69 protein-coding genes (2 of these 69 only partly in view) are annotated in these 55635 nt (G+C 38.8%); 16 read left to right on the top strand and 53 right to left on the bottom strand.

The window, feature by feature from the left end; all coding sequences use genetic code 11:
* Positions 1-121 carry the end of a DNA topology modulation protein gene (locus QM923_RS01465; RefSeq protein WP_414290595.1) on the top strand. 416 nt of this gene lie to the left of the window's left edge, so the window shows 121 of its 537 coding nt (coding positions 417-537); the start codon falls outside the window, past its left edge; its stop codon occupies positions 119-121.
* Positions 122-271: 150 nt separating this feature from the next.
* Here QM923_RS01465 and deoD read toward each other — a convergent pair whose 3' ends face one another.
* The 9 genes from deoD to QM923_RS01420 all read right to left on the bottom strand — a co-directional run bounded on the left by deoD (position 272) and on the right by QM923_RS01420 (position 8718).
* On the bottom strand, positions 272-982 hold the full coding sequence (deoD, locus tag QM923_RS01460; protein ID WP_414290767.1) for a purine-nucleoside phosphorylase: 711 nt from the start codon (positions 980-982) through the stop codon (positions 272-274).
* Positions 983-1253: 271 nt separating this feature from the next.
* Positions 1254-2534, bottom strand: coding sequence for a chloride channel protein (locus tag QM923_RS01455; protein WP_414290594.1), 1281 nt, complete (start codon positions 2532-2534; stop codon positions 1254-1256).
* Positions 2535-2536: 2 nt separating this feature from the next.
* Complete coding sequence (locus QM923_RS01450) at positions 2537-3346, bottom strand: purine-nucleoside phosphorylase (RefSeq protein WP_414290593.1); 810 nt, start codon at positions 3344-3346, stop codon at positions 2537-2539.
* The gene (locus tag QM923_RS01445; RefSeq protein ID WP_414290592.1) at positions 3346-3903 is read right to left on the bottom strand and encodes a DUF1697 domain-containing protein; all 558 of its coding nucleotides are present in this window, start codon (positions 3901-3903) and stop codon (positions 3346-3348) included. Before QM923_RS01445 ends, QM923_RS01450 begins: the two co-directional genes overlap by 1 nt.
* Position 3904: 1 nt before the next feature.
* The gene (locus tag QM923_RS01440) at positions 3905-5116 is read right to left on the bottom strand and encodes a phosphopentomutase (RefSeq protein WP_414290591.1); all 1212 of its coding nucleotides are present in this window, start codon (positions 5114-5116) and stop codon (positions 3905-3907) included.
* A 23-nt stretch (positions 5117-5139) separates the two neighbouring features.
* Entirely contained in the window at positions 5140-5823 is a 684-nt protein-coding gene (gene rpiA / locus QM923_RS01435) for a ribose-5-phosphate isomerase RpiA (RefSeq protein ID WP_414290590.1), read from the bottom strand.
* Positions 5824-5927: 104 nt separating this feature from the next.
* Positions 5928-6857 carry a peptidase U32 family protein gene (locus tag QM923_RS01430; protein ID WP_004253128.1) on the bottom strand — a complete coding sequence of 310 codons (930 nt, stop codon included), beginning with the start codon at positions 6855-6857 and terminating at the stop codon, positions 5928-5930.
* Positions 6858-6968: 111 nt separating this feature from the next.
* The gene (locus QM923_RS01425) at positions 6969-7649 is read right to left on the bottom strand and encodes an ABC transporter ATP-binding protein (RefSeq protein ID WP_075567781.1); all 681 of its coding nucleotides are present in this window, start codon (positions 7647-7649) and stop codon (positions 6969-6971) included.
* Between the two features lie 13 nt (positions 7650-7662).
* On the bottom strand, positions 7663-8718 hold the full coding sequence (locus QM923_RS01420) for an ABC transporter permease (protein ID WP_414290589.1): 1056 nt from the start codon (positions 8716-8718) through the stop codon (positions 7663-7665).
* Between the two features lie 369 nt (positions 8719-9087).
* On the opposite strand from QM923_RS01420, the gene QM923_RS01415 reads away from it, so the two are divergent.
* Entirely contained in the window at positions 9088-9363 is a 276-nt protein-coding gene (locus QM923_RS01415; protein WP_414290588.1) for a DUF3270 family protein, read from the top strand.
* A gap of 26 nt (positions 9364-9389) precedes the next feature.
* On the opposite strand, the gene QM923_RS01410 is transcribed toward QM923_RS01415, so the two are convergent.
* The 18 genes from QM923_RS01410 to QM923_RS01325 form a co-directional block, all read right to left on the bottom strand.
* The gene (locus tag QM923_RS01410; protein ID WP_414290587.1) at positions 9390-10724 is read right to left on the bottom strand and encodes a sensor histidine kinase; all 1335 of its coding nucleotides are present in this window, start codon (positions 10722-10724) and stop codon (positions 9390-9392) included.
* Complete coding sequence (locus QM923_RS01405) at positions 10717-11388, bottom strand: response regulator transcription factor (protein ID WP_004253103.1); 672 nt, start codon at positions 11386-11388, stop codon at positions 10717-10719. Before QM923_RS01405 ends, QM923_RS01410 begins: the two co-directional genes overlap by 8 nt.
* A 115-nt stretch (positions 11389-11503) precedes the next feature.
* Positions 11504-14050 carry a M1 family metallopeptidase gene (locus QM923_RS01400; RefSeq protein WP_414290766.1) on the bottom strand — a complete coding sequence of 849 codons (2547 nt, stop codon included), beginning with the start codon at positions 14048-14050 and terminating at the stop codon, positions 11504-11506.
* A 121-nt stretch (positions 14051-14171) separates the two neighbouring features.
* Entirely contained in the window at positions 14172-14612 is a 441-nt protein-coding gene (locus QM923_RS01395; RefSeq protein ID WP_414290586.1) for an ASCH domain-containing protein, read from the bottom strand.
* The gene (locus QM923_RS01390; protein ID WP_414290585.1) at positions 14609-15457 is read right to left on the bottom strand and encodes a putative PEP-binding protein; all 849 of its coding nucleotides are present in this window, start codon (positions 15455-15457) and stop codon (positions 14609-14611) included. The genes QM923_RS01395 and QM923_RS01390 overlap by 4 nt, the downstream gene beginning before the upstream one ends.
* Positions 15435-15935 carry an NUDIX hydrolase gene (locus QM923_RS01385; RefSeq protein ID WP_414290584.1) on the bottom strand — a complete coding sequence of 167 codons (501 nt, stop codon included), beginning with the start codon at positions 15933-15935 and terminating at the stop codon, positions 15435-15437. The genes QM923_RS01390 and QM923_RS01385 overlap by 23 nt, the downstream gene beginning before the upstream one ends.
* Positions 15936-15975: 40 nt before the next feature.
* Positions 15976-16581, bottom strand: a complete 606-nt coding sequence (locus QM923_RS01380) for a DUF6707 family protein (protein ID WP_414290583.1) — start codon at positions 16579-16581, stop codon at positions 15976-15978.
* 50 nt (positions 16582-16631) lie between these two features.
* A complete protein-coding gene (locus QM923_RS01375) occupies positions 16632-17003 on the bottom strand; it encodes an Imm51 family immunity protein (protein ID WP_414290582.1) in 372 nt (123 codons plus the stop codon).
* A gap of 61 nt (positions 17004-17064) precedes the next feature.
* Positions 17065-17403: a DUF7716 domain-containing protein gene (locus QM923_RS01370; protein WP_414290581.1), complete on the bottom strand. Its 339-nt coding sequence runs from the start codon at positions 17401-17403 to the stop codon at positions 17065-17067.
* An 18-nt stretch (positions 17404-17421) separates the two neighbouring features.
* Entirely contained in the window at positions 17422-17841 is a 420-nt protein-coding gene (locus tag QM923_RS01365) for an SMI1/KNR4 family protein (RefSeq protein WP_414290580.1), read from the bottom strand.
* Positions 17842-17860: 19 nt separating this feature from the next.
* A complete protein-coding gene (locus tag QM923_RS01360) occupies positions 17861-18196 on the bottom strand; it encodes a hypothetical protein (RefSeq protein ID WP_414290579.1) in 336 nt (111 codons plus the stop codon).
* A 36-nt stretch (positions 18197-18232) separates the two neighbouring features.
* On the bottom strand, positions 18233-18931 hold the full coding sequence (locus QM923_RS01355; protein WP_414290578.1) for a 3-oxoacyl-ACP reductase: 699 nt from the start codon (positions 18929-18931) through the stop codon (positions 18233-18235).
* Positions 18924-19160, bottom strand: coding sequence for a DUF2829 domain-containing protein (locus tag QM923_RS01350; RefSeq protein ID WP_000141913.1), 237 nt, complete (start codon positions 19158-19160; stop codon positions 18924-18926). The genes QM923_RS01355 and QM923_RS01350 overlap by 8 nt, the downstream gene beginning before the upstream one ends.
* Before the next feature lie 97 nt (positions 19161-19257).
* Positions 19258-20184 (bottom strand): aldo/keto reductase, encoded by a 927-nt coding sequence (locus tag QM923_RS01345; RefSeq protein WP_414290577.1) that lies wholly within the window; start codon positions 20182-20184, stop codon positions 19258-19260.
* 103 nt (positions 20185-20287) lie between these two features.
* Entirely contained in the window at positions 20288-22285 is a 1998-nt protein-coding gene (gene metG / locus QM923_RS01340; RefSeq protein WP_414290576.1) for a methionine--tRNA ligase, read from the bottom strand.
* 136 nt (positions 22286-22421) lie between these two features.
* Entirely contained in the window at positions 22422-23681 is a 1260-nt protein-coding gene (locus QM923_RS01335; protein WP_049548826.1) for an ABC transporter permease, read from the bottom strand.
* Position 23682: 1 nt separating this feature from the next.
* Entirely contained in the window at positions 23683-24384 is a 702-nt protein-coding gene (locus QM923_RS01330; protein ID WP_414290575.1) for an ABC transporter ATP-binding protein, read from the bottom strand.
* Positions 24368-25555, bottom strand: a complete 1188-nt coding sequence (locus tag QM923_RS01325; protein WP_414290574.1) for an efflux RND transporter periplasmic adaptor subunit — start codon at positions 25553-25555, stop codon at positions 24368-24370. The genes QM923_RS01330 and QM923_RS01325 overlap by 17 nt, the downstream gene beginning before the upstream one ends.
* Before the next feature lie 239 nt (positions 25556-25794).
* Between QM923_RS01325 and gor the strand changes: the two genes are divergently transcribed.
* On the top strand, positions 25795-27141 hold the full coding sequence (gene gor / locus QM923_RS01320) for a glutathione-disulfide reductase (protein WP_414290573.1): 1347 nt from the start codon (positions 25795-25797) through the stop codon (positions 27139-27141).
* Positions 27142-27281: 140 nt separating this feature from the next.
* A complete protein-coding gene (locus tag QM923_RS01315; protein ID WP_414290572.1) occupies positions 27282-27821 on the top strand; it encodes a biotin transporter BioY in 540 nt (179 codons plus the stop codon).
* A 51-nt stretch (positions 27822-27872) separates the two neighbouring features.
* Here the strand turns inward: QM923_RS01315 and QM923_RS01310 are convergent, their stop codons facing one another.
* Positions 27873-28088, bottom strand: a complete 216-nt coding sequence (locus tag QM923_RS01310) for a YdbC family protein (protein WP_004253080.1) — start codon at positions 28086-28088, stop codon at positions 27873-27875.
* A gap of 92 nt (positions 28089-28180) precedes the next feature.
* Here QM923_RS01310 and QM923_RS01305 point away from each other — a divergent pair, with 92 nt between their 5' ends.
* Positions 28181-28501, top strand: coding sequence for a hypothetical protein (locus QM923_RS01305; RefSeq protein ID WP_414290571.1), 321 nt, complete (start codon positions 28181-28183; stop codon positions 28499-28501).
* 29 nt (positions 28502-28530) lie between these two features.
* Here QM923_RS01305 and QM923_RS01300 read toward each other — a convergent pair whose 3' ends face one another.
* The 6 genes from QM923_RS01300 to rpsP form a co-directional block, all read right to left on the bottom strand.
* On the bottom strand, positions 28531-28869 hold the full coding sequence (locus QM923_RS01300; protein ID WP_004253071.1) for an ATP cone domain-containing protein: 339 nt from the start codon (positions 28867-28869) through the stop codon (positions 28531-28533).
* 12 nt (positions 28870-28881) lie between these two features.
* Positions 28882-29601 (bottom strand): tRNA (guanosine(37)-N1)-methyltransferase TrmD, encoded by a 720-nt coding sequence (gene trmD / locus QM923_RS01295; RefSeq protein ID WP_414290570.1) that lies wholly within the window; start codon positions 29599-29601, stop codon positions 28882-28884.
* Complete coding sequence (gene rimM, locus QM923_RS01290; protein ID WP_016465641.1) at positions 29591-30109, bottom strand: ribosome maturation factor RimM; 519 nt, start codon at positions 30107-30109, stop codon at positions 29591-29593. The genes trmD and rimM overlap by 11 nt, the downstream gene beginning before the upstream one ends.
* A gap of 75 nt (positions 30110-30184) precedes the next feature.
* Positions 30185-30517: a MazG nucleotide pyrophosphohydrolase domain-containing protein gene (locus tag QM923_RS01285; protein WP_414290569.1), complete on the bottom strand. Its 333-nt coding sequence runs from the start codon at positions 30515-30517 to the stop codon at positions 30185-30187.
* A 43-nt stretch (positions 30518-30560) separates the two neighbouring features.
* Positions 30561-30800: an RNA-binding protein KphA gene (kphA, locus tag QM923_RS01280; protein WP_000379617.1), complete on the bottom strand. Its 240-nt coding sequence runs from the start codon at positions 30798-30800 to the stop codon at positions 30561-30563.
* A gap of 19 nt (positions 30801-30819) precedes the next feature.
* The gene (gene rpsP / locus QM923_RS01275; RefSeq protein ID WP_004253064.1) at positions 30820-31092 is read right to left on the bottom strand and encodes a 30S ribosomal protein S16; all 273 of its coding nucleotides are present in this window, start codon (positions 31090-31092) and stop codon (positions 30820-30822) included.
* Between the two features lie 178 nt (positions 31093-31270).
* On the opposite strand from rpsP, the gene QM923_RS01270 reads away from it, so the two are divergent.
* Positions 31271-31459, top strand: coding sequence for a hypothetical protein (locus tag QM923_RS01270; RefSeq protein ID WP_414290568.1), 189 nt, complete (start codon positions 31271-31273; stop codon positions 31457-31459).
* Positions 31460-31956: 497 nt separating this feature from the next.
* On the opposite strand, the gene QM923_RS01265 is transcribed toward QM923_RS01270, so the two are convergent.
* The 8 genes from QM923_RS01265 to QM923_RS01230 all read right to left on the bottom strand — a co-directional run bounded on the left by QM923_RS01265 (position 31957) and on the right by QM923_RS01230 (position 37332).
* The gene (locus QM923_RS01265) at positions 31957-32742 is read right to left on the bottom strand and encodes an ABC transporter permease (RefSeq protein ID WP_003013947.1); all 786 of its coding nucleotides are present in this window, start codon (positions 32740-32742) and stop codon (positions 31957-31959) included.
* Between the two features lies 1 nt (position 32743).
* The gene (locus QM923_RS01260) at positions 32744-33538 is read right to left on the bottom strand and encodes an ABC transporter permease (protein ID WP_003013825.1); all 795 of its coding nucleotides are present in this window, start codon (positions 33536-33538) and stop codon (positions 32744-32746) included.
* Entirely contained in the window at positions 33535-34521 is a 987-nt protein-coding gene (locus tag QM923_RS01255) for an ABC transporter ATP-binding protein (protein WP_003010129.1), read from the bottom strand. Before QM923_RS01255 ends, QM923_RS01260 begins: the two co-directional genes overlap by 4 nt.
* Positions 34514-34717 carry a hypothetical protein gene (locus tag QM923_RS01250; RefSeq protein WP_003010127.1) on the bottom strand — a complete coding sequence of 68 codons (204 nt, stop codon included), beginning with the start codon at positions 34715-34717 and terminating at the stop codon, positions 34514-34516. The genes QM923_RS01255 and QM923_RS01250 overlap by 8 nt, the downstream gene beginning before the upstream one ends.
* Positions 34718-35386: 669 nt before the next feature.
* Positions 35387-35968: a TMEM175 family protein gene (locus QM923_RS01245; RefSeq protein WP_014633791.1), complete on the bottom strand. Its 582-nt coding sequence runs from the start codon at positions 35966-35968 to the stop codon at positions 35387-35389.
* A 219-nt stretch (positions 35969-36187) separates the two neighbouring features.
* Positions 36188-36322 carry a hypothetical protein gene (locus QM923_RS01240; RefSeq protein WP_000667627.1) on the bottom strand — a complete coding sequence of 45 codons (135 nt, stop codon included), beginning with the start codon at positions 36320-36322 and terminating at the stop codon, positions 36188-36190.
* 45 nt (positions 36323-36367) lie between these two features.
* A complete protein-coding gene (cadX, locus tag QM923_RS01235) occupies positions 36368-36706 on the bottom strand; it encodes a Cd(II)/Zn(II)-sensing metalloregulatory transcriptional regulator CadX (RefSeq protein WP_002889640.1) in 339 nt (112 codons plus the stop codon).
* Positions 36707-36717: 11 nt separating this feature from the next.
* Entirely contained in the window at positions 36718-37332 is a 615-nt protein-coding gene (locus QM923_RS01230) for a CadD family cadmium resistance transporter (protein WP_414290567.1), read from the bottom strand.
* A 28-nt stretch (positions 37333-37360) separates the two neighbouring features.
* On the opposite strand from QM923_RS01230, the gene QM923_RS01225 reads away from it, so the two are divergent.
* From QM923_RS01225 to QM923_RS01185, 9 genes are all read left to right on the top strand, one after another.
* Positions 37361-37546, top strand: a complete 186-nt coding sequence (locus QM923_RS01225; protein WP_414290566.1) for a FanG protein — start codon at positions 37361-37363, stop codon at positions 37544-37546.
* Between the two features lie 409 nt (positions 37547-37955).
* Entirely contained in the window at positions 37956-38552 is a 597-nt protein-coding gene (locus QM923_RS01220; protein ID WP_414290565.1) for a DUF3796 domain-containing protein, read from the top strand.
* Positions 38553-38554: 2 nt separating this feature from the next.
* Positions 38555-38779, top strand: a complete 225-nt coding sequence (locus QM923_RS01215; protein WP_414290564.1) for a helix-turn-helix transcriptional regulator — start codon at positions 38555-38557, stop codon at positions 38777-38779.
* A gap of 199 nt (positions 38780-38978) precedes the next feature.
* Positions 38979-39188 carry a hypothetical protein gene (locus QM923_RS01210; protein WP_004253056.1) on the top strand — a complete coding sequence of 70 codons (210 nt, stop codon included), beginning with the start codon at positions 38979-38981 and terminating at the stop codon, positions 39186-39188.
* Between the two features lie 112 nt (positions 39189-39300).
* Positions 39301-40044, top strand: a complete 744-nt coding sequence (locus QM923_RS01205) for a DeoR/GlpR family DNA-binding transcription regulator (protein ID WP_004253055.1) — start codon at positions 39301-39303, stop codon at positions 40042-40044.
* A 13-nt stretch (positions 40045-40057) separates the two neighbouring features.
* Positions 40058-40876, top strand: coding sequence for a Cof-type HAD-IIB family hydrolase (locus QM923_RS01200; RefSeq protein ID WP_004253054.1), 819 nt, complete (start codon positions 40058-40060; stop codon positions 40874-40876).
* Positions 40877-40941: 65 nt separating this feature from the next.
* Positions 40942-41748 (top strand): peptidylprolyl isomerase, encoded by an 807-nt coding sequence (locus tag QM923_RS01195; protein WP_414290563.1) that lies wholly within the window; start codon positions 40942-40944, stop codon positions 41746-41748.
* 27 nt (positions 41749-41775) lie between these two features.
* Positions 41776-42015 carry a zinc-ribbon domain-containing protein gene (locus QM923_RS01190; protein WP_414290562.1) on the top strand — a complete coding sequence of 80 codons (240 nt, stop codon included), beginning with the start codon at positions 41776-41778 and terminating at the stop codon, positions 42013-42015.
* Between the two features lie 110 nt (positions 42016-42125).
* Positions 42126-43397 carry a hypothetical protein gene (locus tag QM923_RS01185; RefSeq protein ID WP_414290561.1) on the top strand — a complete coding sequence of 424 codons (1272 nt, stop codon included), beginning with the start codon at positions 42126-42128 and terminating at the stop codon, positions 43395-43397.
* A gap of 66 nt (positions 43398-43463) precedes the next feature.
* Here QM923_RS01185 and QM923_RS01180 read toward each other — a convergent pair whose 3' ends face one another.
* The 10 genes from QM923_RS01180 to QM923_RS01135 all read right to left on the bottom strand — a co-directional run bounded on the left by QM923_RS01180 (position 43464) and on the right by QM923_RS01135 (position 53615).
* The gene (locus tag QM923_RS01180) at positions 43464-45005 is read right to left on the bottom strand and encodes an ABC-F family ATP-binding cassette domain-containing protein (protein ID WP_074324219.1); all 1542 of its coding nucleotides are present in this window, start codon (positions 45003-45005) and stop codon (positions 43464-43466) included.
* A gap of 1 nt (position 45006) precedes the next feature.
* Positions 45007-45480, bottom strand: a complete 474-nt coding sequence (locus QM923_RS01175; protein WP_414290560.1) for a VanZ family protein — start codon at positions 45478-45480, stop codon at positions 45007-45009.
* A gap of 1 nt (position 45481) precedes the next feature.
* Entirely contained in the window at positions 45482-46567 is a 1086-nt protein-coding gene (gene rlmN, locus QM923_RS01170; protein ID WP_414290559.1) for a dual-specificity RNA methyltransferase RlmN, read from the bottom strand.
* Between the two features lie 16 nt (positions 46568-46583).
* Positions 46584-47117 carry a YutD family protein gene (locus QM923_RS01165; RefSeq protein ID WP_414290558.1) on the bottom strand — a complete coding sequence of 178 codons (534 nt, stop codon included), beginning with the start codon at positions 47115-47117 and terminating at the stop codon, positions 46584-46586.
* 168 nt (positions 47118-47285) lie between these two features.
* Positions 47286-48191 carry an aquaglyceroporin Gla gene (gene gla, locus QM923_RS01160; protein ID WP_414290557.1) on the bottom strand — a complete coding sequence of 302 codons (906 nt, stop codon included), beginning with the start codon at positions 48189-48191 and terminating at the stop codon, positions 47286-47288.
* 158 nt (positions 48192-48349) lie between these two features.
* Positions 48350-49516: an ATP-grasp domain-containing protein gene (locus tag QM923_RS01155; protein WP_414290556.1), complete on the bottom strand. Its 1167-nt coding sequence runs from the start codon at positions 49514-49516 to the stop codon at positions 48350-48352.
* Between the two features lie 12 nt (positions 49517-49528).
* Positions 49529-50269, bottom strand: coding sequence for an esterase family protein (locus tag QM923_RS01150; protein WP_247921376.1), 741 nt, complete (start codon positions 50267-50269; stop codon positions 49529-49531).
* A gap of 21 nt (positions 50270-50290) precedes the next feature.
* Positions 50291-51115: an alpha/beta hydrolase gene (locus QM923_RS01145; protein ID WP_414290555.1), complete on the bottom strand. Its 825-nt coding sequence runs from the start codon at positions 51113-51115 to the stop codon at positions 50291-50293.
* 134 nt (positions 51116-51249) lie between these two features.
* A complete protein-coding gene (gene thiI, locus QM923_RS01140) occupies positions 51250-52464 on the bottom strand; it encodes a tRNA uracil 4-sulfurtransferase ThiI (protein ID WP_414290554.1) in 1215 nt (404 codons plus the stop codon).
* Positions 52465-52472: 8 nt separating this feature from the next.
* A complete protein-coding gene (locus QM923_RS01135) occupies positions 52473-53615 on the bottom strand; it encodes a cysteine desulfurase family protein (protein ID WP_414290553.1) in 1143 nt (380 codons plus the stop codon).
* Between the two features lie 136 nt (positions 53616-53751).
* Between QM923_RS01135 and QM923_RS01130 the strand changes: the two genes are divergently transcribed.
* The gene (locus QM923_RS01130) at positions 53752-54153 is read left to right on the top strand and encodes a DUF6556 family protein (RefSeq protein WP_414290552.1); all 402 of its coding nucleotides are present in this window, start codon (positions 53752-53754) and stop codon (positions 54151-54153) included.
* Between the two features lie 140 nt (positions 54154-54293).
* Here the strand turns inward: QM923_RS01130 and QM923_RS01125 are convergent, their stop codons facing one another.
* Positions 54294-55635: the 3' portion of an SIALI-17 repeat-containing surface protein gene (locus QM923_RS01125; RefSeq protein ID WP_414290551.1), read on the bottom strand. The gene runs 7424 nt beyond the window's last position; 1342 of the gene's 8766 nt are visible here — the last part of the coding sequence; its start codon lies beyond the right edge, outside the window; its stop codon occupies positions 54294-54296.

Raw genomic sequence — 55635 nt, 5'->3', positions numbered from 1 at the left:
CCATTATCAACAGATCTGTTCAGACTATGCTGACAAGGTAACCATAATCACTAATCAAAAAGAACTAGATGGCTTTCTTTATAAAAAAGAGAGAGTGGGACAGAAATCGGTAATTCGTTAGAATTCGATTTCGTCGTCCCACCTCCGCACAGTTGAGTAGGGCTGTAAAAGCTGATGAAATCAGCGTAGTAGAGCCCACTCAACCACTGCGTCTTGCTCGACAATCCAAAGAAAATTGAGAGGCTAGGACTTTTGTCCCAGCCTCTTTTTCTTATTCTGCAATTAAAGTCTCTAGACCAACCTTCATCATATCGGTGAAGGTGTTTTGACGTTCTTCTGCTGTAGTGTCCTCATCGGGATTGACTAAACTGTCTGAAATCGTCATGATAGCAAGGGCATCGACGTGATGTTGAGCAGCAAGATAGTAGAGGGCTGCTGCTTCCATTTCTACAGCTTTCACGCCCCATTTACCAAGTTCAATGTTCTTCTCAAAGTAGTTTGAATAGAAAACGTCTGATGACAAGACATTTCCGACATGAGTAGTCATACCAAGGTCTTTGGCAATATGGTAAGCCTTATCTAAAAGATCAAAGCTAGCGATTTGTGGAAAATCGTATTGAGGCCAATCGTTGCGGATGATGTTTGAGTTGGTTGCAGCTGCCTGCGCCAAGACCAATTCACGGACGTGAACATCCTCATTCAAAGATCCAGCCGTTCCCACACGAATCAATTTTTTCACTCCGTAGTCAACAATCAACTCGCGCGCATAAATAGAGATGGATGGCATCCCCATTCCAGTTCCCATGACAGATATACGGTGACCTTTGTAAGTACCTGTGTAACCAAACATGTTACGCACTTCGTTAAAGCAAACAGCATCTTCAAGAAAATTCTCAGCAATAAATTTCGCACGAAGAGGATCCCCAGGAAGGAGAATTTTATCAGCAATTTCACCTTGCTTAGCAGCAATATGGATAGACATAATTAAGATATAAAGGGCGACAGAGAACAAAGTAAAAATAGGAAACTGACGACGCATCGCAGATGCTAGACAGTTTATCTTTTTTACACAGTTCTCAGCCCGTATTCAGTTCAGCGAATACGGTTAACCCATCCTTTCTTTTTTTATTGAGTAATTAGAAAAGCTTTCCGCTCATGTTCAAATCTGAACACACGCCCTACCTTTCTTTATTAAATGATATTGATTATAAATTTAAAATATATTTTGGATTAGAAAAACTAGAGTATTTTTATTAAGTTTCTTTTATCCTTGTCTTTGGTCGTAAGTATTTCTCCCAAGGGATTCGGTCCAGCATTTTAGCAAAACCAAATGCCAAGTAAGCAGTCACCAAAAGAAAAGGTATAGCCTCTAATGATTGACCAGTGAACCCCATCACCAATCCAGTTGCAGACAAGGGAGCCTTCAAGGTCACTGCTAAAAAGCAAACCGAACCTAATAGCAAGACTGCTGGCTGGTTGCCACTACCTAAAATCATGGTTAATAGTGCAGCTCCTGCCATCCCCAAGGCAAAAGATGGGGTCAAGGTACCGCCATAGGCACCTGCCCAAAGGGTAACTAAAACGACCAAAGCTTTCAAGACAAACAAGAGGATTACCATCTTGGCATTACTGCCGTTTAAAATCTCCTGAGCCATCATACGCCCATTACCAAGTAGATGAGGCAAATGGCTAGCCAATCCAACAAGGAAAAGGAATGTTACAGGCAGAGTATAGAGTATCCGCTTGTCCTTTATTCTCTTTGAAGAAACTTGTTTGTTGAAGCGACTAAAAAGCCAAGCGAGTGGAGTCAGGAAAAGAACTAATAGGGGAACAAGCCACATATCACCTAGTGGCCAAGTCATGGCTGGAATCTGGTAGAGAGCATGATCTGAAACAACAAAGCCTGCTGTAAAGGCTGATACATATGTAGTCAGACCGACCAAGAAAAAACGTTTGACAGATAAAGCAATTCCCAAGGTTTCAAAAACGAAAAACACACTCGTTAATGGAACCTGATAGACAGCCGCTAAACCCGCACCAGCTCCACAGGCAATGAGAAAGATTTGGTCCTTCACGGAGAGAGAAAAAATATTGGCAATAGGTCTTGCAAATAAAGCTCCAATCTCCCGCGGCGCAGCTTCCTTACCGATAGGCGCTCCTCCTCCAACCGCAACAATCTGCCAAATTGAATGAACTAGCTGTTTTAAAAAATGAAGTTTGTATTGTGATGTTTCATCTTTCATCTGCGCTTTGATGGAAAAAATCTTTGCTTTTCTTTGCAAGAAATACCAGACCAAGGCAGAACTGACACCCACGATGATTAAACTAAAGCCTATTCGTGATGAGGCAACCCCATCTGTCAAGAATCCAGTGTTATGTTCTGTCTGACCAAAAGCAATCTCTTCAACCAGCTCTAAAAGATAATGGAGCAAAATTCCGAATATACCTGAAACTAGCCCTAGCATGATAACCGCTAGGATTAATTTGAGGTTATATGGGATTTTCTGAAGACTACTCCTCAACTCTTGTAACATGATTATAATTCAGCAAGAATCGCTTTCAGCAATCCTTTAAAGTCGCCTTTGACGCGTTCTGTCACTTCCACAACTTCTTCGTGGTTGAGTTCTTCTTGGAAACCAGCAGCATGGTTAGTGATACATGAAATTCCTAGAACTTTCAAGCCTGAGTGGGCTGCCACAATAACTTCAGGAACAGTTGACATACCGACAGCATCTGCACCAAGAGTCTTATATGCACGGATTTCAGCTGGAGTTTCATAAGTTGGACCTGTCACACCGATATAAACCCCATCATCCAGTTTGATGCCCAATTTGTCTGCTACTTGATGAGCAGTCACACGATATTCTGGAGTGTAAGCTTTCGACATATCAGGGAAACGTGGACCAAAGTCATCCAAGTTTTCACCAATCAATGGGTTTTGACCAGTCATATTGATGTGGTCAGTAATAGCCATCAAGGTACCAGGACCGAAGCCGATACCTCCAGCAGCGTTGGTTACAATCACTCCTTCACATCCCAAAACTTTCATGACACGAACTGGGAAAGTCACCACTTCCAATGGGTTGCCTTCGTAGAAGTGGAAACGACCTTGAAGAGCCAAGACTTTACGTCCAGCAAGATCACCATAAACCAATTTACCAGCATGTCCGACTACTGTGGATTGACCCCAGTTTGGAATGTCAGAGTAGTCTACTACGACTGCATTTTCGATTTCTTCAGCCAATTCTCCAAGACCTGAACCAAGGATCAAACCGAACTCAGGAGCTTCGATTCCTTTGCCCTTCAAAAATGCTGCTGTTTCATTGATTTTATTTAATAATGTCATTAGGTATCTCCTTCTTTATGTTTTAAAAATTGACCAATTTTGTCAAAGGTATTAGCGTTACGAATGGTAATATTGTGATAGAAAGGCATCTTAAGCAAGTGCTTGTGATAAGCTGTTTTAGAGTAGCTAGCTTCTGACAATTTACCCCAGAAGATCCCTAATTTCCCAAAATGAAGCACTTCATCGACCAGTTCCAAACTGTTCACTTTCTCGATGACTTGATCCACATCCAAGCTCTCAGTGTAAAAGAGCACATCTTTTCGAGCCATCTCATGATTCCACCAATCAGGAAGATTGCTAAGCTCCTCTTCATAGTCTTCAAGACTCAGCAAGGAAAAACTCTGGATAAATGGATAACGTCTTTCAAAGAAAGCCTGTAAATTCTCTATTAATTTAGTTCTAGGCACAATGCTATTAAAGAAAATATTGCCACTGTTGATGTAGGTTTCAACTTTTTCTAGTCCCAACTCTGTCAACTCTTGACGAAGTTGCGCCATGACAACCTTATTCTTCCCACCTACATTAATGCCCCGAACAAGTAAAGCATATCGCGTCATCTTATACCAATTTATCTAAGAAACTTTCACCAATCATGGCAGTTTCAACACCAAAGTTATCCGCAACTGTTGCTGAGATATCTGCAAAATGTCCAACTGGAATTAATCCATTGCCTTTAAAGGATGGACTGTATGCCAAAAGTGGAATATATTCACGAGTATGGTCAGTACCAGCATAGGTTGGGTCATTTCCGTGGTCAGCAGTAATCAAAAGAAGATCGTCTTTTCTCATTGCTGCCATAATTTCTGGCAAGCGCTCATCAAACTCATGCAAACAATCACGGTAGCCGTGCGCATTGCGACGGTGTCCGTAAAGAGCATCAAAGTCTACCAAGTTGGTAAATGAGAAGCCTTCTTGGAATTCAGGAAGTCCCATGGTCTTAATCAAGGTATCTATACCGTGGCTATTTGATTTGTTATGGCCCATATCGTGGTTGATACCTGCACCATTGAAGATATCGTTAATCTTACCAACTGCATATGTATCAATACCGGCTTCATTCAATTTGTCCAATACAGTTGGAGCAAATGGAGATACAGCCAAGTCACGACGGTTAGCCGTACGAGTGAAGTTTCCAGGCTCACCAACATAAGGACGGGCAATGATACGACCAAGAAGAGCTGGACGTTCTAAAGTAATCGAACGAGCGTATTCACAGATACGGTAGAGTTCATCCAAAGGAATGATCTCTTCGTGAGCTGCGATTTGAAGAACTGGATCAGCAGATGTATAGATAATCAACTCCCCAGTTTCCATCTGACGTGGTCCAAAATCGTCGATAACAGCTGTTCCTGAGTAAGGTTTGTTGGCTTCACGGATGACCTTGCGACCTGAGAATTCTTCGATTTTAGTAAGGATTTCCTCTGGGAATCCATTCCAGAAAGTATCGAAAGGTTCAGTGATATTAAGTCCCATGATTTCCCAGTGACCAGTCATGGTATCTTTACCTAGAGATACCTCTTCAAGCTTAGTCGCATAACCTGTTGGATTGCTCTCAGCTGGAACTGTCTTCAATGGTGTTTCTCGAGGAATGTTCCCAAGACCAAGCTTTGCCATATTTGGAACATTCAACCCTACTGATTTTGAAATGTGTCCAAGAGTATCTGATGCACCATCAGGAACACCAGCGTTGACAAAGTTATGAGCATCTGGTGCTGCACCGATTCCTACAGAATCTAGTACCACCAAGTGAATACGATTAAATTTTGGCATAATGTGTCTCCTTTTTATTTTGATTATTTTGCTTTTGTTGAAGTTAAAATCTGAACGCCCTCTTGTCCAGCAACGATGACCTTATCGACCATTTGGTTAAACAATCCATGCTCGACGACACCAACGACATGATCCAATTCTTGTCCCAGAGCAATTGGGTCTTCAATCACTTCCAAGGCAAGGTCGATGATAAAGTTCTGCATATCCGTCACAAAACGTTGACCATCTTTTTCACGAAAGCTCGGTTTATAGGCAGCTCGCTCAAATCGACGAAAGACTTGCTCTGCACCATACTGAACTACCTCTACAGGTAATTTAAAGGCACCGAGTTTCTCTACTAGCTTACTCTCATCAACAACCCAGATATATTCTTTAGATGGAGTTGCGACAACCTTTTCCATGAGAAGGGCCCCACCACCGCCTTTGATGCCGTTAAACTGACTGTCTACTTCATCTGCACCATCAACTGTCAGGTCTACAAAATCTACTTGATCAATTGACTTAAGAGGAATATTGAGACCTTCTGCTTGCTTGCTAGTTACACTAGAAGTCGTTACAGCTGTAATCTGTAAGCCCTCTTCCTTGATACGACGACCTATTTCTTCTACGAAATAGTAAGCAGTTGAGCCTGTTCCAAGCCCGACAACCATACCATCTTTGACGAACTCGGCAGCTTTAATCCCTGCCATTTTTTTCAGATTTTCCACTTATACACCTCCAAATAGAGCTACTTCTATTATAGCATGAATACGCTTCAAATTCATCCTTGCACTAGAAAAACCCGAACATTTTATTTCGGGTTTTGTGATGTTTACTTAACCATATCAGGATCATAATCGTAGAAACCTGTATCCAAGAAACGATTTTTAGGATGGAGCTTGCGAACTTCTTCATCGAGCAAGAAGGCCTGGTCATGTGTAAAGTTACCTTCTTGAATCAAATTGCGCGCTTGGATAAAGAGTTTTGCAATTTCTACAAAGTTTTGGCCTGGAGTGTAGAGACCTTCAAGCTTCCAATGAGTGAAACCGTGTTCTACCAATTCAGTTAATTTGGTCATTAAATCAAGGTCATTGTTCGCAAAGATATGAGTTCCATGATTGTCTTCAAAAATAGAATAATGGCTCTCTGGGTCACTTGGCTCAGCCAAGAACAAGTCACGTTGACGAGATTTTTCATCATCAATCTGTGTGAAATTGTAGTAGTTTTGCAAGAGTGGACGCTTCGAATGGTGGATGACACTAGCACCGTATACCAAGACCTCAGCAGGAATTTCTAAAATTTCAGGCATCTTGAAGAGTTCTGCAGATGGGATTTCACGCGCCAAAACTGCTTCTGACGCTCCTGCTTTTTGTCCCCAGAAGTTAATCTGACGACTGCTTGTGACCATGGTTGAGGCATCGTAAATCGTTTTGAAAGAATAGTTATCACGGTTAACCACATAAAAGACACCTGCGTCCCCAACTGTGATATAGTCCGTTTTGATTTCTTCTAAAAAGTCCAAGAAGGGCTTGATACGGTCCATCATGTCTTGGTGCATAAGAGCATTGACCGCAACGATTAATTCCTTACCGGCATCATGAACAATTTTTGCGATTTCACGCAATTCTTCATGACTAAAGGTAGTAGGCAAACGAAGACCAAAATCTTTCTCACCGACATAAATGCGGTCGACACCAGCTTCAAGTAGCTGTTTTACTTGTTCAATACTTTCAGCAGTTGCTGTAATGATAATCTTTTCCATAGAGAAAATTATACCACATTTCCAAAAAATCAGCTATATAGAAAAGTGGGTCTTGTTAGTCTAAATTTTAAAAAAAAGTGAACCGTATCACTAACAGTTCACTTTTTAGATTTATGCTTGTGTCTTTTCAACAAGTCGTCCGTCATTCATCACATAAATACGGTCAACCTTATCTAGCAAGCGAGTATCATGCGTAATCATGACAACACCCCTACCTTGCTCATGAGCAATTGAAGCCAACATATCCGTCACTTGATAAGCACGTTGTGTATCCAAGCTAGCTGTCGGCTCATCTGCAAGCACGATACTAGGATTATTATAAAGGGCTCTAGCAATTGCAGCTCGTTGGCGTTCACCACCAGAGAGAGCTTTGGGATAGTGATTTTGAACCTTTTCCAAATCCAACAAACTAAATAACTCTTGTCGGTCACTTTTTATAGATTTCTTTTTATCTAAACGATCAATTAAATCTAATTGCTCCTTAACCGTTAAAAAGGGAATCAAATTTGAAGCCTGGAGGATAAAACCAAATTCTCTGAAGCGCAAATCCGTTTTTTCTTTTTCAGATAAATGCCCAGTCTCTTTTCCCTTTACTAGAATCTTTCCACTTGAAGCTTCCTGAAGTTGGCCTAGAGTCGTTAAAAAGGTTGTTTTACCTGATCCAGAAGGCCCCACAATCGCTACAAACTCCCCAGCGTTTAGTTGAAAATTGGTCTCATGAAGAGCTGTAACTTTCATATTGCCTTCGCCATAAGTTTTTGTCACTTGAATCATCTCAATTAATATCGTCATATCATTCTCCTTATCATTCTGCAATCGCTGTGATTGGATCTACTTTAAGTAGACGCGGAAGCGAAATGACACCACCTAGAAGTGCCATCAAGCAAATGACCAGGCTTAAGACAAAGTATGCCAACCAACTAGGGTAGAAAAAGAAGGTTGCAGGTAAGACTAAAATGACAGCCCAAATGGCTAATAAAGCCAATCCTATACCCAAACCAGATAAGAGAAAGATTTGACAGAAAAGGGACCATACGATGGATTTTATCTGAATCCCTTGCGCTCGCATAATTCCATAGAGGCCTAATTTTTGAATAGTAATGATGTAGATAAAAATTCCTACAATCAGACCTGTAATGACAATCATAGCTAGAATCATTCCTGAGAATACATTGACCTGAGGGGTATAGCCAGGAATTTTTGAAATCATTTTCTGAATAGAAATCTGCTTCAAACCATCGCCAGTCACTTCTACATCATTTTGCAATACCAATGCAGAGATCGAACGATTGCCTTTTGTTGTTCCTTGTAAATTCCAATACGTTGTTAGGCTCGTAAAGACAACAGGTTCTGTTAAAAATTTATTTTCTTTTGTCAAGCCGACAATCTTAAAACTTGTCTCACTTCCGTTAAGTTGAATAGCGTCCCCGAGTTTGATGCCGTAATTTTCAAAAGACTGATCCACTACCACTTCTTGGTCATTTTCTGGGTAACGCCCTTCAATCAAGGTAGGCGAGATAAAACTGTCCCACTCTTGACCAAAAATAGAGACATTCATCTTGTCACTACTATTAACAAGGTTTGTCACCGCAAACATATAGCTTAGAGGAACAGCATCCTCAGAAACTTTATCCTTGTAGTCTTTTTCAGGTATAAAGGATGCAGTCAAATTGTCATTTGCATAATCGGATAGAACAACTCCTGTTGCTTGCCAATTGTCAATAGCAGCCCTGTTATTTCGAACAAGCCCAAGAGCCAAGCTGGTCATAAAAAAGACCATAAAAGCAATGAGAAAAATGGTAGTTAGAATTAAACTGTATCGCAGTTTATTCTGTAACATTTCTTTGAAAGCAAGATACATGCCAATCTCCTTTAAGTATTCTGTTGTCGAGGGAACAAATCTCCTCTTCACCATAGCACTAAAGATAGAAAACTATCTCGTCATGAACAACTAGAATCAATTTAAAAGAATCCTGTCCTTACTTCAAAATTGAATTTATTTGCATCTGTGTATGATTTTTATTCGTTTCAACCATCAAATTTCCCCTCGTTAAAATAAGAGAAAAAAAATAAAGTTTAAACGTTTTACCCATCCTATCATTTTCCCATCAGCATGTCAAGAAAACTGAAATTGCCTCTGATAACAGATTTTATGCAATTTGTAACCATTCTGTAATAATTCTCTCTTTAAAAAATGATAAAATAGTAATGTACTGTTAAGGAGAGAAATATGCCCGCAAGAAAACTACACCCGTATGAGTTAGAACAAGAAAGTATAAAAACTGCTCAGTTTCAAGATTATGTCCCAGAAAGTACTTCTGTTGCTAGTGTAAAGGAAGTCCTATTTTTTGTAAACATTGCTTGCTTCTGTGTCTTTTTAGCTATTTTTAGTTTTTTGTTCTTATCACTTAAATTGAACACTTTTTTATCATTTGCTTTGGCTATCGGCCTTAGTTTCGTGGCATTGCAAGTTCAGCGCACGATTATCAAGAAAAAATTCAAATAAAAACCTTCGATGAATCGAAGGTTTTTTTATTTATTCTTTCGTCTTGATGGTGTTGTGATCGCTATCTTGACTTCAAAAATTGTTCCGTTAGGTTTGTTATCTTTCACACTGATAGAGCCTTTTAAGGCATCGACGATCTGCTTAGCTAAAGACAAGCCTAAACCGAAACCACCCTTTTGCCGTGTACGTGCCTTATCCACGCGATAAAAACGATCAAAAATTTTCTTTTTATCGGCTTCAGAAATACCGATTCCATTATCAGCTACCGTTAGATAGAGGCTTCGTTCTGTCGTTGAAATCTCAAAATATATATTTTCTCCTTCTTCTGTATACTTGACCGCATTGTCAAACAGAATCGTCATCAATTGCTTGAGGAGGAGTTTATCTGTGATAATGGTGCGATGAACACGATTTTGGAAACGAAAGACACGATTATTCTCGGACGCAATCATCTCATAGTTAGTAAAGGTTGTATTAAAGAAGTCTGGCTCTACCTCTCCAAGCTCAGGCTTGATTCCATCATCTCTACGTGCCAGATTGAGAAGGTTAGTCGTTAGAAACTTCATATTTCGAACTTCTTCCAAACTAGAAGCGATACTCTCACTTGACTCCATAATAGTCGCCTCTGGTTTTCTAAAAAGAGTTTCCAGACGGTTCTGAAGAACTGCCAACGGAGTCCGTAATTCATGACTGGCATTTTCCACAAAGCTTTTCTGCTTTTGCATACTTTCAAGTAAGGGTTTAACACTGACACGTGCAAGATAGAGACTGGCTAAGATAGATAGAATCCAAAAACTTACCATCACCACCACAATTAACTGCTCGTGGTTTTGACTAATTTGCTCTAGTTGGCTTGTGTTAATCAGGATAGCAGCATACTTAATATTAGTCGAAACAGAATCAATATTCATTTCCGTTAAGACCACCCGATAAATCTCATCCTGGCCGTAGCTATTCACAACATGAAGTTGTCGGATATGGTTTAAATCCTTTTTATTGAAGGTGATTCTGTCCAATCCCAAAAAGCGATTTCCAGTCACTAATTGATTGAGATTCGAATCCAGCAAAATCACTTCAGTATTGGAACTTACATTTGGTTTTTTATCAGATGCTGGAGCGACATTGCCACTACCCAAATCCTTTACGTCTTCAGTTGCACGATTGACCGCCAATTGAATGATGTCCTGAGGATTCTTGCTGAGAGATAGCAGTTTTTCATCCACTGATGTGTAGAGACTGGAGTGCATAACCTGCAAGATAATCAAGGTCATGGCAGAGAAAATTAGGGTGAACACACCAAAATTACGGATAAAGTAGCTAAAATCTTCTGCGTACCAATTCTTTTTTAATTTCTTAAACATGTTTTAAAATATACCCAACACTACGCAAAGTTTGGAGATTTTCAGCAAAGGCTGAACCTTTCAATTTCTTACGAACTTTTGATACATAAACTTCTACAACGGAAATGGTTGTGTCACTGTCAAATCCCCATAAACGGTCAAAGATTTGGGTTTTTGGTAAGATGACATTTTGGTTTTGGAGGAAATAGACCAAGAGTTCAAATTCTTTACCCAAGAGTTCAACAGAGGCATCTTGAACCTTAACTTCATTAGTAGATAGATTGACTGTCAAATCACCGTACGTTAAGGTATTTTCGTTAAATTTCCCTGAGCGTTTGAGAAGGGCCTGGATACGCATCTTGAGTTCTTCTAGGTAGAATGGTTTGGTTAGATAATCATCTGCTCCCAGCTCAAACCCATGTCCTTTGTCATCAAGACTTTCCTTGGCTGTCATGATGAGAACAGGAGTCGAAACACCTTTTTCACGTAGTTCTTTTAAGACTTGGAAACCATTTTTTTCTGGTAACATCAAGTCCAATAGAATCAAGTCATAGACGCCACTTTCAGCCTCGTAAAGACCTTCTTCGCCATCAAACACCTGCATAACATCTGCAAAATCATCCAAAAAATCAAAGACTGAATTTGACAGACCTAGGTCGTCTTCCACTAATAGAATTTTAATCATCAAAAATTCCTCCTTATTATGTCCATTATAGCAAAAATATCTTAAAAAAAACTCAACTTTCCTTGTTTTTCTAAGAGAAAGTTGAGTTTTTATATACTATTTAGTCAAGAAGTTTTTAAGCCTTGCCATATTGTGCAACAACTGCTTCAACCGCTGCTTTCTCACGTTTAATCAATTCAACGCGAGCCGCGATATCCTTGATACCCATACGGATGTTACGGCTAAGAGCGAGGTCAGAAAGTTGTGGTTCAAAGAAGGCCTTATACTCTGCCAAACGTTGTTCTGTTTTAAAGATGTGTGATGGGAATATGACAAAGCTATCAAAGCTCATATCTCCACCAAGGGCTGCCTTGATCCAATCCCAGTTTTCACGAGCCCAAACCCAAACAGTTTCTTGGGTAGCTTGGTGTCCAAGGAATTGGAGGTACCATGCTGAAAGGTCTTGTGGTTTCACGACAAATTTGTCCTTCCAAGTTGCAAGAAGAGTTTGGATGTTTTCTGCATCTGTACTGTATGCAAGCGCAGCTGCTAATTGACGTTTGAAAACTGCATCTGTTGCATGAGTGTATAGGTCTAGGTAAGTTGCAACCAAGTCCTTAGTTTCGTGATGTTTGATCTCATTGATGAGGACTTGAGAACGAATGGCTGCTGGAAGTCCTGCAAGATTTTCTTTATGGGCTGCAAAGATTTGACTTGCTACCTGACTAGCTTCTTCATCATTTGAACGAATCATCATAGAAATGGTCAATTGACGAACCAACTCATCCTCATCTGATTCTCCGTCTTTCGCTTCAAAGCCAAGTCGATTATAATTGTGACGGGCCAATTTAGCAACCAGAGTGTTAAAGGCTTTCTCAGCTTCTGTTCCTTCATCGATAAAACGGTCAAGGGCAGAAATAACTTGAGAAACTGCAGCAACAACCAGGTAAGACTCTTCCTTAGCAAGTTTATCAAGTACTGGCAACAAGTCTGCATATGATACATGTCCTGCTTCAGCAAGCAAACGACGTTCTTGGACAATTTGAAGCTTACTTGTGTTATCAAGTTCAACTAATTCTGAAAGGATAGCATCCAGTAATTCACCTTGATAGTCAGTAATGTAGTGGGCAGTGTTTTCAGTGTTGAGACGAAGAGCAGTTTTGTTTTCAGCAAGAAGCGCTGCATAACCTGGAATTTCGATGCTTTCAGTTTCGAGTGTATCTGGCAAACCTTTCCAGTTACTGTTAAGAGGTACTACCCAAAGACGGTTCTTGTCTTCATGCTCACCGATGAAGAATTGTTTTTGTGAGATCTTCAAAACATCATTTTCAACTGTAGCAGTCAAAACTGGATAACCAGGTTGCTCCAACCAAGAATCCATAAAGGCTGCTACATCACGGCCTGATGCTTGACCAAGGGCATTCCAAAGGTCACGACCAATAGTGTTTCCGTATTGGTGTTTTTCAAAGTAAGCATGCAAACCTTTAGCAAAATCAGCATCTCCTAGCCAACGACGAAGCATATGCATGAGACGGCTTCCTTTAGCATAAACGATAGCAGAGTCAAAGAGTGTATTGATTTCATCTGGGTGTTTGACTTCAACGTGGACAGACTGAACACCATCAGTCGCATCACGTTTAAGAGCGGATGGCACTCCACTTGTTTGGAAATCTTCAAAGATATTCCAGCTTGGCTCAATCGCATCCACACAGACGTATTCCATCATGTTAGCGAAACTTTCATTGAGCCAGAGGTCATCCCACCACTTCATAGTCACAAGGTTACCGAACCATTGGTGAGCAAGCTCGTGGGCAATGACGAGGGCTACTTGTTGACGGCTGGCAAAGGTAGAGTTCTCATCCACAACCAAGTAGACTTCACGGTAGGTTACGAGACCCCAGTTTTCCATAGCACCAGCTGAGAAGTCAGGAAGGGCGATGTGAAGAGATTGAGGGATTGGGTACTTGACTCCGTAGTAATCTTCGTAAAATTCGATAGAACGAACAGCGATGTCTAGTGAGAAATCAAGGTTTGAAAGTGGATGGGCCTTGGTTGAGTAAACACCTACCAAGGTACCGTTTTTAGTTGTAGCAGTTACCCCTTGCAAATCACCAGCTACGAAAGCTAGCAAGTAAGAAGACATACGTGGAGTTGTCTCAAATTTCCAGATACCAGTTTCCTTGCGGTTTTCAACGTCAATTTCTGGCATGTTAGACAAGGCCAACTCACCTTCTGCTTGGTCAAATCGAAGAGCTAGGTCAAAGGTTGCTTTGGCTTCTGGCTCATCCACACATGGGAAGGCTTCGCGGGCAAAGTGACTCTCAAACTGAGTTGACAAAACTTCTTTCTTAACACCATCAACTGTATAGTATGATGGGTAGATTCCTGTCATGTTATCTGTGATTTTACCTGAAAAAGCAAGAACCAATTCGACTGAACCAGCTTCTTCAAGTTCGATATGAAGGGCTTCGTTTTCATTATCAACTGTAAATGGACGAGCTTGTCCTGCTACTTCAACTGAAGCAATTTTCAAGTCTTTTTGGTGAAGGGAAATACGGTCACTTTTAGCTTGACCAGTAATGGTTACTTTTCCTGAAAACGTCTTGGTCTCACGACTCAAGTCTAAAAATAAATCATAATGTTCAGGAACAAATTTTTCGATATAATGTTCAACTGCTTGCATCATTTTCTCCTATTCTAAATTTCTGAGCAAATGCTCTAGTTCAAACATACCTATTTTATCATATTTTATGTCAGAAAAACGATTTGGACAGTGTTTTCCAAAACTTTCTTCCTTCTGCAGTCTACAGTGGGTATACCTTGCGAAATTCTTCCAAAACGACCTTGCTGTTAGGTGTAAAAGTCAGTCCTGCCTCTCTCAGCCACTCAGTGAAAAACTCCTCATGAACCTGACGCCAATAGGCCAGAGATTTGTCTCCTTCACCTTCCTTGAAGGCATGGTCAGCAGACACTTGATGGAAGGACTGAACGGAAACCTTTGTAATTTCGACAATGCAGACAGCCTGGTTTTGACTGTCTAAAATGACATCGAAAGTCCCTTCTTGCGGAAGGGGTTCGTCCTCTACTGCGTAGAGGTCATAGGCTGAGGCTGTTGCTGTCTTTTCGCCTCTTAGTACCAAATCTGCCAAGAGATCAGCTTCCACTCCAAAAGCCCAGGCGTCTATCTCATCTCCGATAGAGGGGTTGATTTGCTTGTAGGCATTCCACATTTCTTGAGGTGTCATGGGTTGCTCCTTTGTAATTTTTTACTTACTTCTTTTATACGTTTGAGATGGTCTGGATGATCAATCTCTAAATTAAAAATCTCTGGAATAGAACTGTAGTGGATAATGCATTTGATACCCATCTGATTCATTTTTTGTATGAAAAAAGCATTCAGATAGCCTGCTACAGCAAAGTCAATCTTTTTCATCCTTGCTTTATCCTGCATATCTTTCAGCATATCTAGCATTATTGGACTTTCCATATCATGCCATTGACTGTTCCTCACAGTCGCAAAAATAAATGAAGTCAAATCATTCATTCCAACTACAATCTTTGAAATGCCCGTTTCCAGTATCCTGTCTAAGTCAAAATACGCTGACGGTAATTCAATCATCGTGCCGACTTTCCCGGTAAAACCATACTGACGGAATACCCTAATAGCTTGTTTTAACTGTTCAGCATCATTGACAAATGGAAAAATAACAGACAGATTGGGATTGGTTTGATAAACTTCTGTAACGACATGTGCCTCAGCCTGAAATTCATCTGGACACGCCAACAAACGCCTGGTACCTCTGTATCCAAATAAGGGGTGGCGTTCATCAAAATACTCTTTAGTCCCGTCTAGACTATTTGCTTCTGCATTTGTTAACTCTGAAAAGCGATACCAGACTTCTTCATCTGAATATAAACGGCAAATAGTGTCTAGATAATCTTTTACAAATTGCTGACAACTTGGTAACAGGATGTTTTGATTGAGCTCTCTCAACAAGTATTCCCCACGAATCATACCAACATGATGAAATAGTTGTGGGTAAACTTTTTCAACAATTTTTTCGCCACTAAGAGCTAGTTGATTTTGCATGTTTTACCTTCCAATTCATGTAAGAGATCTTGTCCAATTCGGGAAATCCTCGTAACTCTGCCTTCACCTTCAATACTAAAGGCGAGGCATTTTCTTGGGTCATCTGCTCAATAGGGACCCAAACTGCATTGGCTGCATCATTGCTTCCATCAAGAACCTCATGTGGAAGTGATTGTTGAAGGCATTCGAATTCGAGTACGATATCATAAAAGGCCATGATATGGTGTACAGCGAAGTCTTGCCCCTCTTCTTGAACCAGCACATCATAAATCCTAGGATTGCAATAACAGCTAAGCGTATAGCCTGTCTCTTCCAGAACTTCTCTCTTGAGGGTTTCTGTCAACCCCTCACCGAGTTCCTGGCTACCACCAGGTAAATCAAAACGATGCTGATAAGGCCCTCTCGTTTTCTCAATGCAAAGCAATTTCCCGTCTTGAAGACAGATTCCGTATACACCAAAGTGATTTTTGATTTCCATTTTCCACTCTTTTCTAAAAGTCCAAGATCGATAACTTACCTTATCCCTTAAAAGGAAAGAGGGTATAGATTTCATGCTCCTTGATATACTTCTTTAGTATCTCCATATTCTCTTCGATTTTTGTCTGGATATCTGTCTCTTCACAAGTTGACTCAGCAATAAAGAGGTGAATCTTCAATAAATCTGTCAAGTATAGCAAACGGCGTTCCATTTCCGATTCAGGACTTGAGGCTTGCTCGATTTTTGCAAGCTTTTGCTCCAAGCTATCACCATTCAAAAATCTCTGATGAACTCTCCTTCTAATTTTTTGAGTGGATTCCTCCCCTTGTTCTAATGGAGATAAAAGGAGTTTTTTATAGACGAATACCTGATTTTCTTTTTCTCTTTCCAGATAGGCCAATAAACCCAGAGAGCTATCAACAAAGGTCCAAGTGTTATAATTCCCTTCAAATGGAACTTGTATGATACGATCTAATAATTCCTTAGCCATTTCCTCTTGACCATCCAGATAAAGTAAATAGGCCAGATGATTCAGTGATTCGAGATAACTAACTTGGGTCTTCTTATTCTTTTTTAAAATTTTATCTAAGTAGAGATGTAGGCCTGGATGTTTTTCCAGTTGTTCAACTACTTCTGGTAGCTTCATTTGAAATCCTTTCTATTCTTTTTAAAAAAATTTAAAGAGATTTTAGTCAACTAATCCAACTCTGCTCGACTGAACAAGTCTTTCATAGCTTCGATATCATCGCAAAATTCTTTAAATTCTAAAGCGAATTTAGCCAAGGCGTCCACCTTGGAAGAATAGGCACAAAACATACTTCCTTCAGGATCAAAGTCGATAGCATCGCTTAATTCAGGCATTTTTTCCTCCAAAAATACCCAAGCTAGGGATGCCCAATCGTAGCCATTTCCTTCAAATCCCTCCTCTTCTCGAGTGTCAAACACTTCCTGTCTGTATTCTCCATCAGGGTAATAAATGAGCGACCCTCTAACATTTTGAGGATCCTCATCATATACAAGCAGGCTAAAAGGGGCAATTTTTTCATTTATGTTTTCGTAATCTATCATTTCTTAACTCCTTGTTGTATTTGTTAATTATCAATGAAACTGCATAAATCTAGTATGCTTACTAGCTTTCAAAGTTCATAAAGATATCGTACCGATTATAATAATTTAAAGCCCCAACCAAGTCTTGGAGACTAGCCTCTGGCTTTTCTTCAAGTGCTACGGAAAGAACATCAATCAACTGCTCTCCATAGTAGACTAGCTGGAGATCTTGCTCCGCTACGTCCATCGGATAGACATCACGGTCTTCCACGACATCCGGATAATCTGATACCCAATAGGACCTAGCTAGTGCTAGTTCTCCATCCTCCTTGCCATAGAGGCAAAAATCATCTGAAGTTAGTTGGTCCGCTCGCATCTGCTCGATGATCTGCTCTATTGAAAGTTCTTGGTGCTTTCGCATCTCTTCTCCTTTGTAGTCTCACTCTTCAACAAAAGAATTCAAAAAATCCTCAAAAGATGGCCATTGACCATACAACTCAGCTGTTTCTTCTAGAACATAGAAGTACACCTTGCCATAATCCTCTTCCCTTAGCGAAAGAGCATAGTTGCCCGATCCAGGATCATAGGCAAAATGGAGAAGATCGGTGGCCTTAAATCCTGCAGGCACCGTCTCATCGTCAAACCATGTAAGAGACTTCTTCATCTCCTCAAATGAATTAAAGGAATTGAAAGGAAATAAATGATGGTCATCGTGAACACCCCTTACTTGGGGCTGGCCACCGTTGTACTTGAGATAAAAATCCTTCATAGCTTCCGGTAATTTCTTCCCAAGAATCTCCTCAAATTGTAAAAAATCTTCTTTTGAAATCGGTGAATCTGCATCTAGCACTCTAAACATGATTACTCCCTTCAGTTTTCTACAATTCTTCTTTTAGTACCTTGTCAATAAAGTCATAGACGTTTGCAGCTACTTTTTGCATTTCTAAGGATCCTAAAGCACCTAAGTCATTTTCATAAATGCAATCATCTGCATTTTTCTTGATAAAGTAGGCCAAATCTCCTTCCTGTCCAATCATAAAATAATCTGGCTCGACCTCCTCAATCTGATAAGTCTCATTACGCTCCTCTAGATCCTCCTTGGCATACAAACAGATACCTGTATCTCCAATTTCATAGGGGTCAATCTCTTTCCAGTCCGTTAAAAACTGATAGTAGAGATTGGGCAAGACAAATCCAAACTCATCTCTTTTCATAGTTCACCTCCACATATTCACTGAGTATCAACTATATTACTTCAAAGACCAACCACCATCAATAGTGAGAATTTGCCCCTGCATGGCGCTTGCCTTCCCGCTTGCTAGAAAGAGGCTAACTTCAGCTATTTCACTTGGCTCAATCCAGCGTTTGATAGGTGTCTCACTGGCTACCCAGTCTGCCAGACCACCTGGCTCAAAGTCAGCAGCGGTCATACCTGTCTTAACTGCACCAGGAGCAATGCCAAAGACCTGAATACCAGCTTCTGCATAGTCTAGCGCCAACTGCTTGGTAAATCCTGCCAAGGCATGTTTAGACGAGGTATAGGCGTGACCACCTCCGCCTGCTAGATTTGAAGCAATGGAACACATATTGATGATGATTCCTTTTTTATTCTCCAGCATTTGCGTTAAATAATGGCGGGTTAACTCCACAGGCGTTACATAGTTGATTTCAAAAATCTCTTGGATTTCCTGAGCAGATTGTTCTAGTAAAGGTTTGTAATCATCCAAAACTCCAGCTGTATTGCAGAGAACATCCACCTGAGGGCACCAGTCAAAAATTGGTTCTAAGTCAAGTGTTAAATCACGTTGTAGAAAGCGAAAGTCACCTTGTAAGGCAGGCTTTTCACCCTGATCTACTCCAAAAACCTGATAACCTTTTTCTAAAAAGAGTCGAGCTTGAGCCAGACCAATCCCTGAGCTAACACCTGTAATCAATACACGTTTAGTCATGGACTTCCACCCAATCCGTCGCTAAGACATCACAAGGAGTTGGACTCCACATAGAAAAACCTTCTCCTTCACCAGATACGTTGATGAGGAAATAGGGTGTCACTTCAAGGGCGACGCCATTTTGTTCAATGGTATCAAAGAGCTGGACATAATTTTCAGCTCCACCCCATCCAGTACGTACATATTTCTTTTTTGCCTTTAGTCCAGGCAGGATTTCTTCAAATGTCATGTTTTTCTCCTTTTATTCCTTTAACCTTAATTTCATTATAACAAAAAACCGCTTTCCAACGGCTTTTTGACTGTGATTTCTTAAAATGCATTTTTTTCTAAGGCAAATCATTCCCTGCTGCTAGGTAAATCTCATACCACTCTTTTCGAGTTAGGTTGAAATTACTAGCTTGACTGGCTTCTAGTAGATGTTTAGGGTTAGTTGTTCCTACTACTGCCTGCATCTTAGCTGGATAGCGTAAGACCCAAGCGATAGCAATAGCTGATGGGCTCACACCGTATTTTAAGGCTAGTCGATTTAGGACTTGGTTTAGTTGTTTGAACTTCTCATTGCCGACAAAATTCCCTTTGAAATATCCGAACTGCAAGACTGACCAGGCCTGAATAACCATGTCGTTTAATTTGCAGTATTCAAAGACGCTACCATCACGTAAAGCTGCCTTGTCCCCTTCCATATTGACATGAAATCCTGCTCCAAAGCCAGGCGTGAATGCTGCACTTAGTTGTAATTGATTGATAGATAAAGGTTGTTTGACCTCTTTCTTCAGTAATTCCATCATCATAGGATTTTGATTGGACACACCGAAGTCTCGAACTTTACCTGATTTGTGTAGAATTTCAAAGGCTTGAGCCACTTGATCAGCTTCCATCAAAGCATCTGGACGATGGAGAAGCAAGCTATCTAGATAATCAACCTGCAATCTTTTTAGAATCCCGTCTACTGATTCTAAAATATAATCTTTTGAAAAATCAAAATAGGTAAATTCTTCTATGCGAATGCCACACTTGGACTGGATCCACATCTTTTCTCGCAGGTCAGGACGATTGTTTAACACTTGACCCAGTAATTCTTCGCAACGACCTCCACCATAGATATCTGCCAAGTCAAAGGCATTGATTCCTACAGATAGGGCTGTTTCAACCAACTCCTCAACTTCTTTAACTGACTTGTCACTGATTCGCATCATGCCTAGAACGATTTCGGACAATTCTCTTTTCTCTTGACCAAATGGAATGTATTTCATGGCAATTTCCTCCGTTTTCATTCATTATAAAGTAGAATGACACTTTTATCAACTACTACATTACAAAAGAAAAGAACCAGTTCAAACTGGTTCTTTTTTAATCTTATCCGATCACACTTCCGTTTGGTACAGCTGGATCAACTGTTAGAAGGGTTAATTTGCCATCATGTTCAGCTGAGAGAATCATCCCTTGGCTGACATATTTTTTCATCATTTTACGTGGTTTGAGGTTGGCAACGATTTGGACTTTCTTGCCGACCAATTCTTGTTCGTTTGGATAATATTTTGCAATACCAGAAAGGATTTGACGATCTTCACCATCTCCAGCATCCAAGCGGAATTGAAGCAACTTATCAGAACCTTCCACTTTAGACACTTCTTTGACTTCTGCGACACGGATTTCAACCTTGTCAAAGTCTTCAAACTTGATCTCGTCTTTTTCAGACTTGAGTTCCACTTCTTCTGGAATCCATTCTTTCTCGACAGCAGGCTTGTTCCCTTCCATTTGTTCCTTGATATAGGTGATTTCTTCTTCCATATCTAGACGTGGGAAGATTGGTGTTCCTTTGGCAACTACGGTCACACCTGCAGGGAAATCAGCCAAGCTCAAGTTCTCAAGGCTAGAAACTTCTGCTAGACCAAGTTGAGTCAAGATTGCACGACTGGTTTCCATCATAAATGGCTCAATCAAGTGAGCCACGACACGAAGGCTTGCTGCCAAGTGGCTCATCACACTTGCCAATTTGTCACGGAGAGCTTCATCCTTAGACAAGACCCATGGTGCAGTCTCATCGATGTATTTGTTGGTACGTGAGATCAGAGTCCAAATTTCTTCAATGGCTTTTGGATAATTTACACCATTCATATAAGCATGGTACATTCTGATGGCCTCTTTAGCACACTCTTCTAAATCACTATCAAACTCAGTAACACCGTCTACATAAGCAGGGATTTGCCCACCAAAGTACTTGTTAATCATAGAAACCGTACGGTTGAGGAGGTTCCCAAGATCATTGGCTAGTTCATAGTTGATACGAGCTACATAGTCTTCTGGAGTAAAGGTACCGTCTGAACCAACAGGAAGGCTACGCATGAGGTAGTATCGCAGTGGATCAAGTCCATAACGTTCTACCAACATTTCAGGGTAAACGACATTCCCTTTTGACTTAGACATCTTGCCGTCTTTCATGACAAACCAACCGTGGGCAATCAAACGATTTGGCAATTTGATATCGAGCATCATGAGAAGGATTGGCCAGTAGATGGAGTGGAAGCGAAGGATGTCTTTTCCGACCATGTGGAAGACTGTTCCATTCCAGAACTTATCAAAGTTACCATGTTCATCCTGACCATAACCAAGAGCAGTCGCATAGTTAAGAAGGGCATCAATCCAAACATAGACAACGTGTTTTGGATTTGATGGGACTGGCACACCCCAGGTAAAGGTTGTACGAGAAACTGCTAAATCTTCCAAACCTGGCTCGATGAAGTTTTTCAACATTTCATTGAGACGGCCAGAAGGAGTGATAAATTCAGGATGAGTCTTGAAAAACTCAACCAAGCGGTCTTGGTATTTGCTGAGACGAAGGAAATAAGATTCTTCAGAAACCCATTCTACTTCGTGGCCTGATGGGGCTACCCCACCGATGACCTTGCCATTCTCATCACGGTAAACCTCAGCCAATTGGCTTTCTGTAAAGAACTCTTCATCAGAGACTGAGTACCAGCCAGAGTACTCACCCAGATAGATGTCGTCTTGCGCAAGCAAGCGTTCGAAGACTTGGGCCACCACTTTTTCATGGTAATCGTCTGTCGTACGGATGAATTTATCATATGAGATATCGAGCAATTGCCAGAGTTCTTTCACTCCAACCGCCATCCCATCTACATAAGCTTGCGGCGTAATGCCAGCTTCTTCGGCTTTTTGCTGGATCTTTTGACCGTGCTCATCGAGACCAGTCAGGTAGAACACATCGTAGTTCATCATACGTTTGTAACGAGCTAAGACATCACATGCTATAGTTGTGTAGGCAGAACCGATATGAAGTTTACCAGATGGATAGTAAATCGGTGTTGTAATATAAAAATTCTTTTCAGACATAATATTTCCTTTCCAGGCTAATGAAACCTGTTTTTCTAACACTTCATTATACCACATTTTTAGTGATTTTCGATAGAGAAATCCATACAAAAAACAAGATAGACAAGCGTCCATCTCGTTTTTCCTGTTGATTGTCTTATTCATAGCGAAGTGCTTCGATAGGATCAAGCTTAGAGGCTTTATTGGCTGGTAGAACACCGAATATCATACCGATACCTGCTGAAACCGCTAAACTAAAGAGAGCGATTGGGATGGATACACCAACTTCTATTCCTGCAATCATGTTTTGAAGAAGAACACCTGCAAGCATAGTCACCCCTGCAGCAAGCAGTAGACCAATGAATCCACCTAATAAGGTTAAAATCATGGATTCAATCAAAAATTGAACCAGAATATTAGCCCGTGTTGCTCCTAGCGCTTTGCGTAGGCCAATCTCACGGGTACGCTCTGTCACCGAAACAAGCATAATGTTCATAACACCAGTACCACCGACAAAAAGGGAAATCCCCGCAATAGCACTAATAATCGTTGTTATGAAGCCAAAGAGTTGTTGTACTTCTTGGAAGGCAGCAGACGCATCTGCAACTTGATATTCCCCTTGTTGAAGACCTGCAATCTCTGTCATTCTTCTTGCTAACTCTGGTCCTAAAGTCTGGGTTAAGCTAGTATCATTGACACGGAAGACAATATTTGAAATCTCATCTGTGTTAAAATTAGCTGCTAAGGAAATATTGGTCGTAATTGGTAGTCCTCCGACTCCAAATGTTTTCGCAGCCTTAGCTTCTTTACTTGCATAAACACCAATAACACGGTAACTGATTTCATTTACTTCAACAATTTGGTTGAGGGCTTCTTTTGCTGAACCAAAAAGGCTATTGGCAAGCTCTTCATCTAAAATGATCACACTTGCAAAATCTTTATAATCTTGTGCTTTAAGTCCACGACCTGCAATGATTTCATTTTCGACCGCATCCATATAGGTGACATTCCCACCCGTCATGTTAGCGTGTTCGACCTTTTTATCCTTATAAGTCAAGGTCACATTGGCTGAGTTGGTTACGTAATAACTATCCACTCCCTTGAGCTTTGCAGCTTCCTTAACCCAAGCTTCTTGAGGTTTTGGTGGTTCAACAAAAACTTCTTCTTGACCACCAGACAAGGTCAGGGCAGATTGTCTTTGTGTAAAGGAACCGTCCTTACTCTTGGTAGGTGAGAAGAAGACATGAATGTCTTTCTGAGACTTGGTCATGTTTTTATTGACCTGGCGAGACATAGAGTCACCCAAGGCCATGATCACGACAACTGAGGAAACACCGATGATAATACCAATCATGGTCAGGAAGGAACGCATCTTGTGGGCCATAATGGATGAAAAGGCAAATTTCAGATTCTGCATCTTAGTTTTCCTCCTTTTCTAATTGGACACTATCAGACGAAATGACTCCATCGCGGATGACGATTTGACGCTTCGCATAAGCGGCAATTTCAGGCTCATGCGTTACCATAATGATGGTTTTTCCTTCTTTGTTTAATTCAACCAAGAGTTGCATGATCTGATTACCCGTTTTGGTATCCAGAGCTCCTGTTGGTTCATCGGCTAAGATGATAGAAGGATTGTTGACAAGAGCTCGTGCAATGGCAACCCTTTGTTTCTGCCCCCCAGACAACTCCGATGGCAAGTGATGGCTTCTATCAGTTAATTCTACTTTTTCTAGATATTCCTCAGCTAGTTTACGCCGTTTTGAAGCAGGAACCCCCGCATAAATCAAGGGAAGTTCGACATTCTGGAGAGCATTCATTTTGGACAAGAGAAAGAATTGCTGAAAGACAAAGCCAATCTCTTGATTTCGCACCTTGGCTAATTGTTTTTCACCCAAACCAGCCACTTCTTTTCCGTCTAGAAAATACTGACCACTTGTAGGGGTATCCAACATACCAATAGTATTCATGAGGGTGGACTTACCAGAACCAGATGGTCCCATGATAGCCACGAATTCTCCCTCGTGAACTTCAAGGTTAATGTTTTTGAGAACTTGAAGCTCTTGATCACCATTTCGATAACTACGGCAGATATTTTTGAGGCTAATTAGTTGCTTCATCAGTCTTCACCTCTTTTCCTTCTTGCAAGGAAGCTGTCGGATTACTGATGACTTTTGCTCCATCTGTCAGACCAGATGTGATTTCTTGGTTTTCTGCATCTGCATTGCCCAATCCAACTTCAACCTTTTTGGCCTTTTGATTTTCATCAAGAATCCAAACATAGTTTTTATCTTCTTCCATGACGATACTTGTAATAGGAACAAGCAATGCTTTACTCATACTTTTCACTTCGACACTGACAGAAAAACCTTGTTTCAAATCGCCAATTTCACTAGTTACATCGACCGTATATGGGTATTTAGATCCTGAGTTTGAACCAGCTAAGCTACTGCTTGCTTCACTACTGTTCTTTGGATAATTTGAAATATAGCTAATCTTACCATTCCAAGTTTTATCTGGGTAAACCTTTGAAGTAAAGGTAACTTCTTGGCCTACAGATAGATTTGCAAGATTGTATTCAGAAAGTTCTCCCTTGACCTGCAAGTTGTCGTTACTAACGATATGTACCAATACTTGGCTATTTCCTGTTGGAGATTTTGAAACATTGCGATTGACTTCAACAACGGTACCTTCTACTGTACTCAAAACTGTAGCGGCATCCAACTGTGCCTGGGCTTTTTCAAGTTGCGCTGCTGCGTCTGCACGAACATCACGCGCATCACTGATTTGTGAATCGATAGAAGCTGTAGCTGATGTAGAAGATTGTGCTTGGGTTTGGTCCGTAGCGCCTTCAATCCCTGCTTGAGGGAGCACAGGTGTTGCTGTAGCAGTATTTCGAGCCTCATTCAATTCATTGATATGACGGTCAGCTTTCGCAACTGCACGACTGGCTGCATCATAAGCAGCCTGAGCTTCAGTACTACTATACTTAACAAGAGCTTGGCCTTCACTTACCTTATCTCCGACAGAGACCGAAACCTCATCCAAGTCACCTTTACTAGCATCATAATAAACATATTGCTCGTTTTGAGCTGTTACGGTACCAGATAAGAGAACCGATGAAGCCACTGACCCCTCTTTGGCAAGAACGATTTTTGCAGTTTCGTCTTGTGTTGCAGCTTGATTTGGTTGTCTCAATAGAAGGACAGCAGCTGCTCCTACTACAAGAACTGACGTAACTCCTATAGCTGTAAATAGGGGCCATTTTTTAGCTTTTGACTTCTTTTTCATATCCATACCTCTTTTATAAACATATATTAAGATTATAGCACAAGTCATAAAAATGGACAATTGCTTTCTGACCATCCAAAAATAATTGCCAAATCTTTTATTGTTGTGTTAGTTATATAATACAACTTCTTTTTTATTTTTGCAAGCATTTTCTTAAGAAATTTAAGCGTAGCAGATTTTTGCATTGACTTTCAAAAAAAGATAGAATATGACTAGAAAACAAGTAAAGGAGCTTTCTTATGAGAGAATATGACATTATTGCCATTGGTGGAGGTAGCGGGGGAATTGCTACCATGAATCGTGCTGGCGAACATGGTGCTAAAGCTGCAGTTATTGAGGAAAAGAAATTAGGTGGCACTTGTGTCAACCTCGGATGTGTCCCTAAAAAAATCATGTGGTATGGAGCCCAAATTGCAGAGAGTATCCACAAATATGGACCTGACTATGGATTCACAAATACTGGTAACGAATTTGATTATGCAACTCTTCGTAAGAATCGTGAAGCCTATATTGACCGTGCTCGCTCGTCTTATGATGGAAGCTTCAAGCGTAATGGAGTTGATTTGATTGAAGGACGTGCCGAGTTTGTCGATGCTCATACTGTCAGCGTTAATGGCGAATTGCTCCACGCTAAGCATATCGTGATTGCGACTGGAGCTCATCCTCATATCCCTGCTATTCCTGGTGCTGAACTAGGTGGTAGCTCAGATGATGTCTTCGCCTGGGAAGAGTTGCCTGAATCGGTAGCTATTCTAGGTGCTGGTTACATTGCTGTAGAATTGGCTGGTGTACTCCATACACTTGGTGTTCAGACCGATTTATTTGTACGCCGTGAACGTCCGCTACGTGGATTTGATAGCTATATCGTTGAGAGTCTAGTTCAAGAAATGGAAAATACAGGACTAAACCTCCACACCCATAAGGTTCCAGCAAAACTTGAAAAAACTGAAGAAGGCATTAGGATTCATTTTGAAGATGGTAGCAGCCACACTGCCAGTCAAGTTATCTGGGCAACTGGTCGCCGTCCAAATGTTGAAGGACTTCAACTCGAAAAAGCTGGTGTTACCCTCAATGAACGCGGCTTTATCCAGGTTGATGAATACCAAAATACGGTCGTTGATGGAATCTACGCTCTTGGAGATGTAACTGGTGAAAAAGAGCTGACTCCTGTCGCTATCAAGGCTGGTCGTACACTCTCAGAAAGACTTTTCAACGGTAAGACCAATGCTAAAATGGACTACACGACTATTCCAACTGTAGTTTTCTCACACCCAGCAATCGGAACAGTCGGTCTGACTGAAGAAGAAGCTATCAAAGAGTACGGCCAAGAAAACGTTAAAGTCTATACTTCAAAATTTGCATCTATGTATTCTGCCGTTACTAGTCACCGTCAAGAAGCTCGCTTCAAGCTCGTAACAGCTGGTGCAGACGAAAAGGTAGTTGGCCTTCATGGTATCGGCTATGGCGTCGATGAAATGATTCAAGGTTTCGCAGTTGCTATCAAGATGGGAGCTACAAAAGCAGACTTTGATGCTACTGTCGCTATCCATCCTACAGGTTCAGAAGAATTTGTGACCATGCGTTAAAAGAAAAGAGAGACCCCTTGGTCTCTTTTTTACTCTAAATCGGCCGTTACAGATTTGTAACCTTTTATTTTAAAATAGGTTGACATTTATATCTCATTCAGTATAATAGTTACTATAATTTATAGAAGAGGTTAACTATTTTGAAAAAAGCACACATTTACGCTATCCCAGCTATCGGCGCTGCACTGATTGCAGTATTGGCCCAAATTAGTATGCCGATTGGTCCAGTTCCTTTCACTCTGCAAAACTTTGCTATTGGACTCATCGCTACTGTTTTTAGACCAAGGGAAGCTGTTCTCTCTGTCGGACTCTATCTCTTACTTGGGGCTATTGGACTTCCGGTCTTTGCTAACGGTGGAGCTGGATTTCAAGTATTAGTTGGACCAAGCGCTGGTTATCTTTGGTTCGATCTTGTCTATGCAGGGCTTGCTTCCTATCTCATTCACACCAATAGTGGTGTTCTACGTATTTTCTTTGCAAATCTCTTGGGAGATTCACTTGTCTTTGTAGGTGGTATTCTCAGTCTCCACTTCTTAGCTGGGATGCCTTTTGATAAAGCACTGGCTGTCGGCGTTATTCCTTTTATCATACCTGATCTTGCCAAAATTGTGGCCATTAGCTTCATCAGCCGACCACTACTCCAACGTCTTCGTACACAAGCTTATTTTTCAAGCAAATAAAAGAGGCCGGGAATTTCCCTAGCCTCTTTTTAATGAATCTTAGATGAAAGTTTATTGATTCTTAAAAGCATCCACCATGATTTGAAATTCTTCATTTGAGAGGGTAATTCCTTTCCCCATCTTGGTGTGGTCGGGACTCCAGCTTCGAATGTCAAACTTTGCTGGTGCACCATTAAAGCTGACACGATTGATTTCTTTGGTCCATCCTTTTTCGTTTTCAGATAGAGTGAGTAAGTGTTCTTCGATTTCAAATGTAAATTCTGCCATGTTCTTCTCCTTTTTGTTCTCAATTGATTATTCGAAAAATCTTGTAGATTTCATAAAATTTTTATATAATGATGTAAAGAAGGGAGGCCGGAATGAAAGATTTATTAAAACAGGCTGTACAAAAAGTCCATGATTTTGTCAATGGACATGAAGATTTCATTCCTGAAAAAAGCGATCCCCTAATTGCTAGACTTGAAGAAGCCTTAGCTAAAAAAACAGCTGTACACATCATTTTTGCTGAGTCAAGTTTTACAGGCGATATTATCAAGTATGATACTGACCGCCAACAAATTATCGTTAAAAATTTCGCTAAAAACGTCAGCCGTATTATTCGAGTGTCGGATATTCGAAGAGTAACTTTCGTTCCTTCTACTATCCAAACGGCCCAAAAAAGAAGATTTAAGAAAGAGTGAGATGCTTCTATCATCTCACTCTTTTTATCTTAGCGAATTTGTTCAAAATGAAGGTGAACAGCGATGTGATCGCCGTAACCACTTCTCTCCAAATCACGTTGCAAACGGTAAGAGATATAGTGTTCTGCGATTGTAATGTAGCCAGCACCAAGTAAGCGGTGCTCAACCATTGATTGAATCATACTGATCGTTGCACGTTCTACTTTTGCTTCTTCTAAATCCAAAACAACCTTTTTAGTAACTTGAGCTAGATTTTGGCGCAAATCATCAGTCAAAACATAGACTGTCTGAGCCGCCTTAAGGATAGCTTGGTAGATTTTATCTGGATCAAAATCAGCGACTTGTCCATCACGTTTAATTACTTGCATAGTTTTCTCCTTTTAATTGTTATTTTCTTTAATTTCTGCTAACATTTTCTCTTCTTCTGCTGTCAGTTCATACTCTTCCAGCAAATCAGGTCTACGTTGGTAGGTTTTCTTGAGACTCTCATAGAGTCGCCATTGACGTATGTTTTCATGGTGTCCACTCATAAGAACATCTGGAACTAGCATTCCACGATAATCGTAAGGTCTTGTGTACTGAGGATATTCCAAGAGTCCTGATGAAAAGCTATCATCTTGGTGACTTGCTTCCTTCCCAATAACTTCTGGAATCAAGCGAACAGTCACATCAATCATGGTCATCGCTGCTAGTTCTCCACCAGTCAAGACATAATCTCCAAGAGATATCTCATCGGTTACCAAGGTCTTAATGCGCTCATCATAACCTTCGTAGTGACCACAGATGAAGATAAGCTCTTCTTCTTGCGCCAAATCCTCAGCATAAGATTGGTCAAACTGCTTCCCAGCAGGGTCTAAGAGGATCACGCGCGGCTTCTTTTTTTCAATCGCATCAAAGGCGTCAAAGATAGGTTGCGCTCGAAGGAGCATCCCCTGACCACCTCCATAAGGTTCATCATCCACATGACGGGCCTTTTCAGCGTAGTCACGAAAATTATGATAGTGGATTTCTAAGAGCCCTTTTTCACGAGCCTTGCCAACGATGGAATGTTCTAAGGGTGTGAACATTTCTGGAAAGAGAGTTAAAATATCAATCTTCATCGTCTAACCCTTCTAAGAGTTCAACATCCACACGGTTATTAGGAATATCTATATTAAGAACTACAGGCGGGATATAAGGTAAGAGTAGGTCTCGTTTGCCTTTTCGTTTGACTACCCAGACATCATTGGCGCCTGGCTGAAGGATTTCCTTGATAGTTCCAATCAAGTTATCTCCCTCATAGACTTCTAAACCGATAATCTCGTGGTAGTAAAACTCACCTTCATCGAGGTCATTGAGATTCTCCTCTGCAACCTTCAGACTGTAACCCTTGTATTTTTCGATATCATTGATATGGTACATATCTTTAAACTTGATGATATCGAAGTTTTTTTGTTTACGGTGGCTTGCAATGACCACTGTGCGCACAAATTGATCTTTTTCATCAAATAAGGCTAACTCTGCCCCTTTTTTAAAGCGTTCTTCAGCAAAATCTGTCACTGACAAGACTCGCATTTCACCCTGCAAACCTTGCGTATTGACGATTTTCCCAACGTTAAAGTAGTTCATCTTGTCTCCTGAATCTGTTTCTCCCTTTATTTTATCATGTTACAGGGATTTTCACAAGTTGGAGAAAGGGAGGAACTATGGAAGGTTTTTTTCTAAAAATCCTTCCAAATCTTGTTCATGCTGATACTTGATGGCTGCCTTTTTATCTTTTTCAAAAATAGTCTTCGTTAGGTCAATATCGTTGATTGCTGCAATTGCCACTGTGTAGTGAATGATATCTGCCAATTCCTTTGCTAATTCTTCGTTTGAATCTTGGACACCTTCTTTTCTACCTGAACGTCCATTTAAAACCTCAGCGACTTCTCCAACTTCTTCAACTAGTTTTATAAAAAGTCCTTCTTCTGTTCTAGATTCTTGATAATGGTCAAGTAAGTATTCCTCTAGTTGTCTAACTGTTAAATCCTTCATATCCTGCTCCTTGCAAAAAAAGCGAGACCATGTCCCGCTTTTCTTATTTTTCGTCAATAACGATTCTTACTTTTTTGTCTTCAGTTGGGACAGAGTAGACAATCGTTCTTATCGCAGAAATAGTGCGACCCTTACGACCGATTACACGACCCACATCGCTCTGGTCAAGATCCAAATGATATTCCAAAAATTCTGGTGTATCTTCAATCTTGATAGTTAAGGCATCTGGTTGTGAAATCAAAGGTTTCACAATTGCAATAATGAGATTTTCAATCGTATCCATCTGTCAACCTACTTTAAACTTATTTTGAGAATTTAGAATCGTGGAATTTCTTCAATACGCCTTCTTTTGAAAGGATGTTGCGAACTGTATCTGAAGGTTGAGCTCCATCAGCCAACCATGCCAAAATACGGTCTTCTTTCAAAGTTACTTGGTTTTCTTCAACAAGTGGGTTGTAAGTTCCAACTGTTTCGATGAAACGTCCGTCACGTGGTGAACGTGAATCTGCTACGTTAATACGGTAGAAAGGTTTTTTCTTAGAACCCATACGAGTCAAACGGATTTTTACTGCCATTTTTAATATCTCTTTTCTTTTATTTTTTATTTCGGTGAAATAGCTAAGCTATTTAGCACATGTTCTATTATAACAGATTTCTGAGAGGTGTCAAGAAAAAAACTTGACAGACTTTAAAATTTTTAAATTTTTTAGAAATTTATTAGACTAATAGGGATAAATTAGAAAGAAAAAATTTATGAATACTACTTTTGATACTGTCTATAAAGACTACCCTGTCAAGCCCTATATCTTTCCTAATCTTGATATGGAAGGCCCTAAACCTGTCCCAAAACGCAAAATGAAACTACTAGAAGACAATCTATTAGCAGATGATATCACCCTCCTATGGAGAGTCCAGCTTGGCACTTTTACAACCGAAACATGATTTTAAAAACTCCCATTCGAATATGTTTCAAAATTCGCTTAAAATCAATGTTTTCCCACTTTTTCAGCAAACAAATTTTCATCTAATTTAAATAACTTTCAATTAAATGGTGTGAATTTTGCTTAAAATCATCAAAAACACCCCATGGTGTGAACCATGAAGTGTTGTAAATGCTGTATTGTAGCTAGTTCTTAACGTTTAGAGAACTACCTAGCTTTACGAGCTTTCTTAAGACCTGGTTTGACACAGTTGGATTTCAGGTACTTTCAGTTTAGCTTTATATCAACCATCATCAAAATCCAACTATTTTCTTATTTTAAAAAATATGAATAAGTTTGATTGAATGAGGGAATTTCTTTAAATTTTTTCTTAGCACCTATAAGTTAATAATACTATTCTTTAAATTATAGTTTATAATTATCTGATGTTTCAATGACCACAAAACAAAGTACAGCGAATCACTTCCTTTAGTCAAACATATAACTGAACAACATTGTTTATCTTCCTGCACTTTCATATTTTTTCAATCCTTTTCTAAAAATTGTACGACTGATAATAATCAAAAAAACTGTAAAAACTATTTGATAGAAAAATAGGTTCAATGTATCTTTCCCTAAAAATATTAATACTGCAGGATTGGCAATTAATAAATTGGGAACAAATAACATAGTGATCAATCTGTTAATACCTGTAAAAATATTATATGGATACTTAGAAATTCCAATATAATTCAAAAATACATCTACTTTTGAAAATTTAGTTGGGAACCAAAATGAACTAATCGTTATTAGAAACCAAATTGAATAATATATAATACAACCACACATTAAAGAAAGGATATAAAATAATATTTTTAATGAATTTAAATGTACATTTAAATTTCCATAACTTATAAAAATGATCGCAAGACCAAAAAAAGTATTCACGAATTGAACTAAATTAAATGATCTAAAAATATAGAACAACTGAGTATCAAACGGCCTCAATAAAATTTGATCCAAGTTACCACTCAAAATATCTGATTCTAAAATTCCCATACTTCTAATTAACAATCCCATCATAACTCCATCTACAATAGTGTAGGAACCTACCAAAAATAAAATTTGATAATAGTCCCAACCATTAAAAGAGTCTATGTTTAAGAAAATCAATCTAAAAAATACAATAGGTAAACCAATCCACAGTATCGACGAAAATAGACCACAAAAGAAGTCAAAATGAAAATTCATATCAGATTTAAAACCAAAATGAAGTAGCCTAAAAATTACTTTTATTCTAAACATTTTATCCTCCCACATTTGAGAAGTGCTCCACTCCTTTTCTCAATATGAATCTTGATATAATATAAAAAATGATGCACCAAATCAATTGAATACAAATAATTCTCAAATAGTCTATTAATTTATATGTATCATTACTAAACATCTGAAGCGGTTCATATACTAAGTATTTAAAAGGTAATACATCTAAAAACAGACGAAAATTATTTGAAAAAAAACTTAAAGGCAATAATATTCCTGATAAAAACTGAATTACTATTTCTTTAACAGTAAGGACAAAAAATATATTTTCTAACCAAAAAGAAAGCATACCTACACAACATGATATTAAAAACCATAGAACCATAGATAGAATAATTGCAATACTTCCTAAAATAAGAATTTCAATGGTTAATAACTCATTCTTGTAATAAACACTGGAGAATAAAATGACAGGAATGATGATAAATAATAAATGAGCAAGCCTATCTCCAAGCATTTTACAAAAATAATACTTATAAAAAGTAACAGGTTTTATTAATATGCTAAAAAAATTTCCTGAATGAACATCGTCATTGATTTCCCAATCAACTGGATAAAAAACAAAATATGAAAAAATTATAGTCCCCAAATAGTATTGAACCATTGAGGTAAAATCATATCCTGCTATATTTATCTGGTTACTCTGATATATATACGTCCATAAAAATACTGATATCATAATTTGTATACTTGCCTGTAACATTAACAATAGTACACTTGATTTATAGTTCAAAATAGATCGAAATGATATCAGAATAATAGACATTTCTTTTTTCAATTGTGCTCCTTTTTTGTAAAATAGTTTTGTAAAATAATTTCTTCTAAAGAAAGATTTGATATTTCAAAATCTTCTATATCTACAAGCTTATTGATTGATTCTAATGTCTCAAAGACAAAATCTCTAGGTATTTTTAGTATACATTCCGATTTTGTTTGAGAAATGACTACTACTCCTTTAACAGAGCATAACTCTGGTACCAAATCTAATGTCATTTTTATCTTTAAATATTTAAAATCAGAAAATTTAGATAAAATAACATCCATTGACTCCTGCAAAATAATTTTTCCTTTGTCAATGACGATTAATTCGTCACAAACAGACGAAATATCATCCATATCATGACTCGTTAAAATAATAGTAGTATGACATTCTTCATTCATTTTCTTTAAAAATGTTCTGATATCTTTTTTAGACTGTATATCTAACCCTATAGTAGGCTCGTCTAAAAATAATATTTCCGGACTTGTTAAAGATGCCGCGATAAACTCCATTTTCATTTTTTGTCCAAGAGAGAGGGTCCGGACCTGCTGGTAAAGCTGATCTTTTACATTCAACAAATTGCTTAATTCCTGAATTCGTTCTTGTAAAATCGCCGGTTCTACCTCATATAAAGTACCAATCAATTGAAAATAATCCATAGCCGAAACATCTTGAAATAACTGTAATTTATTTCCTACTACTATTGAAATTTTTTTTCTAAAATTTATACTTCTTTTAAATGGAATTTCTCCATTCACTTCTAATTTTCCGGAACTAGGATAAAGAGTCCCAGTCAACATTTTAATCGTTGTGGATTTACCAGCTCCATTACTCCCAATAAAGCCAACTATACTCCCTCTCTTAATCGTAAAACTAATATCTTGAACAGCTCGAATCGTTATTTGATTACGTTTCAAAAATCTCTTGATAAATGGGAGTCTTGAATCAAAATTATAAAAATTTTTAGATAAATTCTGAGCATTAATAACTATTTCACTCATATATCTCTCCTTTCGATAAAATATATTTACTTGTACTTTTTCCATACTTTACCAAAATGCTAAAGATTGAGCTAAAATCTTCGGGATGGGTAAAATAATATTTGTCTTTAAAAAGTTTCTCAAAACCTTCAAGGCGATTATTGAAATCATTAAATTTTGTATTGTCTAGCTGGTTGAATGTCTCTTTAATATCCATAAACTTTCTCCGTGATTCTTTATTTCACTTTATAAATAGAAGAGTGTCTATATATTTATAGATCCTCAAGGACTTGCATTTTATCAAGTATAAGTAGAATAGTATGTAAGGGTTTACATATTCGTATTATATGATTATTTAAGGAATCCGTCAATTTTCCACATTATTATATGACAAATTGTATTTTTTAAAAATGCAAAAATCTATGAGCAAGATGTTTGACTTCTTTTTTAAAGTATATATACTTATATTAACCTTATAAAAGAAAGAATGTTTGAACAGATATTCAATAATAATTACTTTTTTTAAAATTAAAATTCGAACTTTAAATTTTTATCTTTTTTATATTATTGAGTAACCTAAATTGCCCAATTTGTAAAATTTAGCTAGACAAAAAAAGACATCCAAGAGAAAATTCTTAAATGTCTGTAAACGTTGATATAAGCGTGTTGATTAACGTTTTGATAATTGTGATGCTTTACGATCTTTCTTAAAATCTGGTTTGGAAAGTATGCGTTTCAGTTGGACTAAAAACAGCGTAATATCAAGGATTTTCAGAACGATATCTACTTTTTAATTTCATAAAATATGAATCAATAAATTATAAATAGGGGAATCGTTTAGGTCTGTAAGCATTAAAATAATACACCTAACTTTGGTCACCGTTTTTTAGTTATTCACTCTTTTTTCAGATAGTGTTTTTAAAGTTATGATGTAAAATGCCGCAATTAAAACACTATACATCATAATCGGAGGATAGAGAATTAAGGATAGAATCAATCCCACTCCTTTAATTATTAGGTCAGGTATCAATAACTTTCTATATTGTGCGGTAGCTTCAAGTAATTCTTTCTGATCTATATTGGGTTTATCAATTACTTTATGTAAAAACCAGTTTGCTACCGTTGAAACAATAACGATCAGTCCATAAAAGAGCTGTGCCGTATGATTCATGAAATGACTACTAACTATTCCAGTAGCGTAGGGCATAAATGAAACAAAAAATAAAAGAAACAAATTCCACCAAACAATTTGTTGAGAAATTTTCTCAACCTTTTCCCATAATGTGTTTAGTGCCATCCATAACGATCCCAACCAGAAAAAAGAAAGAAAATAAGCAAAGAAATTTTGCCGTAAATCCCAAAAAGCTTGAAGACTTGGTGTCGTTGGTTTTTCTAATTCTAAGATTAGGATAGTCATTATAATTGCTAGAACCGCATCTGTCAATGCAATTAATCTATCTTTCTTCATCAGATTACATCGCCTTTCATTTTGTAGCATTCTATCTCATCGTATAATATTTATTAATCTTAAATATTGGATAGTCACTTCATATTTTGAGTACAAACAAGATACACTATAAAGCATGTATCTGTCATATTTTATTTAACTTTAGAAATATTCATCCATCTGATCAATAAATATATCATATTTCACAATAAATGACTACTATCAAAGATACATTTTCTTTCAGATTTCTTCCTTTTCAACTTGGCTAACTTGACCTGCATTACCTAGGTCGCTTTGCTTTAAATTATACTTTTTTCTTAAACATTTGATACGAGTAGGTATTTCTTGTGAGTAATTTTCATCAAAAAATTTCATAGATAAGTCCTATATATAATCATGGTAAAGTAGTAAAAATAGTTGTTATCCTAGTTGATTAAAAAAGTCTTTGATTTCCTCATCTTTTATAAAATAATATATAATTTTCCCCTCTCTTCTAGTGTCCAAGATGTTTTGATTGGCTAGTTTACGAAGATGGTGGGAGGCAGATGCCATACTGAGATTTAATAAACAGGCTATATCGCAGACACAGAGTTCTTCGACGGCAAGGAGATAAAAGATGATATTTATCTGTTTATTATCGGTAAATTTTGATAAAATGCGAAGTGATTTTTGGACTTTTTCCTTTTCAAGGTAGTTCGTTGCGGTTGTAACATTTTGTTGATTTATAACATCCACTTGACAGATACTATCTTTTTTCATAATTTTTTCTCCTAGCCGAACACAGTCCTTAGCATGTCAAAAACGTTGTTTTCAATCAGGATATATATCCCCAATCCTAAATAAACAACGGCAATAAACCATCTGCTATATTTCTCCAAAGTTTCTCCAACAGAAGGGACTTGTGCCAATTTTTGGGCAGAAAAAACCAAGAGATAAATCATGACTAGAAAGGTAAGCAAAGCCACTATTAAATTCGCTAAATTTAAGGTAATAAAATATGGGACAAAAACACCAATATTGTCAGCACCACAACTTGCAAAAGTAATCATAGCGACTAGAAAAATCAGGTTTTTATTATCTTTGCGCAAACCATCTTTTGCAATAGCTTCTCCATCAGAATCTCCTAAAAGCAAAACTTTGAGGCCTAGGAAAATTGGAATCAAACCGAGCAAACCTAAAATCTCTTTACTAGGAATATAATTTAAGACAAATGCAAAAAGTAAACTTAGCAATATTAGACTAACAGAGCCTAGAAATTGTCCTAAATAGATGTTAATGATGTCTTTTCTGCTTTTTCTTTTGGCAAAAAATAACATTAGGATAATAAGTAAGTCTACGGCTGTCCCAGAATACAGGATTATTGAAGTAACAATATTTTGGATCATAAAACACCTCATTCAAATATATTTTTGAATGTATTCTAACATTAAACTTTGTAGATGTCAACTTCAGCTCCATCAAAGTATAGATAAGAAGGTAGTGTACCAAACATTAAAAAGCCCTGTCATCGAAATGATAGCAGGGCTCAACTTCAATATCCAGATGATATATTTATCTAAAAAAGGTAGAGAAACAGGTAGAGTTTGGACTGAAATATAGTGAAATGTATTGAAATTGAAAAAAGAAAAACGCTTGAAATCAGCGTTTTTCTTATGTATTGTTCGTATTGAATGCTTACTTCACTTCTGTAAAAATCAACTTCTACACCTAAAGCTTATTCTGATAGACTTTATAACAGTCTAAGAAAAAAAGTAGAGATTCATACAGTATCTAGATTTTCCAAAAATTCTTTATCATCAAATATTATTAACGAAACTATCCAAACCAAATCCGATGCATAACTTCAAAGAATTCTTTAGTTGTTTGACTAGCGAGGTCTTTAATTAAAAATTTTTTTCAAATAATTGCCTCATTGACACATAAATTCTTGCTTTCTAAACTTAAGTGTGATATATTTATAACATAAATTTAAGTGTTATATATTTATAACACAAAAAAGGAGTCTATCATGAAAAAAAGTCAAAAAATGCGTGGCCTCATTTCAATGATTGCCGTAGCTCTCTCTATTGATTTTATTGTTTTATTTGGTTCTAATCTTAGTTGGGGACCCAAGTTAGTTATTGTTGGTATTTCAGTGTTAAGTCAGATTGTAGCTATTTGGGGCTGGCTACATATGAAACCACGACCTCATAAGATTCAGAAGGGTAAGGGGAAGACTATTTTTGACTTGTCTGCTAAGCTTTACACGATACTTTTGTTTGCAGCAAGCATTTTTTATACAGTAGGGGTTTGGGCAGTGACCCCAAGTGAAAGTTCTGGTATCAAAGAATGGATTTTGGGAATTGGCCTCGTTATTGAAGTGATTGTATTTGGTTTTTTCTCTTTGAAAAATGTCAAGGAAACTCCAGACGAACGCTTTTATGCTAATTTAGCCAAGGCAGCTAGCTTGATGTTTGTTTTTATGCTAGGCGCACTGATGATCCTAGCAGTTATTATTGGGTATATGGGGTCTCTCAGTCTTTACATGGGCCAGATCTTTATTAGCATAGCTGCCTTGATTTTCATCTTTGCGGTTGTCTATCTTATCTTGGAACGGAGAGGATAAGTATGTCCAAAGAAAGCAAGATTATTACTAATCTCAAATCTGTTCGTGAGTCCAAAGGCATGACCCAGCAGGAGTTAGCCGACCTCATCGGCATGCGACGCGAGACAATTCTGCACTTGGAAAATAATCGTTACAATCCTTCGCTGGAAATGGCTCTTAAAATTGCTCAAGTTTTTGATTTGAAAGTAGAAGACCTCTTTGAACTCAGACAGAAAGAGGAAGCATAATTCTTTTCGAGACCTAGCATTAAGTTCATTGATTAATTAGGAATTGAAGCCAAAAGAAAAAATCCTTTGAAAATGTGCTCTTTTAAAATATAGTAATTCTTATGGCATTGATATCCCAAAACATTTAGATACGCTTGTTGAAAAAGGATATGCTATTATCGAAACCGCCTTTGACTCGCTTTACCATCTAAATGCTACTATGAAAAAGAGTATCCTTAAAAAGAAGGGTGTTACTGGACTCTCCAAGATGAAGGCCACCGAATTGAATCAAGCACTTCATGATCATTTTTCAGAAGAAGAATTAGCTAACCGCTTTTCGATTCGTGGCTATAAACTAACTCCAAAAGGTGAACAAGCTCTCAAAGACCATCAAGTAATCATTGACCTCCATCCTAAAAAGAATCTTTAATCAACCAAAGCTGGTTGATTTTTTTGTAATTTTTTAAAACACTTACAAATCATTACAATTATTGACAAATGCTTATAAAAAGAGTATAGTATTAAAAAAAGGAGGAATTCCTATGTACCAAGAACAACGATTAGAAGAAATCATAAAACTTTTAGAGGATAGAGGAAGTCTGTCAGCAAAAGAAATGGTTGACCATTTCCATGTTTCCAAAGATACCATCCGTAGAGATTTTTCAATTCTCGCAAAGGAAAAACGAGCAAGAAGAACTCATGGAGGTTTATTGCCAATTCAAAAGCAAAGGATTCTTGATTTTCAAGGTAGAGCAGAACAATCTTCTAAAGAAAAAGAGAAAATTGCTCATTTAGCTACCCAACTCATTTCTGATTCACAACTGATATTCTTTGATGTTTCAACCACTATACTTGAGTTAGCAAAAATTATAGATAAAAAAGTTACTATTTTCAGTCATTCATTAGATAACGCACTTATCTTAGGAAATAATGAAAATGTCGATTTTCATATTCTCGGTGGAAAATTTCATAGACAGAATCGTTTTTATTATTCACTAGAAGAATCCAATACTTTAGAGGGAATTAGATTTGATGTAGCATTTTTTGGCGCTGCTAGTCTTTCAGACGGACAAGTTAGTTTTGAGGATCAAGAAGATGTTCTCATGAAAAAAAGAGCATTTAAAACTAGTAAAATTCGCGTCTTGTTAGCTGAAACAGGAAAGATAAACAAACACTCTCATTTTATACTTTCTGAACTAGCTGATTTTGATTACTGGATTACAGATAAAGAGCCTGATGTAGAAATACAAGAATCTTTAGATGGTAGAACAACAATACTATTTTAAAAAGGAGCAAAATATGTCAAGAATTAAATTAATTATGAGTGATATTGACGGCACTATTTTGGATAAAAATCACCAATTAGATTCTTATTTGATAGAACTGATGCCACTTTTAAAACAATGTAATATTCCTTTTGTTCTAGCTTCTGCTAGATCTCCTCTCGGTATAGCTCCAATTTCTAAAGAACTTGGCATCACCGACTGTCCTATTGCCTGCTATAATGGAGCACTCATCAGTTTAGGAGATAAAATCCTAAGTCAGTATTCTATTGATAAAAGCGAATTGCTCTTACTTCATGACTTTTTGAAAAAAGAATTCCCGACAGTTTCTATAAATGTTTATTCTGGAAAAGATTGGCTTGTGAATACTATTGATGAATGGGTAGAAATCGAAGCAACTATTACTGGAGAAAGTCCAAAAGTTACATCTTTAGCAGATTTTATAAGAGACGAGAAAACTCTTGTTCATAAACTTTTGCTGATAGATAATACGGATACCATACAGAAACTTCAAAAAACCTTATCCTCAATAGATTTCCCTCAAACCGACTTCTATCTCTCTAAAGATAACTATCTAGAAGTTACACATAATCAAGTATCCAAAAAACAAGCTCTGTTAGAATTAGCAAATTACTATCAACTTCCCCTTACCTCAATTATGACTCTCGGTGACAATTATAATGATATTCCCATGATTGAAACCGCAGGGCTAGGTATAGCCATGGGGAATGCTCCTAGAGATGTCAAAACTTGTGCAAAAGCAGTTACTGACTCTAATGAACAAAATGGAGTAAGTAAAGCTATAAAGTTACATGTGTTAGATAAATATTCTTAATTGAAAATTTGAAATCCACTTCCTTTTAGGGTACAATGGTAGAAATGAATCTTGAAAGGAATAACATGAAAAAACTAGCTACACTACTACTCATCTCAACATTTGCCCTCGGTGGATGTACAAGCATCCAACGTGCACTTCGTGGGGATGATTACGTTGATACAAAAATTGCCGAGGAAGAACGTTCAAAAACTGCAAACAAAGAAGCTGCTGACTTAAAAGACGCCTTAACTAACGAAAATGCTAACTTCCCTCAACTTTCTAAGGAAGTTGCTGACGATGAGGCTGAAGCTATCCTCCACACAAGCCTAGGCGATATCCGCATCAAGCTCTTTCCAAAGTTAGCTCCACTTGCCGTTGAAAACTTCCTTACTCACGCTAAGGAAGGCTACTACAATGGTGTTACCTTCCACCGTGTGATTGATGGATTTATGGTACAAACCGGGGATCCAAAAGGGGATGGTACAGGCGGTGAATCTATCTGGCATGATAAGGATAAAACCAAGGACAAGGGGACCGGTTTTAAAAATGAAATCTCTCCATACCTCTATAATATCCGTGGTTCCCTATCTATGGCCAATACTGGTCAACCAAGCACAAATGGTAGCCAATTCTTCATCAACCAAAGTACAACAGACTATTCTGCTAAACTTCCTACAAATAGCTATCCAAAGAAAATTATCGAAGCCTACAAAGAAGGTGGAAATCCAACTCTTGATGGAAAACACCCAGTATTTGGTCAAGTAATCGATGGGATGGACGTTGTAGATAAAATTGCTAAGGCTGAAAAAGATGAAAAAGACAAACCAACTACTGCTATCACTATCGACAGTATCGAAATTGTTAAAGACTACGATTTTAGTAAACAATAACACCATTAACTATAAGGAGATGTTAAAATGATTCTATTTTGGGGGTCAAAAGGTTACCAAAAAGTGTTGGGACATACTCAAACTGCTATCGAATGTGGTCATTGTAACAATGTTGGTACTTGGGAAATTACGGAATACGGACGTAAGTTTACTCTTTACTGGATTCCGCTCTTCCCTTATGGTAAAACTTATTTCGTTTCTTGTCCGATTTGTCAATATGGGCGTGAAATTCAAAAATCTGAGATTGAACAATATTTGAACTATTAAAAAGGATAGGTCATAGGGCCTATCTTTTTTAATTGACCTTTCCTTGTAAACGCTCTTTTTCTTCTCCAGTTATGATATAATACAGTTAACAGTAATAAGGAGGTTCTCCTATGAAACCATATAAAATAAGCTTGATACGACTTTGCTTGGTCTTGTTAGGATATTTACTCTATAATCTAGTTCTTTTTGCTCCCTTCTATTCATCAGGTTATGCTATTGTCATTCTACCGCCTGTATTCTTTTTAGCAATAGCTTTAATCCTTTTAGGTAATTTTTTTGCCTTCAGAGATCCCCTGAAATTAAAATCAAGCTTTAAAGATAATCAGCTAGTCCAAAAGACTAGTAATATACAAGTAATTTTAGCAACTATAGGAGTCTGCTTACAATTATCATATATAGTATATCTAAGTTTGTGGCCATTCAATTATATTTATAATTTCCTAATGTTGTTTACCGTTAGTCTCCTATACTCTATTATCTTCTTTATTGGAAACTTTCAAAAAACGAAGCTCAATCAAGATAACAAGTCTTCTAACAAATCAAGTTTTGTTTTTGGAACTATAGTCATTTTGTTATGTAATTCATTGTTAATCATGAATAGCAAAGTTTCGTTATGGGGCCCGACTGTTCAATATGTACAAGACTTTAAAGACTTTGGCCTAAAAGGAAAAGTCGAAGTACTTGAGAAAGAACATTTAAATGAGCCTTATAACGGAACTCTTACTACTTTATTCTATAAAGAGACTTTATCGAACGGAGAAAATTTTATCGATTATATTTATGTTTCTGATGTTCATAATGGAACACACGGTACAACATTAGATGAAAATGCCAAGGAAGAAATTCGTTCCTATCTTGAAAACGATGCGGAAAGGGAGTTATTTGATAAAGTTACACTTGAACAATTTGAATTTGTCTTAAAGGTCTACGAAGAAAGAATAAGTGATCTAAAACTAAAAGAAGATATAGTGACTAAACTTAATGAGGCAGTTGGTTTCAAATTACTAGAGAATAATTCTGTCGAGATTACACCAGCTGACAAAAGAAAATTTGATAGTATTCTTATTAAAGAGGCTGTAAAAAATAGAGAAAATGGAGATACAGATATTGCAGGATTTTACAATATCGATATTAACAAACATATCAACAATAAATCTCTAATCATTTCTATCAAGTACTTAAATTTCAGTATAATCGAGGATAGACAAAATTATAAAAATGATAATCGTGTAGACTACTTAAAAGATAAATTAACATCACTTCCAGTCGGAACTCTATCAGATGGTATCTATAAATTTGCTTTTAGCACTTTATCTGACGGTAAATATACCGACGTCAACATCACTATGGTTGTTGAAAATGGTAAGAGTTACTTGGAATAAGATAGTCTTAAGCAACTAAATTAGTCAAAAAGCCAAGTCTCATCGACTTGGCTTTTTTATAACTATTTATGTTAGCTCATTAAAGTCCCAGATTTGGTCCATCCAGCCTTCATAGAAGTCTGGTTCGTGGCAAACCATAAGGATAGAGCCTTTATATTCTTTCAAAGCACGTTTGAGTTCGTCCTTGGCATCCACATCCAAGTGGTTGGTAGGCTCGTCAAGAACAAGGACATTGTTCTCACGGTTCATCAAGAGACAGAAACGAACCTTGGCTTGTTCTCCACCTGATAGAACTTGAATCTGGCTTTCGATGTGCTTAGTCGTCAAACCACAGCGAGCAAGGGCTGCACGGACTTCAGCTTGATTGAGAGCAGGAAAGGCATTCCAAACTGCTTCTAAAGGTGTCTGGCGATTGCCACCTTCCACTTCTTGCTCAAAATAGCCGAGTTCTAGGTAATCACCGCGTTCAACTTCCCCAGCAATGGGTGGAATAATGCCCAAAAGACTCTTCAAGAGGGTTGTTTTACCGATACCATTGGCACCGATGATGGCAACCTTTTGATTGCGTTCAAAGGTAAGATTTAATGGTTTTGTAAGTGGGCGGTCGTAACCAATCTGTAAGTCTTTGGCTTGAAAGATAAAGCGTCCAGGTGTACGAGCTGGTTTAAAATCAAAGGAAGGCTTTGGCTTCTCACTTTGGAGCTCGATAATGTCCATCTTATCCAATTTCTTCTGGCGAGACATGGCCATATTACGGGTAGCAACACGCGCCTTATTACGGGCTACGAAATCCTTGAGATCAGCAATTTCCTTCTGTTGACGCTCATAGGCTGCTTCCAGCTGCGATTTCTTCATGGCATAGACTTCTTGGAACTGGTAGTAATCGCCAGAGTAGCGTGTCAACTGTTGGTTTTCTACATGATAGACGATATTGATCACATCATTGAGGAATGGAATATCGTGAGAGATAAGAACAAAGGCATTCTCATAGTTCTGAAGATAACGTTTGAGCCAGTCAATATGCTCCGCATCTAGATAGTTGGTTGGCTCATCAAGAAGTAGGATATCTGGCTTTTCAAGGAGGAGTTTAGCCAAGAGTACCTTGGTTCTTTGTCCACCTGACAAGGCTGTTACGTCCGTATCCATACCATAATCCATAACACCAAGAGCACGAGCAACTTCGTCAATCTTAGCATCTAATGTATAGAAATCACGGCTTTCCAAACGGTCCTGAAGTTCGCCGACTTCTTCCATTAGGGCATCAATATCAGCTCCCTCTTCTGCCATTTCCATATAAAGGTCATTAATCCGAGCTTCAGCTTTGAATAATTCGTCAAAGGCTGTACGCAAAACATCACGCACAGTTTGACCTTCTTTGAGAACTGCATGCTGGTCCAGGTAACCTGCTGTCACATATTTGGACCATTCCACCTTACCTTCATCAGGTACCAACTTACCAGTCACGATGCTCATGAAGGTTGATTTCCCTTCACCATTAGCACCGACTAGTCCGATATGTTCCCCCTTGAGGAGACGGAAGGACACGTCTTCAAAAATCGCACGGTCACCAAAACCGTGACTCAAATTTTTAACTTCTAAGATACTCATTTTAATTCCTTATCTTGTTTTTATGTAGTAGTTTATAGAGGACCCAGGCTAGGTAGCCACCTAAAGTATTGGTCCATAAATCATCAATCTCAAAGACCCGATTGAAATCAAAGAAAAAGTCTAAAACTAGCTGTGTGCATTCGATTCCCAAGCTCAATAAAAAGCTTAACAAAATCACTCTCTTTGTTTTTCTTAGACTAGGGATGAGATAGAGAAGCTGGAAAATTAAAGGGAAGAGCAAGAGGACATTTAAGGCGTTTTGCAAAAAAATCCAAAACAGTTGTATAGGGCTGGTTACTTCTCCCAGATTCCAAAGAGAGTTAAAAGGCGTCAAAAGAAAAACCAGGCGTCCAAAAGTTTGAATACCTGGAGTTTCCACTCCTGTAGGAAGTTGAGGCTGGGGAGTAAAACAAAAACAGACGATACAAAGACTGTATAGCACGATTCCCAGGCTTAGTAATGTTTTTCGATTCATCTTATGGATTTACTTCAGCTACTGCTTTTTGGCGATCACGTTTCATGGTATTTGAACGCAATTGTCCGCATGCGGCATCGATATCTGTACCGTGTTCTTGACGAACAACACAGTTGACGCCTTTTTTCTTGAGCGTATCATAGAAGGCCATGACACGCTCTTTCGGACTACGACTATATTGGTCGTGCTCACTGACCGGGTTGTAAGGAATCAAGTTGACATATGACAATTTCTTAATGTTTTTCAGCAATTCCGCCAACTCAAGTGCTTGTTCGACTCCATCATTGACTTCATTTAGCATGATATACTCAAAAGTTACACGGCGGTTGGTTGTTTCGATGTAATACTCAATCGCTGCAAAGAGTTTTTCAATTGGGAAGGCACGGTTAATCTTCATAATGCTTGAACGCAATTCATTGTTTGGAGCATGAAGAGAAACAGCAAGGTTAACCTGTACTCCTTCAATGGCAAACTCACGAATCTTATGAGCCAAGCCAGAGGTTGATACGGTGATATGACGAGCGCCGATAGCCATTCCCTTGTCATCATTGATGGTACGGATAAAGTTCAAAACGTTATTGTAGTTATCAAATGGCTCTCCGATACCCATTACAACGATATGGCTTACACGTTCATCTTGTCCACGTTCGTCAAAATACTTTTGAACAAGCATAATTTGAGCTACAATTTCTCCGTTATTGAGGTCACGTTGCTTCTTGATCAAACCTGATGCACAGAAGGTACAACCGATATTGCATCCTACTTGAGTTGTTACACAGACTGACAAACCATAGTGCTGACGCATAAGCACTGTCTCAATCAACATACCATCTGGTAATTCAAAGAGATATTTCACAGTACCATCTGCAGACTCTTGAACGATGCGTTGTTTCAAAGGGTTGACTACAAACTGTTCGTTGAGTTTGGCGATTAAATCCTTTGATAAGTTGGTCATTTCTTCAAATGTCTGAACACGTTTACGGTAAAGCCATTCCCAAATTTGGTCGGCACGGAATTTCTTTTCGCCCTGTTCCAAGACCCATTCTTGCATGCCTTGGCGTGTTAAACTATAAATCGACGGTTTCATGTTTTCTCCTTATTCTCTAATCTTTCTTACGGATGACGAAATGACGTTGTCCTTTATCTTCGTTCTGAGGTTTCTGTTCCTTACGACGACGTCTATTTCTCTTGTCCGTGTTATTCCTTTTTTTATTTTGAGAAGTTTTTTTGCCTTTTCGAGTATCTTTTTCTTCCTCTTTTTTGCGCATTTTTTGGTCAAATGGTGCTCGTTTGGGAGTTTCATTTTCTAGGACAAAATAGGCACAACCATAACTGCAATACTCAAGTAGGTAATCTTGTAAACGACTGATTTTTTCGAGAGACTCTTCAGCTCTCTCATTTTTGTAGAAACCACGTAAGCGCAATTGCTCATTGCTCCAGTCTCCTACAATATAATCGAACTTACTTAAAACTTCTGAAAAGCGTTGAGTAAATGCTGTTGCATCAAAAGCGTCCTTGCTATTTTCAACCAAAGTAAAGGTAAAACCTTCAGCTTCGACTTTATCTCCAGATAGATGAAATTCAGGACCAGGGAATTTATTGTAATTATATAATTCGGGTGCAATCTCTTTACGCATAATATTCCTTTTTAACGTTTACTTAATACTCTATTTTACCATATTTTTGCCATATTTTCACCTTTAGTCTTAAAATGAAAAAAGTCTGACGATTTAAGTATTAATTGATTGAAGATCCTTTCATTTAAAAAAAAGAAAAAAAACTGGGAATTCCCAGTTTTTTAAAGATTACATGTAAAGTAATTTGAAAAGTGCTACTGCTGCAATAGCAGCTGCAATCGGTGCAACTACTGGTACCCAAGCATACCACCATTTTGAATCACCTTTATGTTCACCAAGGATTGATTTTGGAAGTACTGCGTGAAGGAGACGTGGTCCAAAGTCACGAGCTGGGTTCAAACCTGGTCCTGTAGGTCCACCAAGAGATGTTACCAAGGCCATTACTAGGAAACCAAGAGCCAAGTGTGCAACAGCAAGACCTGGTGACAAGAATGGAGCTACTTGAGTTTTTGCTTGTTCAAGAGCTGCAGTAACTTGTTCTTGAGGAATTGTTTGACCTTGAGCAGTCGCTTGTGCCACTTGATCGTTAATCAATCCTTGAGCTTTAGAAAGCAACTCAGCACCAAAGAAGTTCTTTGTCATACCAAGTGCTGCAAAGAAAAGTACGAATGAACCAACGAACTCGTTGATAAAGCCGTTAACTGAAGCTGCAAAGCGTGATTCTTTAGTTCCGTGGTCAATACTTGAAATTGTTGAGAAAGTTCCCAAGATGTTGTTTGGATTTTCTGTCTTCAAGTAATATGGACGGTGAGCTGCAACAACCAAGGCTTGTCCAAAGATTGCTCCCAAAACTTGAGCGATGATGTATTGAGCTACTTGTGACCAAGGGAAAAGTCCGCTAACAGCAAGACCAAGTGTGAAGGCTGGATTGATGTGGTTACCAGAAACATTACCAAACATCAAAGCTGGGATCATAACCCCCATACCGTAACCAACAGCGATAACGAGCCAGCCACTTTGGTGACCTTTCGTACCTTTAAGTTCAACGTTGGCAACTGCACCATTACCCAAGATAATCAAGATGGCTGTTCCCAAAAATTCAGTGGCATATTTGACTGCCCATGTGAAATCCATTGATAGATTCTCCTTAATATTTTTTAGACAGTCCCTATTCTATCAATTTTTAGGGCTTTTAGCAACAGATTTTCTAAAAGAATCCTGTGAGAAAACGCTTTTATTTCAATTCTACAAAAAAGACCTAACAAACATCCTTTGTTAAGTCCAAATTTTAATTATTCTTGACGCTGACCAAAGTCCTGAATCATCTGTTCCATTTCTTCACGACTTGGTGTCGTAAGCATATAGAGATAGTCTCCTTGCAATTCAGCAAAGGCTGCTGGCATAATTTTCTTGACCTTGAACTGGTTTCCGTATTTAGCCAGCAAATCTTCTTCTGAATAAACATAATTTGCATTGGCACGACGTGATGTCGCCAAACAGTATAGGGGCTCGAATTGAGAAGCTGGGAATGGTTCACCTGCTACGATTGCTGCATAGCCCTTATACAAGTCAAAAGAATGGGCATAGTTATAGACATCAATTGTGAAGCCACCCGCTGGACGGTTATTGTATTCAATAGCAATATAATCATCACCCTCACGGAAGAACTCGATATGGAAGAAACGTTCTTTCATACCAAATTCCTTGACGATAGCCTCACCATACTTGCGAAGTTTCGGATCCATATCTTTAAGAACATAATAAGAATTGTCCATCTTGTATATCATGAGATCAAGGGGTGTATGTGCATAGTCAAAGGTAGTTGAAAAGACAATATTCCCATCTCTATCCACCAAACCATCAAAGGTACAGATTTCACTAGAGGTAACAAATTTTTCAAAGAAATAAACGGTTGAGTGGTCCCATTCAGCCTTAAAGTGGTTTACATCATCTTCTGTTTCAAGTTTGAAGGTTGCTGCCGCACCTACTCCATTGTCAGGTTTTGCAATCATGGGAAGACCGATTTCTTTCACAGCTTTGTCAACATCTGCTTCTGTTTCAATGACAGCTCCTGGAACGACTGGTACTCCCGCTTTTTTGAAGAGTTTCTTCATTTCAGACTTAAACTTAGTCTTCTTGAGGTCTTCTGGTTTGGCACCAAAAACATTGAACTGTTCACGAAGAGCAGCATCCAACTCTAGCCAGTATTCATTGTGTGATTCAATGCGGTCAATTGGACCATGCTTATAGAAAAGAAAGGCAACTGCTCGTTTAACCTCATCGATACTTTCAAGATTATCAACTCGGAAGTACTCCGTCAAGCTATTGCGCAATGGTTCATCTAGTTGTTCGTAGGGTTCTTGCCCAATCCCTAGAACTGTGATTCCTTTATTGGCTAACTCAATACTAAATTGCTGAAAATTTTGTGGGTAATAGGGTGAAATTACAAGATAATTCATAAGCAACTCCTTTTAAAGACTCATATGACCGAGGAAATATGGCATTTGTTTGCGCCACCATTCCCAGTCATGGGCAACATCGTGCCCCCATTCTGCAAACCAGGCAGGAATTTGTTTTTGGTCAAAGGCTTCTTTTAACTTGTAGTAAGAAGGCAGGCCATCTTGTTCCCAAGCACCTAGACCAGTACAAACAATAATCTCAGCCTGACGGTAACGATCAATAAACCAACCATCATTTTGATTCCAGATATAGTCTACTGGTGAATTTTGATAGATAGCATCATCGTTGTAGTAATCTCCAACAAAGAAACGAGCATCATAGACACCACTGAGGGCGATTACCTTGGTAAAGACATCTGGATGTTGGAGGAAGAAATTCAAAGCGTGATAGGCTCCCATAGAGCATCCTGTTGTCATCATACCGTCAAACCAGCCTGTCTTGTGCTTGATAAAAGGAATAGCTTCTTCAATCACATATCGTTCATAGGCACGGTGCATCTCAGCTTGATCATGACTATTTTTCCAAGTCGCAAGCCAGCTCTCACTATCGACACTTGAAAGGGTAAAGAACTGCACGCGACCTTCTTCAATAAAGGATGCACAAGTATCAATCATCCCAAAATCATAGTATTCATTGTGGCTACCACCTGAAGAAGCAAAGACAACAACTGGGATGCCTCCATGTCCGTATCGATTGACATACATTTCACGGTTAAGATGACCACTCCAGTGGCTAAGATGTTCAATATGCATATCCTGTCTCCTTTATACTGATTACCAATTTTCTGCAAAAAAGCGTAGGCAAGCTGGAAGATTTTCTGACCATGGCACTTCATGGTGAATGGCTCCAGCCTGAACCTTGAGAGAGAGATTTTCCAACTCAACTCCTCCTGCTATCAAATCATGATAATAGCGAAGAGAAGAGTCAATATAGGCCTGCTTGATATTGCCAGCCATAAGGGTCTTATCCGTGTCATCCGCCTCTTCCGTTCCAACATAGATGAAGACTCGTTGATCAGGTAATAGCTTTTTACGCTCCATATAGCGATCAAAGGCCTCTTGGTGAAGCCAGTTAGCTGATGAGAACACTCCCAAACACCCAATCTGATCCTGATACTCCAAGCCAATAAACTGGGTAATGTTGCCGCCTAGAGAAGAACCAACCATAGCAGTATGCTTGCGGTCTGATTTTGTACGATAGTTTTCATCAATAAAGGGTTTGACCACTTCAATGACAAACTCAGCGTACTCGACTCCCTTTCCACCAAACTGTTGACCGGGAATATTAGACTCTTGGAATTTCCATGCAGCATACTCATTCATCCGTCCTAGACCATCATTATCTATGGCCACTACAATCATACGGCTGATATCTGGATTCCGTTTAATGGTAGGAATGATCTTCCATGAATGACCGACATAAGATTCTTTACTGTAAAAGACATTTTGACCATCATGGAAATAGACAACCGGATAAGTTCGATCCGTGTCTTTCTCGTAATTTTTCGGGAGGAGAACACGTACACGGCGCTCCTTGCCTGTGTAGGGAACCACTAATTTATGCTCTCGCATTTTCAGGTAAAAGTAGGATTGATTCATTGTCAGAAAACTCTCTATATTCAAAATTTTACCTAATTATATCATAAAAATAGAAAAAAAGTCAGTTTCCGTCCAAATTTAGGACAATAAACTAACTTTTTTACTTATTATATTTTTTCCTCTGGTTTTTCTGATTAAAGGAGGTCATCAATTAACTCATCAACCGCATCTTTCTCAGCTTGAGGGGTAATTTCAGTAATCATAATTCCTGCCACTGCTCGCTCAACCAATCCTTCAACATCCATACGGGCTTCATACTGTTCAGCATTCTTAATCTTTGGATTTGTTTTGGGACGATCAGGCGCAAAAATCGTACAGCAGTCTTCAAAAGGTTGGATAGAAATTTCAAAAGTATCAATTTCCTGCGCAATGTCAATGATTTCCAACTTGTCCATAGTCACAACTGGTCGGATAATCGGTGTATTGGTTACGGCATTGATAGCCTGCATACTTTCTAGGGTTTGGCTTGCCACCTGACCAAGACTTTCACCATTGATGATGACCAAACCATTTCGCACTTCACGGATACGATCGGTAATCCGCATCATAAAGCGGCGAGTCAGAGTCATGAGATAAGCTTCTGGAGCCTTAGCCTTAATCTCTTCTTGAATCTCCGTGAATGGCACTTCGATAAACTGGATATTCCCACCGAACTTGGTCAATTTACGGGTCAAATCCTGAGCTTTCTTGAGGGCACCTGGACTAGTATACGGTGGGCTCGCAAAGTGAACAGCTTCGATATCTACTCCACGTTTCAAAGCAAGATAACCTGCTACAGGAGAGTCAATCCCCCCTGACAACATGAGCATACCTTTCCCAGAAGTGCCAACTGGCAAACCACCAGCCCCACGAATGGTCTCATAGGAAAGATAAGCCGCCTCTTCACGAATCTCCACTTGCAGATTGATATCGGGATTTTTCATCTGGGCTTGTACATTTGGAATGACATCAAAAACAGCACCACCAAGAACTTGGTTGAGTTCACGACTATCCAGTTCAAAGTTGTGATCACTACGTTTGCTAGAGATCTTAAAGGTCATGCCTTCCTTATAGATGTCCTGCATAATCTCTTGGACATCAGATTTAAGAACTTCTACGGATTTTTCAACCTTATATACTGGAGAAAAGTTTTGAATCCCGAAAACTTGCTTGAGAGATTCTGCTACTGGCTCATAATCTGCCCCATTCAGATAAGCGTGGGCACGATCACGGTCTGCTGTGACTTTGACTTGAGGATAGATGGACAAGACGTCTGAGATATTATTACGTAGTTTATTGATGAAACGCATACGGTTTTTGCCCTTGGTTGACAACTCTCCGTAGCGAATCATAATTTCTGAATACTGCATGAATACTCCTATCTTACTTTTTTAGTTTGATTGTAGATTAATTTCAACTTGGTCAAGAACTGCTCCACCTGACTCATGTCATTTTCTAAATCCAGGCTTAGACGAACTGCTGACTGAGCCTTATCCTTTTCGATGCCCATAGCAATCAGGGTCCCAGCAGGTTTTCCAGCCTTGGACGAGCAAGCTGATGTTGTAGAAATGAAAATATCATAATCTTCAAATGCGTGAACAATAACTTCCCCACGAACTCCCTTAATCCCAAAGGTCAGAATATGAGGCGCAAAGTTTTCCTCACCTGAAAATACAAAAATATCTGGATATTCAAGTAGGGCTTGGCGGATGACCTCTTTCATCTGACTTGTTTTGCTAGCAAATAAGTCCAGTCTCTCCATAGCCAAACGTAGTGCCTTAGCTGTCGCAGCAATTCCTGCTACATTCTCAGTTGTGGAACGATAGTCGCGCTCCTGACCACCACCGGTTAATAGGGGTGTAATTTTCTTGCCAGACTTAATGAAGACAAAGCCAACACCACGAACTCCATGGAACTTATGACTGGAGAAGGTTGCAAAATCAACTCGGTCTGTCAAATACTTTTCTGTTTGAATCTTAGCTAAAGCTTGAACCGCATCCACATGGAAAGAAATGGTTGGTTTATCTGCTAAAAGATCTGAAATAGCTTGGATGGGCTGGATGGAGCCAATTTCATTGTTGACTGCCATGATGGAAACCAAGGTCGTATCAGCTCGAAGCAAACTTGCCAAGGCCTCTACATCTACAAATCCTTTTTCATCTACTGGTGCAAAATCCACCTCAAATCCTTGAGTCTGAAGCCAAAGAGCAGACTCCTTAACCGCTGGATGCTCAATTTCTGATACGATGATGTGTTTACCAAACTGAGCTTTTTCAAAAGCGACACCTTTGATAACCCAGTTATCTCCTTCGGTACCACCAGAGGTAAAGAATACTTCTTCGCTTTTCTTACCAATTAAATCTGCAATCTGCTGACGAGAAGCTTCTAAAATTCTGGTAGACTGATCACCCAAACGATGAAGGCTAGATGGGTTACCAATAATTTTTGCAGACACCTGCATGTAAGTTTCAAGTACTTCAGGATAAGGCTTGGTCGTAGCCGAATTATCAAAGTAAATCATTGTTTCTCACACTTTCTAAAATCACTCCTTCTATTGTAACACGAAACAGTTCAGGCGACAAGAAATGCCATTCAGGTTCATTTAAGTTTTTTTTAAAGATTTTGGGTATAATGAATCATGGTAAAGGAGAGAAATTATGTCTAACTATCGCAGAAAATCAAAACCTAAAACTGAACATATCAAAAAAGGCTTTACCGTCTTTCAAAAAACAATTGCAACTTTAGCCAGTATCCTTGGTTTGATTACAGCTAGTATCACTATCATGAATGCTTTAGATAAAAACAAGGATCATAAAGATACGACTACACAAACAACCATTATCAAGGAAGTTCAAAAGGAAGCTCCCGCTGAATCCAATGCACCTGCACAAAGTCAGTCTAATAATCAAGAAACATCTCAAAAAGAAGAAGTTCAAACACCTAGCAAGAAGGAAGATACAAAATCAGATGACAATTCTCAGAAAAATGAGCAATCTGATTCTTCATCAAATACTCCAACTACTGAAGCAGGAGTTAGCGCTAATAACGGAGCATCCTAAACATTGCTCAACACCAACGGTTACTTTGTTGGTGTTTTTATTTGCTAGTTTTTTCATTTTGATCATAAAAAACCAGGAACTAATGTCCCTGGTTTTTCTTTTTTAAAACAAGCTATTCTGCATCGAATGAAGATTTGTACTTAGTCTTCTTTCCCTTTTTTGATAAAGGTTGCAGAGAGAACCAATCCAAGACTAGCTAGGAAGGCTAAGCCTACTGAATCTTGCTCACCAGTTGCTGGAAGTTGACCTTTAGCTTCAGTCGCTGGTGAATTTGGTCCTTCTGGTTCTTGTTTTTGGTTTGTTGAACTTGAAGGTTGCTTGTGATCCGCAATTGGTGTAACTGGGTTTGCAACAGGCTCTTTATATTCTGGAACCTCATTCTTAGCAGCTTCAACCCAATTAACGCCACCCTTAAATTCCGGCACTTCGTTCTTAGCTGCCTCAACTGCGTTAACGCCACCCTTGAATTCTGGGAGCTCATTCTTGTCCGCTTCAACCCAATTAACGCCACCCTTGAATTCTGGAATGTCATAAACAGCTGCTTCTGCTGCATTAACTCCACCTGTAAATTCAGGAATTTCAACTACTGGTGGTTGCTGTTCTCCCTTACTTGAAAGGACTTCTGGTTCTGGAGTTGGCTCTGGATCTGGAGTTGGTTCTGGATCCGGAGTTGGTTCTGGGTTCGGAGTTGGCTCTGGATTTGGAGTTGGCTCTGGGTCCGGAGTTGGCTCTGGATTTGGAGTTGGCTCTGGAGTTGGAGTTGGCTCTGGATTTGGAGTTGGCTCTGGTTCTGGAGTTGGTTCTGGATCTGGAGTTGGCTCTGGATCTGGAGTTGGCTCTGGATCTGGAGTTGGCTCTGGATCTGGAGTTGGTTTCGGATCTGGAGTTGGCTCTGGATCTGGAGTTGGCTCTGGATCTGGAGTTGGCTCTGGATCTGGAGTTGGCTCTGGATCTGGAGTTGGTTCTGGATCCGGAGTTGGTTCTGGATCTGGAGTTGGCTCTGGATCTGGAGTTGGCTCTGGATTTGGAGTTGGCTCTGGGTCTGGAGTTGGTTCTGGATCTGGAGTTGGCTCTGGATCTGGAGTTGGCTCTGGATCTGGAGTTGGTTTCGGATCTGGAGTTGGTTCCGGATCTGGAGTTGGTTTCGGATCTGGAGTTGGCTCTGGATCTGGAGTTGGTTCTGGATCTGGAGTTGGCTCTGGATTTGGAGTTGGCTCTGGATCTGGACTTGGTTGCTCAGGTTCTTCTGAAAGTTCTTGATAGTAAGTCGTCATTTCATAGAACTCTGGCTTGCCACCTTCCCAAATGAGTTTGACATCAAGTAACGGAGCCTTATCTCTGACTGCAAATGTTTGGAAGCTTGAAGTAATTGCTCCCAAATCTGTCCAAGCACCGTCTCTGTCTGTTTTCAGAGTGCGAGCAAGTAGACGCGCTGCTACTCCTTGAGGCAGACTAGAAACAAGTCGGATGTGGTTAGCGTCT

It is taken from the genome of Streptococcus infantis (assembly GCF_047463275.1).
GTDB lineage: Bacteria > Bacillota > Bacilli > Lactobacillales > Streptococcaceae > Streptococcus > Streptococcus infantis_AF.
The sequence above is the reverse complement of the archived record's forward strand: the minus strand, read 5'-3'. Positions and strand labels throughout refer to the sequence as shown.

Bases quoted from the DNA above. Each gene is read 5' to 3' on its own strand.
- QM923_RS01135 (WP_414290553.1), bottom strand. From the start codon at position 53,615: ATGATTTACTTTGATAATTCGGCTACGACCAAGCCTTATCCTGAAGTA.
- QM923_RS01415 (WP_414290588.1), top strand. From the start codon at position 9,088: ATGCCCGCAAGAAAACTACACCCGTATGAGTTAGAACAAGAAAGTATA.
- thiI (WP_414290554.1), bottom strand. From the start codon at position 52,464: ATGCAGTATTCAGAAATTATGATTCGCTACGGAGAGTTGTCAACCAAG.
- QM923_RS01440 (WP_414290591.1), bottom strand. From the start codon at position 5,116: ATGCCAAAATTTAATCGTATTCACTTGGTGGTACTAGATTCTGTAGGA.
- QM923_RS01310 (WP_004253080.1), bottom strand. From the start codon at position 28,088: ATGGCAGAATTTACATTTGAAATCGAAGAACACTTACTCACTCTATCT.
- QM923_RS01155 (WP_414290556.1), bottom strand. From the start codon at position 49,516: ATGAATTATCTTGTAATTTCACCCTATTACCCACAAAATTTTCAGCAA.
- QM923_RS01390 (WP_414290585.1), bottom strand. From the start codon at position 15,457: ATGCAAAATCAACTAGCTCTTAGTGGCGAAAAAATTGTTGAAAAAGTT.
- QM923_RS01285 (WP_414290569.1), bottom strand. From the start codon at position 30,517: ATGAAGGATTTAACAGTTAGACAACTAGAGGAATACTTACTTGACCAT.
- QM923_RS01175 (WP_414290560.1), bottom strand. From the start codon at position 45,480: ATGAATCGAAAAACATTACTAAGCCTGGGAATCGTGCTATACAGTCTT.
- QM923_RS01215 (WP_414290564.1), top strand. From the start codon at position 38,555: ATGTCCAAAGAAAGCAAGATTATTACTAATCTCAAATCTGTTCGTGAG.
- QM923_RS01250 (WP_003010127.1), bottom strand. From the start codon at position 34,717: ATGGATATTAAAGAGACATTCAACCAGCTAGACAATACAAAATTTAAT.
- QM923_RS01380 (WP_414290583.1), bottom strand. From the start codon at position 16,581: ATGAAGCTACCAGAAGTAGTTGAACAACTGGAAAAACATCCAGGCCTA.
- metG (WP_414290576.1), bottom strand. From the start codon at position 22,285: ATGTCTGAAAAGAATTTTTATATTACAACACCGATTTACTATCCATCT.
- QM923_RS01455 (WP_414290594.1), bottom strand. From the start codon at position 2,534: ATGTTACAAGAGTTGAGGAGTAGTCTTCAGAAAATCCCATATAACCTC.
- rlmN (WP_414290559.1), bottom strand. From the start codon at position 46,567: ATGAAACCGTCGATTTATAGTTTAACACGCCAAGGCATGCAAGAATGG.
- kphA (WP_000379617.1), bottom strand. From the start codon at position 30,800: ATGGATACGATTGAAAATCTCATTATTGCAATTGTGAAACCTTTGATT.
- QM923_RS01205 (WP_004253055.1), top strand. From the start codon at position 39,301: ATGTACCAAGAACAACGATTAGAAGAAATCATAAAACTTTTAGAGGAT.
- QM923_RS01395 (WP_414290586.1), bottom strand. From the start codon at position 14,612: ATGACACCTCAAGAAATGTGGAATGCCTACAAGCAAATCAACCCCTCT.
- QM923_RS01300 (WP_004253071.1), bottom strand. From the start codon at position 28,869: ATGCAAGTAATTAAACGTGATGGACAAGTCGCTGATTTTGATCCAGAT.
- deoD (WP_414290767.1), bottom strand. From the start codon at position 982: ATGTCTATCCATATTGCTGCTAAGCAAGGTGAAATTGCTGATAAAATT.
- QM923_RS01400 (WP_414290766.1), bottom strand. From the start codon at position 14,050: ATGCAAGCAGTTGAACATTATATCGAAAAATTTGTTCCTGAACATTAT.
- QM923_RS01210 (WP_004253056.1), top strand. From the start codon at position 38,979: ATGAAAAAGAGTATCCTTAAAAAGAAGGGTGTTACTGGACTCTCCAAG.
- QM923_RS01240 (WP_000667627.1), bottom strand. From the start codon at position 36,322: ATGAAATTTTTTGATGAAAATTACTCACAAGAAATACCTACTCGTATC.
- QM923_RS01165 (WP_414290558.1), bottom strand. From the start codon at position 47,117: ATGCGTAAAGAGATTGCACCCGAATTATATAATTACAATAAATTCCCT.
- QM923_RS01230 (WP_414290567.1), bottom strand. From the start codon at position 37,332: ATGATCCAAAATATTGTTACTTCAATAATCCTGTATTCTGGGACAGCC.
- QM923_RS01200 (WP_004253054.1), top strand. From the start codon at position 40,058: ATGTCAAGAATTAAATTAATTATGAGTGATATTGACGGCACTATTTTG.
- QM923_RS01255 (WP_003010129.1), bottom strand. From the start codon at position 34,521: ATGAGTGAAATAGTTATTAATGCTCAGAATTTATCTAAAAATTTTTAT.
- rimM (WP_016465641.1), bottom strand. From the start codon at position 30,109: ATGAACTACTTTAACGTTGGGAAAATCGTCAATACGCAAGGTTTGCAG.
- QM923_RS01410 (WP_414290587.1), bottom strand. From the start codon at position 10,724: ATGTTTAAGAAATTAAAAAAGAATTGGTACGCAGAAGATTTTAGCTAC.
- QM923_RS01335 (WP_049548826.1), bottom strand. From the start codon at position 23,681: ATGCAGAATCTGAAATTTGCCTTTTCATCCATTATGGCCCACAAGATG.
- QM923_RS01150 (WP_247921376.1), bottom strand. From the start codon at position 50,269: ATGCATATTGAACATCTTAGCCACTGGAGTGGTCATCTTAACCGTGAA.
- QM923_RS01425 (WP_075567781.1), bottom strand. From the start codon at position 7,649: ATGACGATATTAATTGAGATGATTCAAGTGACAAAAACTTATGGCGAA.
- QM923_RS01375 (WP_414290582.1), bottom strand. From the start codon at position 17,003: ATGATAGATTACGAAAACATAAATGAAAAAATTGCCCCTTTTAGCCTG.
- QM923_RS01305 (WP_414290571.1), top strand. From the start codon at position 28,181: ATGAAAGATTTATTAAAACAGGCTGTACAAAAAGTCCATGATTTTGTC.
- QM923_RS01225 (WP_414290566.1), top strand. From the start codon at position 37,361: ATGTATTCTAACATTAAACTTTGTAGATGTCAACTTCAGCTCCATCAA.
- QM923_RS01190 (WP_414290562.1), top strand. From the start codon at position 41,776: ATGATTCTATTTTGGGGGTCAAAAGGTTACCAAAAAGTGTTGGGACAT.
- QM923_RS01385 (WP_414290584.1), bottom strand. From the start codon at position 15,935: ATGGAAATCAAAAATCACTTTGGTGTATACGGAATCTGTCTTCAAGAC.
- QM923_RS01270 (WP_414290568.1), top strand. From the start codon at position 31,271: ATGAATACTACTTTTGATACTGTCTATAAAGACTACCCTGTCAAGCCC.
- QM923_RS01420 (WP_414290589.1), bottom strand. From the start codon at position 8,718: ATGTATCTTGCTTTCAAAGAAATGTTACAGAATAAACTGCGATACAGT.
- QM923_RS01220 (WP_414290565.1), top strand. From the start codon at position 37,956: ATGAAAAAAAGTCAAAAAATGCGTGGCCTCATTTCAATGATTGCCGTA.
- rpsP (WP_004253064.1), bottom strand. From the start codon at position 31,092: ATGGCAGTAAAAATCCGTTTGACTCGTATGGGTTCTAAGAAAAAACCT.
- QM923_RS01345 (WP_414290577.1), bottom strand. From the start codon at position 20,184: ATGAAATACATTCCATTTGGTCAAGAGAAAAGAGAATTGTCCGAAATC.
- trmD (WP_414290570.1), bottom strand. From the start codon at position 29,601: ATGAAGATTGATATTTTAACTCTCTTTCCAGAAATGTTCACACCCTTA.
- QM923_RS01350 (WP_000141913.1), bottom strand. From the start codon at position 19,160: ATGACATTTGAAGAAATCCTGCCTGGACTAAAGGCAAAAAAGAAATAT.
- QM923_RS01265 (WP_003013947.1), bottom strand. From the start codon at position 32,742: ATGTTTAGAATAAAAGTAATTTTTAGGCTACTTCATTTTGGTTTTAAA.
- QM923_RS01245 (WP_014633791.1), bottom strand. From the start codon at position 35,968: ATGAAGAAAGATAGATTAATTGCATTGACAGATGCGGTTCTAGCAATT.
- QM923_RS01360 (WP_414290579.1), bottom strand. From the start codon at position 18,196: ATGAAAAGAGATGAGTTTGGATTTGTCTTGCCCAATCTCTACTATCAG.
- QM923_RS01450 (WP_414290593.1), bottom strand. From the start codon at position 3,346: ATGACATTATTAAATAAAATCAATGAAACAGCAGCATTTTTGAAGGGC.
- QM923_RS01430 (WP_004253128.1), bottom strand. From the start codon at position 6,857: ATGGAAAAGATTATCATTACAGCAACTGCTGAAAGTATTGAACAAGTA.
- QM923_RS01325 (WP_414290574.1), bottom strand. From the start codon at position 25,555: ATGAAAAAGAAGTCAAAAGCTAAAAAATGGCCCCTATTTACAGCTATA.
- gor (WP_414290573.1), top strand. From the start codon at position 25,795: ATGAGAGAATATGACATTATTGCCATTGGTGGAGGTAGCGGGGGAATT.
- QM923_RS01330 (WP_414290575.1), bottom strand. From the start codon at position 24,384: ATGAAGCAACTAATTAGCCTCAAAAATATCTGCCGTAGTTATCGAAAT.
- QM923_RS01370 (WP_414290581.1), bottom strand. From the start codon at position 17,403: ATGCGAAAGCACCAAGAACTTTCAATAGAGCAGATCATCGAGCAGATG.
- gla (WP_414290557.1), bottom strand. From the start codon at position 48,191: ATGGATTTCACATGGGCAGTCAAATATGCCACTGAATTTTTGGGAACA.
- QM923_RS01145 (WP_414290555.1), bottom strand. From the start codon at position 51,115: ATGAATCAATCCTACTTTTACCTGAAAATGCGAGAGCATAAATTAGTG.
- QM923_RS01130 (WP_414290552.1), top strand. From the start codon at position 53,752: ATGTCTAACTATCGCAGAAAATCAAAACCTAAAACTGAACATATCAAA.
- QM923_RS01365 (WP_414290580.1), bottom strand. From the start codon at position 17,841: ATGTTTAGAGTGCTAGATGCAGATTCACCGATTTCAAAAGAAGATTTT.
- QM923_RS01185 (WP_414290561.1), top strand. From the start codon at position 42,126: ATGAAACCATATAAAATAAGCTTGATACGACTTTGCTTGGTCTTGTTA.
- QM923_RS01355 (WP_414290578.1), bottom strand. From the start codon at position 18,931: ATGACTAAACGTGTATTGATTACAGGTGTTAGCTCAGGGATTGGTCTG.
- QM923_RS01445 (WP_414290592.1), bottom strand. From the start codon at position 3,903: ATGACGCGATATGCTTTACTTGTTCGGGGCATTAATGTAGGTGGGAAG.
- QM923_RS01195 (WP_414290563.1), top strand. From the start codon at position 40,942: ATGAAAAAACTAGCTACACTACTACTCATCTCAACATTTGCCCTCGGT.
- QM923_RS01405 (WP_004253103.1), bottom strand. From the start codon at position 11,388: ATGATTAAAATTCTATTAGTGGAAGACGACCTAGGTCTGTCAAATTCA.
- QM923_RS01180 (WP_074324219.1), bottom strand. From the start codon at position 45,005: ATGAGTATCTTAGAAGTTAAAAATTTGAGTCACGGTTTTGGTGACCGT.
- cadX (WP_002889640.1), bottom strand. From the start codon at position 36,706: ATGAAAAAAGATAGTATCTGTCAAGTGGATGTTATAAATCAACAAAAT.